Genomic DNA, 57,671 nt, shown 5'->3' with positions numbered 1-57,671 from the left:
TCTGCTAAGCCGTCTGCCAAGGATGCGTAACAAAGCCGTTACAGCTGTAATTACCCGCCTCGCCGAGGCGTAGGATACAAGTCATAACCGTTCCGGGAGAAACATCCCGGGGGAAAGGAACGTATGAATAAGATCTTCGACAACAAGCAGGAGTTTACCGAGCTCTATCGCGATGCCGTCATGAGCATCAGCGGCAAGAGCGTCGAGGCCGCCAGCGACCTGGACCGCTTTAACGCCCTGGCCAAGCTCGTGGCCGAGAAGGCCCGCACCGTTGCCACCAAGAGTGACGCCCGCGCCACCGCCGAGGGCAAGAAGCGCGTGTACTACTTCTCGATCGAGTTTTTGATCGGCCGCCTGCTCGACAACTACCTGCTCAACTTTGGCGTGCGCGACATGGTCGCCGAGGCGCTCGACGACATGGGCTTCGACCTGTCCGTCATCGAGAACCAGGAGCCCGATCCGGCGCTGGGCAACGGTGGCCTGGGCCGTCTTGCCGCATGCTTCCTTGATTCGATGGCAGCCGAGGGCATCGCCGGCTACGGCAACGGTATGCTCTACCGCTACGGCCTGTTTAAGCAGGAAATCGTCAACGGTAGCCAGGTCGAGGCCACCGACGAGTGGCTCACCCACGGCTATCCCTGGGAGGTCCGTCGTCAGGACAAGGCCGTGACCATCAAGTTTGGTGGCCACGTCGAGGGCTTTGAGGAGAACGGCCGCACGTTCTACCGCACGGTGGACACGCAGGACATCCTGGCCGTCCCTTATGACATCCCCGTGGTGGGCTATGCCGGCGAGACCGTCAACAAGCTGCGCGTCTGGGCCGCTGAGCCGGTCGAGGAGCACTTTGACCTGGAGGCCTTCAACCGCGGCGACTACGCCCTGGCCGATGCCGAGCGCGCCGAGGCCGAGGCCATCAGCGCCATCCTCTACCCCAACGACGCCGGCGAGCACGGCCGTCTGCTGCGCCTGAAGCAGGAGTACCTGTTTGTTTCCGCCGGCATCTACAGCCTGCTCGACACCTTTGAGAAGGAGCACGGCGAGAACTGGGAGCTGCTGCCGCAGTTTGTGGCCATCCACACCAACGACACCCATCCCGCCATGTGCGGCCCCGAGCTCATGCGTATCCTCATCGACGAGAAGAAGCTCGAGTGGGACGACGCCTGGAACATCGTGACGCAGGTCGTGAGCTACACCAACCACACCATCCTGCCCGAGGCTTTGGAGAAATGGCCCATCGGCACGTTCTCCAAGCTCCTCCCCCGCGTGTACCAGATCATCGACGAGATTAGCCGTCGTTGGCACGAGTCGTTCGACACCACGCAGGAGGGCTGGCAGGAGCGTCTGCGCCAGACCGCCATCCTGTGGGACGGCGAGATTCGCATGGCCAACCTGTCCGTGATCTGCAGCCACAGCGTCAACGGCGTGGCCAAGATCCACTCCGACATCATCAAGAACATCGTGCTCAAGGACTTCTATGCCCTGACGCCCGAGAAGTTCAACAACAAGACAAACGGCATCTCGCACCGTCGCTTCTTTGCCGAGGCCAACCCCACCTATGCCAAGCTCGTGACCGAGGCCATTGGCGATGGCTGGCTCAAGGACGCCTTTGAGCTGGAGAAGCTCAAGGAGTTTAAGGACGACACCGAGTTCCTGAAGGCCGTGGGTGCCTCCAAGCGCGCCAACAAGGAGCGCCTGGCCGCCTACGTTAAGGCCGAGACTGGTCTGGTCATTGACCCCAACACCGTCTTCGATGTTCAGGTTAAGCGCTTCCACGCCTACAAGCGTCAGCTCATGAACATCATGAAGGTGATGGACATCTACAACCGTCGCATCGCCGATCCCAACTTCCACGTGACGCCGACGACCTTCATCTTTAGCGGCAAGGCTGCCTCGAGCTACACCTTCGCCAAGGAGACCATCCGCCTCATTAACTCCGTGGCCGACGTCATCAACAACGACCCGCGCGTCAACGAGGTCATGAAGGTCTGCTTTATCCCGAACTTCCGCGTGAGCAACGCCCAGCTCATCTACCCCGCCGCCGAGATCTCGGAGCAGATCTCCACGGCCGGCAAGGAGGCCTCGGGTACGTCCAACATGAAGCTCATGATGAACGGCGCCATTACGCTGGGCACCCTCGATGGCGCCAACATCGAGATCGCCGACCTGGCCGGCCGCGAGAACGAGGCCATCTTTGGCCTGACCGCTCCCGAGGTCGAACAGCTCTGGGCATCTAACAGCTACTTTGCGTGGGATACGCTCAACAACGATCGCGAGCGTCTGGGCCGTGTGATGGACGAGCTCAAGGACAACACCTTTGCGGGTCTTTCGGGCAACTTCGAGAGCATCTACAACGAGCTCATGAACAACAACGACCCCGACCTGGTCATGGCAGACTTCCGCAGCTACGTGGATGCGTGGGAGGCGCTCACGAACAGCTACGACGACCAGGAGACTTGGAACCGCAAGGCTCTGCTCAACACCGCCTCCTCCGGCTGGTTCTCGAGCGACCGCACCATTCGCGAGTACCGCGACGAGATCTGGCACGCGTAAAGGCGCGCGAGCTCCCCTTTGCCAGCACGGCATTACTCGACGGGCGCGACCGAGCGCCGCGCCCGTCGCTAATGGGTTTAAGAACATCGATGACAGAAGGAGAAATCGATGAGTAAGAAAGAATGCATCGCGATGCTCCTCGCAGGAGGACAGGGCAGCCGATTGGGGGCACTCACCCAAAAGATCGCCAAGCCGGCGGTTAGCTTTGGTGGCAAGTTCCGCATTATCGACTTTTCGCTGTCCAACTGCTCCAACTCGGGCATCGACACGGTGGGCGTTCTGACGCAGTACCGTCCCTACCTGCTGCATGCCTATGTGGGCTCCGGCGAGGCCTGGGATCTGGACAGCCGTGACGGCGGCGTGTCGATCCTGCCGCCGTACGAGACACAGACCGGTGGCGCCTGGTATGCGGGCACGGCCGACGCCATTACGCAGAACCTCGACTACATCAAGGCCAACGACCCCAAGTACGTCCTGATTCTTTCGGGCGACCATCTGTATCGCATGGACTACCGCAAGATGCTCAAGACGCACATTGAGAACAACGCCGACCTCACGGTGAGCGTTATGCCCGTGCCGTGGGAGGAGGCCAGCCGTTTTGGCATCCTGACCACCGACCCCGAGGACGGCCGCATCACTAAGTTCACCGAGAAGCCCGAGAAGCCCGATTCGAACCTCGCGTCCATGGGCATCTACATCTTCTCGGCTGACGTCCTGATCGAGGCACTCGAGGCGGACGCCCTGGACCAGCGCTCGAGCCACGACTTTGGCAAGGACATCATCCCCAAGCTGCTCGGCGAGGGCAAGCGCCTGTACAGCTACGAGTTCCACGGCTTTTGGAAGGACGTCGGCACCATCGCCAGCTTCCACGAGACCTCGATGGACCTGCTGGGCAACAACCCCGAGTTCGATCTGTTTGACAAGAACTTCCCCATCATGTCCAACATCACCACGCGTCCGCCGCACTACATTGGCCCGGACGGCCGCCTGGACGACTGCCTGGTCTCCAACGGCTGCAAGATCTACGGCACCGCTCGCCACTCGATCCTTTCGACCGATGTCATCATCGAGGAGCGCGCCGTGGTCGAGGACTCCGTGCTGCTGCCGGGTGCGCACGTTAAGAGCGGCGCGCACATCTGCCGCGCTATTTTGGGCGAGAACTCCACGGTCGAAGAGGGCGTGAAGCTCGGCTCTGTCGATACCACCAAGGATACGGCCGTCGTTGGAAATGACGTCGTTATCGGGAAGGGGGAATGATCCGATGATCAATCGCAAGGCCATCGGTTATATCACCGCTAACTACTCTTCGACCTACGGCAGCGTGCTGCTCAAGGACCGCCCCATCGCGTCCGTCCCGTTTTTGGGCCGCTACCGCCTGATCGACTTCCCGCTGTCCAACATGATGAATGCCGGCATTAAGACCGTTGGCGTCGTCATGCCGGGCAACTACCGCTCGCTGATCGACCACGTGGGCTCGGGCAAGGACTGGGGCCTGGACCGCAAGAAGGGCGGCCTGTTCATGGTGCCCGGCAACGCGTATGGCACCACCAAGGGCGGCATGCGTTTCTTGCTGCGCGACATCATCTCCAACAAGACGCTGTTCCAGCGCTCGGACAAGCCCTATGTTGTGATGATGGGCACCAACATCATCTTTAACATGGACCTCAACACCATCATCGACGCGCACGAGAACTCCGGCGCCCAGATGACCGTGGTGTACTGCAAGGCCACGCGCAACGTCGATGACGAGACCAAGCTCGAGATCAACGAGAACGGCCGCCTGACGGGCGTGAGCGCCGGCGTCGTGTACGGCGACAACGCCTCTATGGACTGCTGCATCGTCAACCGCGATACGTTGCTCGAGATCATCGACCACTACCAGGCCGCCGACTATCTGGACCTGCTCGAGGCACTCCAGGGCGACTTTGGCAACATCGACGTGTGCAGCTACGAGTACAAGGGCGAGGTCGTGGGCGTGTTTAGCGAGAAGTCGCTGTATCGCCGCAGCATGGACCTGCTCGACCAGACCGTGGCCGACCAGCTCTTCGATCCCGAGCGCCCGATCCTGACCAAGGCTCACGACGTGCCGCCTTCGCGCTATGCGACCGGCAGCCACGCGTGCAACTCGATCATCTCGGCCGGCTGCATCATCAAGGGCACCGTGCGCAACTCGATCCTGTCGCGCGGCGTTGTGGTTGAGGAAGGCGCTTCGGTGACCAACTCGGTCATCAACCAGAGCTGCATCATCAAGAGCGGCGCCCGCGTTGAGAATGCCATCCTGGACAAGAACAACGTGGTTCCCACCAACACCGAGCTTCGCGGCACGCCCGAGAACATCCTGGTGCTGGGCAAGGCCCCGTTAACTCCCGATACCACCATCGTGCATTAACGTAGGCATCGCAACATCGCTCGTAACATGTAGAATAGCCGCCCGGTTTGTGCCAGGCGGCTATTCTCGAATTGCAACAGGGAGACAATATGGCAGATTCCAGCAAAAAGATGCAGATCGTGTTTGCCTCGGCCGAGTGCGCACCGTTTGTAAAGACCGGTGGCCTGGGCGACGTGGCGGGCTCGCTGCCTGCGGCGCTTGTGCGCGCCGGCGCCGAAGTCATCGTGATGGTGCCCAAGTACGCCACCATCAAGGACGAGTACAAATCCCAGATGGAGCACTTCTCCGACTTTTACGTGAGCCTGGGCTGGCGCAACGAGTACTGCGGGCTCGAGAAGCTCGAGCACGACGGCGTCACGTATATGTTCATCGACAACGAGCGCTACTTTGCGCGCGACTATCCGTACGGCTTCTTTGATGACGGCGAGCGCTTTGCGTTCTTCTCCAAGGCCATCACCGAGAGTCTGCAGCACCTGCCGGCCGGTTTTGAGTGCGACATCCTGCACTGCAACGACTGGCAGACGGCACTGGCGCCCGTGTTCTTGCGCGAGTTCTACCAGGGCCTGCCGCTGTACGACCGCGTCAAGACCGTGTTCTCGATCCACAACGTGGCGTTCCAGGGCCAGTTTAGCGACACCGTGATGGAGGATATCCTGGGTGTGGCGCACATTCCGGCGGCCGCCTCACAGCTGCGTTGCGACGCCTGCAGCATCAACTACATGCTGGGCGCACTGCGCTATGCCGATGCCATCACCACGGTGAGCCCCACCTATGCCAACGAGATCCAGACGCCCGAGTTTGGCGAAGGCTTGGACGGTGTGCTGCGCGAGCGCTCCTATGCGCTGCAGGGCATTTTGAACGGCATTGACGTGGCGGGCTTTGACCCGGCGACCGACAAGCGCATTGCCGCAAACTACACGGTCGAGGACCGTTCCGGCAAGGCCGTGTGCAAGGCCAAGCTGCAGGAAGAGCTGGGGCTCGAGGTTCGCGACGACCGTCCGCTTATGGTGATGGTCACGCGCCTGACGCGCCAGAAGGGCATGGACCTGGTCATGTACGCGCTCGACCGCATCCTGTCCGGCGGCGTGCAGGTGGCGGTGCTGGGCACCGGCGACCGCGACTACGAGGACGGCTTGCGCTACTTCCAGGACAAGTACCCCGGCACCATGGCCGCGCGCATCGAGTTCGATCCGGCGCTGTCGCAGCGTATGTATGCCGCCGCCGATATGTTCCTGATGCCTTCGAAGTTTGAGCCCTGCGGCCTGTCGCAGATCATCGCCATGCGCTACGGCACCCTGCCCATTGTGCGCGAGACCGGTGGTCTGAAGGACACGGTGATCCCGTATAACGAGTTTACCGGCGAGGGCACGGGCTTCTCGTTTAGCAACTTTAACGGTGACGAGATGGGCGACGCGGTGTTCCGCGCGGCGCGTCTTTTCTGGGACAACCGCGATGCCTGGAACCAGCTGGTCACGCAGGCCATGAGCCAGGACTTTAGCTGGACGCGCTCGGCCGACAAGTATCTGGACCTGTACTTCTTTATGCATCCGGAGATTGAGAGGCCGGCGGCGGTTACCGACGAGCCTGTGACTGTGGCTGAGAAGGCTGCGGCCGAGCCCGAGGCTGAGGCTAAGCCGGCTGCAAAGCCTGCCGCCAAGAAGGCCACGACGCGCAAGACAACGACCAAGAAGGCTACGACGACCAAGGCCGCTACCACCAAGACAGCCGCAGCAAAGACGACTGCCGCCAAGGCAACGACCACGCGCAAGCGCACGACCGCCGCTGCAAAGAAGGCAACAGCTGCGAAGAAAACCACGGCAACGAAGTCGACGACAGCGAAGGCTGCCCCCAAGGCGGCCGCAAAGTCGGCCGCCAAGGTCGAGGAGACGCCTGCCGAGTCCAAGGCGGAGGCAACTGTCGAGGCCAAGCCGGCCGCCAAGACCACCACGCGCAAGCACGCCACGACGACGGCCAAGAAGACCACGACCAAGGCTGCTGCTCCCAAGGCGGAGGCTAAGGTCGAGGCCAAGCCCGCTGCCGCCAAAGAGGGGCCCAAGGCCGAGGTAAAGGCCAAGCCCGAACCCGCCAAGGAGACCCCAGTCTCCCCCGCTGCTCCGGCAGCGGAAAAGGCCCCGTCCAAGAAGACGTCCGTCCGCAAGGCAACGGCCACCCGCAAGCGCCGCTAGCCCACAGACGATCTAAAACCTAATCAAAACCCTAAAAAAGGGGCGCTCCAACCGGGCGCCCCTTCTCTGTAGATAGTTGGTAAAACGATTTTCTAGGACAACCGTTCGCCGATAGTGAGCGGCTGTAGTTTATACAACTAAAGCCCAACGATATACTTATATCTTGTGCGTAAAGCCCATGGCCCGCAGGCCGTGATTCTATTGAACTGGACCGTACTATGAGATTGATACACAACAGCCGCCTACCGCAGTTTCGCACTCCGTTTGGCGCTGTGACCACAGGAACTACCGTTGCACTCTCGGTTATTTTGGAGGATGCCGATCCCAACCAGGCAACACTCACCCTACGTACCTGGGTCGATGAAGTCGGCGAGACCCTGATTCCGATGGAGCACGAAGGCGATGGCATTTTTACCGGCGAGCTCAAATGCACTGAACCGTGTCTTGTGTGGTACAGCTTTATATGCAATATCGAGGGCCAGCCCGAGGTTCGCCTGGGCGCGCCCCAGGGCCGCACCGGCGGCGAGGGCGTAACCTACGACTACGCCGAGGTGCCGTCCTTCCAGATTACCGTCTACAAGCACCGCGAGAACCGCCCCACCTGGTACGAGCGTGGCATGGTCTACCAGATCTTCCCCGACCGCTACGCCCGTGACGAGCATTGGCGCGAGCGCACAATGGCCCAACTCGAAAAACCGCGCAAGGGCATTCAGCGCCGGATGGTCGAGGACTGGAACGAGCCGCCCGTGTACGAGCGCGCCGAGGACGGCTCCATCAAGACCTGGGACTTCTACGGCGGCTCGCTCAAGGGCATCCAGGAAGACCTGCCCCGCATCGCCGAGCTGGGCTTTACGGCCATCTACCTCAACCCCATCTTTGAAGCCGCGAGCAACCACCGCTACGACACGGCCGACTACACCAAGATCGACCCGATCCTGGGCACCGAGCAGGACTTTACCGAGCTGTGCGAGGCGGCCGAGAAGCTCGGCATCTCCATCATCCTTGACGGCGTCTTCAACCACACGGGCGACGACTCAATCTATTTCAACCGCTACGGCAACTACCCCGGCGTGGGTGCCTGGCAGAGCGAGGATTCTCCGTGGCGCGATGCGTTTACCTTCCACGAGGACGGCTCGTACGACTGCTGGTGGGGCGTGGGCAACATGCCGGCCATCAACGAGAAGTCCGAGCTGGTGCGCGAGAGGCTCCTGGGCAAGGACGGCGTGATCCGCAAATGGCTGCGCGCCGGAGCCCATGGTTGGCGCCTTGACGTCGCCGACGAGCTTTCCGACGACTTCCTGGCCCAGATCAAGAAGGCCGTACTTGCCGAAAAGCCCGACGCACTGTTGCTCGGCGAAGTCTGGGAAGACGCCTCCAACAAGATTAGCTACGGCCATCTGCGCCGCTACCTACAGGGCTCCGAGCTGGACTCTGCTATGGATTATCCCTTCCGTGACATGGTCATCGGTTTTTTGATGGGCTACAAGAATGCCTACCAGGCAGCCGAGGATATCGAAACCCTGCGCGAGAATTATCCGCGCGAGGCTCTGTCCTGCGCGCTCAACCTGTTGTCGAGCCACGACCGTCCGCGCATCATCTCGGTGCTCGGGGGCGGCCCCGACGAGTCACAGCTGCCCGAGTGCGAGCGCAGCAAGTGGCGCCTGGACGAGAACTCGATGGGCCTGGCCAAGAGCCGCTTTTGGCTCGCCACGCTCATGCAGATGACCTTCCCAGGCGTGCCTTCGATCTACTACGGCGACGAATACGGCCTGGAGGGCCTGACCGATCCGGGCAACCGCCGCACACTGCCGACCAAGGACCAACTGCACGACTTCGACACGCTGGCTATTGTCAAGAACGCCTCCGCCGTACGCCGTGCATTGCCATTTATGATCGACGGCGAGATCAAGGCCTTTGCGCTCAACGACGAGGTGCTGGCCTACAACCGCACGGGCAAGGATGGCGAGTCCGCGACGATTATCATCAACCGCAGCCTGCGCAATTCGCACCGCGTGACGATTCCGGCGCTCGACGAATGTGCGAGTGACGTGATCAGCGGTCACGAGTGCGAGATCCACAACGGTACGGTCACGCTCGATCTGTATCCGCTGGGCTCGTCGATCATCTATCACCATGCCGAGCAGCGCCTGCAGGAGCCGCTCGATCACGGCGCGGGCGTCGTGTGCCATATCACCTCGGTGCCCACTGACGACGGCAAGCCCGGTGCGATTGGCGCGCCAACGCGTCGCTTTATCGACCATCTGGCCGCCATGGGCATGCGCTACTGGCAGGTTCTGCCCGTCAACCCGACGGATTTCTTCCGCTCCCCTTACGCTGGGCCTTCGGCCTTTGCGGGCAATATTGACCTGCTGCCCGAAAGCCAAAAGGAGCTGGCGGCCGACTTTGAGACTTGGAAGGCCCGTGGCGGCGAGGATGCAGACCCGCTGTACACGGCGTTTAAGCATCGCAACGCCGACTGGCTCGAGAAGTACTGCGTCTACATGGCCGTCAAGAAGTACTTTGAAGGCGAATCACGTCACGATTGGCCGGCCGATGTCGCGCGCTACAACGAGCATCTGATTGACGACAAGCGTTTCCACGACGAGGCAGAGCTGCAGGCGTACATGCAGTACCGCTTTGACCTGGCTTGGTGCGAGCTCATGAACTACGCGCACAAGAAAGGCATCGAGGTCATCGGCGATATTCCCATGTACGTTTCGGACGATTCGGCCGATGCGTGGAGCGAGCCCGAGAACTTCTGGCTGTCCGATACCGGCAAAGCGATTGAGATCTCTGGCGCGCCGCCCGACAATTTTGCGCCCGAGGGCCAGGTGTGGGGCAACCCCACCTTCCGTTGGGATCACATGAAGGAGAACGGCTACCGCTGGTGGATGGACCGTCTGCGTCGCGCGTTCTCGCTCTACGACCGCGTGCGCCTGGACCACTTCCTGGGATTCCACAGCTACTTTAGCATTCCCGCAGGTAAGGCCTGCGCCGACGGCCGCTGGCTGGCGGGTCCGGGCAAGGATCTGTTCCAGACTGCCTATGACGAGCTGGGGCCGCTCAACTTTATCGCCGAGGACTTGGGCTACCTGACGCCCGGCGTTCGCGCCATGGCTTCGACCTGCGGCTTCCCCGGCATGGACGTGCTGGAGTTTAGCGACTACGACGTCCGAAACGGCGTGTATCCCACGCCTGGCAAGATTCTGTACACCTCGACGCACGACACGTCGACGCTCGCCGGTTGGTGCACGCGCTCCTTTGCGGGCGGCGACGAGCCGAGCGGTGTTGAGGTGGCGGCCAAGCTGATGGGCGACGCGCTAGCAAGCGACGCTCCCCTGGTGATGATGCCGCTGCAGGATATCCTGGGGCTTGGCGACGACGCGCGCATGAACGTGCCGGGCGTGGCCACGGGCAACTGGACGTGGCAGGCCGATGAGGCCGATATTGAGGCAGCTGAGGATAAAACTGAACAGCTCCTGCGCAACACCCATAGATTCTGGGGCGAAGCGTGATAAAACCCCCGATATAGGGTACAGTTACAGACGTTTGAATTTTTGCGGGCAGAGTAATCTGCCCGCTTTGTGCTGAAAAGGAAGTATTTATGGCGCGCTACGATTACAAGTGCTCGAGCTGCGGCAACGTGTTTGAGGTTGAGCATCCCATGTCCGAGACCCCCGAGGTCGTGTGCCCCAGCTGCGGTGCCCCGGCGGCCAAGACGTTCTCAGCCAGCGGCATAAAATTTGAGGGCAGCGGTTTCTACAACACCGACCAGCGAAGCGGCGGCTCCAGCACCAACGCCACCAGCGGCTGCTGCGCCAATTGCCCGCACAACCACTAGAAACAACGCGGCCCCGCGATCAACGCCGATCGCGGGGCTATTTCTTTGCGCTAAGGGTAGCTAATTTGGGACGGGGCTTTTTTACTACCCGGCCTGCAGGGTAGTTAAAAAAGCCCCGTCCCAAATTAGCTACCCTTGGGCCCGTATTACTTTTGGACCAGTCTGGCACAGAAGTGGCCGTCGTAGGAATCGGCGTTTACCGGCACGCTTTGGAAGAGGCCTCGATCGTTCTGGCGTACGGATACGAGTTTCTTGGCCTGATCGAACTCAGGGAGTTGCAGAATCTGCGCCTCGGAGAGCGGTGCGACGCTAAAGTCGGCGCCCTCGGAAGAGGCCAGGAAGGCATCCACGACCTGCGTGTTCTCTTCATCAAAAACCGAGCAGGTGGCATAGATGAGTTCTCCGCCGGCGGCCACGCGCGCAGAAGCCTCCTTAAGCATCGTCAGCTGAAGCTTGGGTAACTCGGTCGTCACATCATTCTCGGTTAGGCGCCACGGGATCTCAGGATGACGGCGCATGGTGCCGGTGCCCGAGCACGGCGCATCGATAAAGACCGTGTCGAACTTAACCGGCTTGCCAAGCATGGCATCAAACGACGTCAGTACTTCATCAAGCTCGCAGGCATCACCCGAAACCGTACGAACGCCCTGAATACCGGCCTTGTGCAGGCGAGCGAGATTCAGATCACATTTGCGATCATGCAGATCGAGCGCCGTATGCTGACGCTCAAAGCCCGCGCGCTTGGCCTGGCACATCATCACATAGGTCTTGGTACCGCGACCGGCACCAATCTCAAGGCAGCTACCAGAGCGCGTGGCAGCTGTGGCGATAAGCTGCGCGTTAAGGTCCGAGGCCACCGCGGCAGCACGCTCAAACACACCCGAAGCAACCGTAACCTGAGCATCGACAGGCGCATGACAACCCGGGAACACTGGTGCCACAAGCTGGGAGATAAACGGATCGGGCTTGTTCGCAAAGGCGTTCTCATGCAGGGCCAGCGGCGCGGGGGCCAGATTGCCGGCAAAGTTAAGCGCACCCTCAGGCGTGTCGAACGATGCCATAATGCGAGCGCACAGCCAACGCGGTAGACCCATCAGGCGCGACAGACGAACCAAGCGTCGCTCAGACTCATCTACATCGGACGCAGTGGCAAAGTCCTCAACGTTGTCCGCGACCTTATGCAGCACGGCATTGGCCAAACCGGCGGCAGACTTAGCTCCGCTGCGCACCAGCTCAACGCCCTGACTTACGGCAACGCGGCCAGGCGTATGCAGATAGAGCATTTCGAAGGCCGAGATACGAAGCGCCATGCGAACACGCGGCGCAACCTTTTTAGGCTTATCGAGAAACTGATCGAGCAGCTCGTCTAAAATACCCTGCGTGGCGGCGACACCCAGCGCCAAGCGAGCGGCAAAAGCAGAATCGCGCTGGTCAATGGCCTTGGCCGAAGCACGGGACGAGAGCACGTCGCGCGCGTACATGCCGCGGCGATCGGCCTCCATTAGCACATCGAGCGCAAGTTTGCGCGCGGGAGACAGCTTGCTCATGACAAAACACCCCAGATAAGATCGGCACCCTGCAGGCCGGCAGCCCAAGCGGAAGCGGCCATAGCACGTTTGCCATCGGGCTTAACCTCGAGAAACTCAACCGAGCCATCGGAAAGGCCCAGGTAAACACGCTTGGCCTTAACGAGAACCTGACCCTCGCCAAGCGACACATCGGCCGGCGCAACATCGAGCACGCGCACGGTCTTGCCGGCAATCACGCATCGAGCAGGCGCGGTATCGGACGAAGCGAGCACATGCCGCACGCAATCGAGCGCCGTCATCTGCGGATCCAGACGCATCTCCTGCTTGGAAATCTTGGCAGCATGAGTAACGAGCGACTCATCCTGCTCAGTCCAAACAGCCGAGCCATCGGCAAGTGAGGGAAGCGTATCGGCAAGCAACTTGCCACCAAGCTCACCAAGCTCCATCGTGAGCGCCTCAGCATGCTTACCGGCAACCGACGTGGAGGCCTGGGCACAATAAGCACCAGTATCCACGCCATGCCCGATGCGCATAATGGAAACGCCAGCAACCTCATCACCAGCGAGAATCGCACGCTGAATAGGAGCAGCCCCACGCCAACGAGGCAACAAAGACGCATGAACATTCACAATGCCGAGCGGCGCCATATGCAGCACCTCATCAGGCAAAATGCAACCATAGGCAGCCACGCAGAAAATGTCAGCCTGCGCGGCTTTGAGCGCCTCAACAACCTCAGGCGTCATACGATTAGCCTCAACAACCGGCAACCCCAGCTCAAGCGCCTTGGCCTTAACAGGAGAAGGCTCGAGCTTCTTACCGCGCCCACGAACAGCATCAGGACGAGTAACAACAAGCGCAATCTCGTTACCAGCCTCGACAAGCGAAACCAGCGAAGGCACAGCAAAATCAGGCGTACCCATAAACACAATACGCATAAAGATCGTCTCCTCTCAACCAAAGCCGAGACGGCTACAAAGAACAGCGGAAAGCCAAGTACCAAGCCTATCCGCAAGAACAATTCAACAAGAACAAATATACCCAAAGCCAAAGAAAGAGCCGCATAAAAGCAGCCCTCTCTCAACAAAGACTATCAGCGAAGACGCCCCTCCCTGGCCCGACGGCACCCGGGCGAACCGAGCCAGAACAACGCAGTCCCCGGTGCTGAGCGCCCACATATCGTCCCGCGCGCAGTTTCGCAGCAAAGCGAGAATGTTTGAGCACGGGATGATATGTGGGCGCTCAGCACCGGGGACGGTGGGACCTACTCCGTCTCGCCCGGTCGAGCGCCGCGAGCCAGGGCGTCCTGGTACTCCTTGACTGCCTTGATCCTCTGCATGGGCTTCAGTCGCTCGAACATAGTGTTGCCGTGCAGGTGATCGATCTCGTGCTGCAGGCACACGCAGAACAGATCGCCCGTGGCCTCATAGCGAATCAGGTTAGCGTCCAGATCGTACGCCTCGACGACGACATGGTCGGGACGCTCGATTTCGCAGCTAATGCCAGGAATGGAAAGACAGCCCTCGCTAAAGGGCACCAGATGGTCGCTCTGCTCAACAATGACGGGATTGATGAGCACGTACGGGTCGTAGTCGTTTTTGTCGCTGTAGTCGCAGTCGATGGTGACGAGCTGAATGAGCTCGCCGATCTGCGGGGCAGCCAGGCCGCAGCCGCCGTTCTCGAACATCGTCTTCTTCATCTTCTCGGCAAGCGCCTCGATCGCCGGGGTGATCTCCTCGATGACGGCGCACTCCTGGCGCAGACGAGGGTCGGGCGACAGTACGATTCCGTTGGCTTCCATGGCCATCCTTTCGGGTTGTTACATCAAATCATAGGCGTCGACGTCAACGCTCACGCTCACGCCGCGCACGGAGCCCACCTCTTTGAGGCAGGCGTCAATATCATCAGAGACATGGTACCCTACCGGCGACTTAACAAGCAGATGGAAGCGGTAACGGTCCTTGGCTCTCTCGATTACACACGAAGCCGGACCAAGCACCTGGGGCACGGCGCTCCCCGCCCGCAAAAAGTCGGGCGCGGCGGCATGCCAGCGACGCTTGAGGAGCTTCGCGATGCGACCGATGTAGTCCCGCGCGTCATCCGCGTTCGCCGACCATACCAAGATGTTGGCCAGGCGCACGAAAGGCGGATACAGGGCGTCGCGGCGCTGGTCCAGGTCGTAGTCGGTAAAGATCGAACGGTCGTGCTCGGCGACGGCGCGAATGACCGGGTCCTCGGGTAGGTAGGTCTGGATGATGACCTCGCCGGGGCGATTGCCGCGGCCGGCGCGGCCCGCAACCTGCTCCAGCAGATCGTAGGCGCGCTCCCCTGCTCTAAAATCGGGCAGCTTTAACGCAAAGTCGGCATTGACCACACCCACAAGCGTGACCTCGGGAAAGTCGAGGCCCTTGGCAATCATCTGGGTGCCCAGCAACACGGCGCAATCGGCGGCATCGAACTGCTCGAGCAGCTTTTTGTGCGCGTCCTTGCCGCGCGTGGAATCGGCGTCCATGCGAATGATGGCGACGTCGTCGGGCAGCATCTGGTGCAGTGCGTCCTCGATCTGCTGCGTGCCCAGCCCCATTTTTGCGAGGTAGCGGCTGCCGCACTTGGGACAGCAACTCGTAGGTGCCGGATAGGGCTGCACACGCCAGGAAGATCCGCAGGTGTGGCACTGCAGCGTGTGCGTGCGCTCGTGGTACGTGAGCGCGGTGGAGCAGTGGTTACAGGTGGGCACGCAGCCGCACTCGCGGCACATCAAAAACGGCGCAAAGCCGCGGCGGTTGTGCAGCAACACGGCCTTTTCGCGACGCTCGACCACACGCTCCAGGCCTTCCATCAGCGGTTTAGAGAACATGGAGCGGCTGCCGTGTGCGAACTCACGGCGCAGATCGGCAATGCGAACCGCAGGCAACACGGCGTGTCCCGGGCGCTCGGGCATCTCAACGCGCGTCCATGTGGCACCGTTATACGTGCCACGGCGGCAACGATCGAGGGCCTCGGCAGAAGGCGTGGCAGAGCCCAACACGAGCGGGCAGCGGTAGCGGCGCGCCATCTCGGCCGCTACCTCGCGCGCGTGGTAGCGCGGACTGGAGCCCTGCTTGTAGCTGGTCTCGTGCTCCTCGTCGATAATGATGAGACCCAAGTCGCTGAGCGGGCAAAAGAGCGCCGAGCGGGCGCCGACGACCACGCGGGCCGCACCACTGGCGACCATATCCCACTGGTCCAGGCGCTCGCCGGCCGAAAGGCGGGAATGGAACACGGCGACCGTCTCGCCAAAGCGCGAGCGGAAGCGGCCGACGGTCTGGGCCGTCAACGAGATTTCGGGCACAAGCACGCACGCCGAGCGACCGGCCGCGAGCACGCGCTCGATGGCGGAGAGATAAACCTCGGTTTTGCCGGAGCCGGTGACGCCGTCGACCAGCACCACGTCGCCATGAGCGTCCAGACGGGCGCGCTCAATCTGCGCGAGCGCCTGCTGCTGACCGTTGGTGAGTGCGACCGGTGCCTTGCCGCTTGCCGAGGAGAGCGTGGTCTGTTCATTGCAGCCACGCCACGCACGGCGCTCCTCCACCACCACGACGCCGCGTTTTTCGAGCGCCTTGATGGTAGCCGACATGCTGTTATAGAGCAGGTTGAGGTCGCGCGTCGTGACCGGTCCGCACTGCAGTGCCTCGATGAGCTGACGCTGGCGGGCCGCGGTCTTGGGCGGCGTGTAGTCGAAACCCTCGGGTGTGAGCATGACCCAGCGATTTTGGATAGGCTTGACGGCGGGGCGCTCGACAGTCCACACGCCGTCGTCGCCCTTGACCACGCGCGGGCTTCCGCCCGGTGGCAAGAACAGGCGCAGGCACTCGGAAAGCGTCGCGACATACTCGTAGCTCATCCAGCGTGCAATACGGGCGGACTCGGCGCCAAAGAGCGGTTTGCTGAGGATGGTCTCGATGGGCTTGATGCGCGCGGTGTCGAGGGTAATGTTGCCTTGCAAGTCGCCCAGTTCGGGCGCAATATCGACGATATAGCCTGCGGCGGCACGGTTACCAAAGTGGACCAGGACCGTTGATCCGATCTGCGCTTCGCTAGCAAGGGGTTGAGGAATGCCATAGGCAAACGGCTCGGACAGCGCACGCGTCGGGATGTCGAGAACCACGCTCGCATAGGCGACGATGGGCTCAGGTGCGGGCTCGGGCTGCGCCGGGGCGGCGGCAGGAGCCGCGGACTTCGGAGCTTCCTCCGGTTCCGGCGAACCAAACAGCGAAAGTTGCTCGACCATGGCCCCAGCACCTCCTATCCCATACGTCTACAGAAACAAGAGCCCCGCTCGGGTGAACGGGGCTCGGATACATACGTTTGCGCAGCGATTACAGCGCCATCGTGCGGGCGCGGTCGATGCGCGCCAAGCAATCGTCGCGGCCGACGAGTGCCATGGTCTCGCCCAACGGAGGGCTCACCATGTTGCCGCAAACGGCGACGCGCACGGCCTGGAACACCACGCGCTTCTTAAGGTCCATCTGCTCGGGCAACGGCTCAAGCGCAGCGTCGATGTTGGCAGCCGTCCACTCGTCCACGCCCTCGAGCGCGGCCTTGGCGGCATCCAGAATGGCACCCATGCCCTCCTTGGCCAGGCCCTTGTTGACGGACTTCTCGTCATACTCGAGCGTCTCGGCCGTGGCAAAGATGGGGGCGGCGACGGTCACGGCGTCGGCCGGCATCTTAGTGCGCGGCTTGACGATAGAAGCAAGCGCGTCGATCCAGTCCTCGCCGTACTCGACGTTGCCCTCGATGAGGCCCGCCTCGTGCAGCACGGGGACCATAATCTCGTCGGCAAACTGGGCGTCGGACATGCCGTTGATGTACTCGGCATTGACCCAGTCGAGCTTCTTGGGGTCGAAAGTCGCGGGGTTCTTGGAGATGCGATCGAGCGAGAACTTGCTGGCCAGGACGTCGCGCGGGATGATCGTGGTCTCGCCGTCGAGCGACCAGCCGAGCAGCGCCAGGTAGTTGACGAAGGCATCGGACAGGTATCCCGCGTCGCGGTACTCCTCCACCGAGGTGGCGCCGTGGCGCTTGGAGAGTTTTTTGCCGTCGGCACCCAAGATCATGGAGATGTGGGCGAACGTGGGCACGGGAGCGCCGAGGGCCTCGTACACCATGACCTGACGCGGGGTGTTGGACAGATGGTCGTCGCCACGGATGACATGGGTGATCTTCATCATGGCGTCGTCGACGACGGTCGCGAAGTTATACGTGGGCGTGCCATCGGAGCGGAAGATGACAAAGTCGTCGAGCTCCTTGGCGTCGAAGGTCACCTCGCCGTGAACGGCGTCGTGGATGACGACATCGCCGCGGTCCTCGGGCACCTTGATGCGCAGGACGTAGGACTCCCCGGCCTCGATGCGGCGGCGGGCCTCCTCGGGATCAAGATCGCGGCAACGGCGCTGATAGCCCTGGAAGGGGTCCTTGCGCTCCTGCGCGGCCTTGCGGTCGGCATCGAGCTGCTCCTTGGTGCAGAAGCAGGGATAGGCCTTGCCCTCGTCCCAAAGCTTCTGGGCGGCCTGCTTGTACAGGTCCAGGCGCTCGGTCTGGGCGTAGGGGCCAAAGTCGCCGCCCACCTCGGGACCCTCGTCCCAGTCCAGGCCCAGCCAACGCATGGCGCGCAGGATGATCTGCGTGTTCTCGTCGGTGGAGCGGGTGGGATCGGTGTCGTCGATGCGCAGGATGAACGTGCCGCCGTTTGCGCGGGCGAAAGCCCAGTTATAGATAGCGGTGCGGGCGCCGCCGATGTGCAGCTTGCCCGTCGGTGAGGGTGCAAAGCGGACGCGAACGTCTGATGCCATGGAAATCTCCTCGATTGCAGGATGGATGTCTAACCGCATCAGTATAAAGCATCAGAGCAACCTTCGCACAAAGGGCACCGACCTACTCATTGGGGACAGACTTAAATGACCAGTCGTTGGAGACGTTCTTAGTTTAAGGCTGGTCATTTAAGTCTGTCCCCAATGAGTAGGTGCGGAAAGGGTGTGAATGTTTGATTTACGCGCTATGATGTGCCCTTGCATAGAGAGCCCGGCGGAATGGTAACGGTCGCCGGGACACGTTTTTTGAAAGGACAATCATGTCGGAAGAACTTCGTTCCATCCCGCCCCAACACGGGTCCTTTGTCTTTACGTCGGAGTCGGTGACCGAAGGTCATCCCGATAAGATCGCTGACCAGATCAGCGACGCCGTCCTCGACGCAATCCTCGCCAAAGAAATAGAGCTGCAGGAGCAGGGCTACATCGCCCCCAACGGCGTGCCTGCCAACGTGGAGAACGTCCGCTGCGCCTGCGAGACCCTCGTGACCACCGGCACCGTCATCGTCGCCGGCGAGATTCGCACCCAGGCCTACGTCGACGTACAGGAAATCGCCCGTGGCGTTATCCGCCGCATTGGCTACAACCGCGCCAAGTTCGGTTTTGACTGCGACACCTGCGGCGTTATGAGCCTCATCCACGAGCAGTCGCCCGATATCGCCCAGGGCGTCGACGAGTCCTACGAGACCCAGACCGGCGCTACCACCGACCCGATCGACCTGATCGGCGCCGGCGACCAGGGTATGATGTTCGGTTATGCCTCCAACGAGACCAAGACCCTCATGCCTATGCCGCACTACCTGGCAAGCCGCCTGGCCGAGCGCCTGGCCGCCGTGCGTCACGACGGTACCCTCGCCTATCTGCGTCCCGACGGCAAGACCCAGGTCACCGTGCGCTACGAGGAAGGCAGGCCCGTCGAGGTCACGACCATCGTCATCTCCACGCAGCACGCCGCCGAGATCGAGGACATGGGCAAGATCAAGGCCGACCTCATCGAGCACGTCATCACCCCGGTCATGGCCGCCGAAAACATGCCGTGGGACAACGCGGACATCTACGTGAACCCCACCGGTCGCTTTGTCGTGGGCGGCCCCATGGGCGACACGGGCCTCACTGGCCGCAAGATCATCGTCGACACCTACGGCGGCTACGGACGTCACGGCGGCGGTGCCTTTAGCGGTAAGGACTGCACCAAGGTCGACCGCTCCGCCGCGTATGCCGCGCGCTGGGTCGCTAAGAACGTGGTCGCCGCCGGTCTGGCCGACCGCTGCGAAGTCGAGCTTGCCTACGCCATCGGCGTTTCCAAGCCCCTCTCAATCATGGTCGACACCTTCGGTACCGCACATGTTGCCGAGGACAAGATCGTTGAAGCCGTAGAGAAGACCTTCGACCTGCGCCCGGGCGCAATCATCCGCGACCTAGACCTGCGTCGCCCCATCTACGAAAAGACGGCAGCCTACGGTCACTTCGGCCGCGAAGACCCCGACTTCACCTGGGAAAAGACCGACCGAGTCGAAGAACTCAAAGCAGCCTGCGGCCTGTAAGCTCACCCGAAAAGCTGCAGTCAAAAAAACAACGCACCAAAAGAAGTACCGCCCCCAACTGGTACTTCTTTTTTATCTAAAGGTGGTGAAGATGAGCTGACCTGGGACATGGAATAGGTCACAGGCCGATATATTTCGCAGCAGAGCGACTCCAACCATGTATCCTAAGTTCCGAGGGCTTTAGTATTTGGTCGGTCGCGAGTTCCGCACGAGCCGGAGGCCACTTAATGTGGCCTCCGTGCGAGCAGGACTGTCCGAGCAGGCGACCAAATACTAAAGCCCTCGGAACGGCGGGACAGAGTATGCCCCACCCCTCGGGACGACGGGATAGATAAGGAGCACCCATGGCAGGCAAGCCGCAAACACTAGCTACGACCTCGGCATTCGAGATCTTGGGCCCCGTCATGGTCGGCCCCAGCTCATCGCACACCGCCGGCGCCTTGCGGTGCGCCCAAGTTGCCGCCAGCCTGCTGGAAGGCCGCATCACTAAGGTCACCTTTGGCCTGTGGAACTCCTTTGCCCACACCTACCGCGGCCACGGCACCGATCGTGCGCTCGTCGCGGGCATTCTGGGCCTCGACACCGATGACGAGAACATCAAGCAGGCCTTCGACCTCGCGCGCGAGCAGGGCCTCGAATATCACTTTGACATCAAGGGCGACGACGCCTCCATCCACCCCAACACCGTCGACATCGACATGGTCGACGACACGGGCGCCACGGCACAGGTTCGCGGCGAGAGCCTGGGCGGTGGCAAGATGCGCATCAGCCGCATTAACGGCGTCGGCGTCGACATCTCGGGTATGTATTCCACGCTCTTCGTGGCGCACAAGGACGTTCCCGGCGTGCTCGCCGCGCTCACGAACCTGCTCGCCTATGCCCATGTAAACATCGCGTTTTGCCGTACCTACCGCACCGAGGTGGGCGGCCAGGCCTACTCCGTCTTTGAGACCGACGGCGCACCCGACGACACCGTCGTCCCCATGCTGCGCAAACTCGACAATGTCGATTACGCGACCTTTATCGAGCTCCCCGGTTCTGCCTCGTCGCTCTCCCCCGGCGTCTCGGCCAAGGAAATCTTCGACGACGGCGAGCAGCTGCTCGATGCGTGCGAGGAACTGGGGCTCAGCATCGGCGCTGTCATGGCCGTCCGCGAGGCGCGTCTGACCGGCGAGGCCCACGCCGTCGCCGCCATGCGCCGCGTGCTCGACGTCATGCGCGAGGAGACCACGGCCCCTATTGCCAATCCGCAGCGTTCGCTTGGCGGGCTTATCGGCGGCGAGGCCAAGCTTGTCGAAGCCACCGGCCGCAACGATTTGAGTGCAAGCCTGATGGGCGCCGTCCAGACCGACGCCGTTGCCCGCGCCATGGCCGTGCTCGAGCGCTCCGCTACCATGGGCGTGATTGTCGCCGCCCCCACGGCAGGCTCCGCGGGTGTTGTGCCCGGCTGCGTGCTGGCGCTCGCCGATCGCCTGCAGCTCGACGACGAGCAGGTCATGGACGCGCTCTACTGCGCAGCCGCAATCGGCCTCAACCTCACCACAAGCGCCTGTGTTGCCGGCGCCGAGGGCGGCTGCCAAGCCGAGGTGGGAAGCGCCGCTGCCATGGCAGCCGCCGCGTTGGTGCAGATGCTCGGCGGCACGCCCGAGCAGGCGCTCGACGCCAGTTCCATCGCGCTGAGTAACCTGCTGGGCCTCGTTTGTGACCCCGTCGGTGGCCTCGTGGAGGTGCCCTGCCAAAACCGCAACGCCATTGGCGTGGCAGCGGCCTTTAGCTCGGCACAACTCGCCCTCGCAGGCATTAAGAGCTTGGTGCCGTTTGACCAGATGGCACATGTCATACTCTCGGTGGGTCACGCGTTGCCGGCCACGCTGCGCGAGACGGCAAAGGGCGGCATCGCGCAGGCTCCGGCCGCACTTTCGGCCTGTGCAAAATGCGGTGTGTGCGGATAGCGGCAAAGAACGACTCAAAGGTGGGACAAATGTCCCACCTCTTTTGAATGCCACCGTTTCCGTACCACAAACAGCAGGGCAATCGCTATAATGCAAGCCCAGTAAAAACACGATGAACCGCAAGGCGAAAATCGAAGGATATGCATACGATGTCGCAAAACGATCGAACTCAACTGATTCCCGATCCGCAGCAGCCGAGCAGGCACACCGGCGGCGTTCAGTCGCCGCGTCCTATCGCGCCGAGCCACGGTCAGCAGCGTAGTGCAGCAAACGCTTCCCAACGCCCGAACCAACAGCGACAGCAGCGTCAGGCAAACGGCAATGCGCCCAAGCAGCCCCCCACGCACGCTCGAGGCGATCGTGGCCCCGCGCGCAAACCCGCCGAGAACAATAAGCCGGGCAAAAAGACGACGCTCTTTGTCGTCCTGGGTCTAATCGTCATTGTCTATATCGTAGGCGTCGTAGCATTTTCGCAGGTAGCCTACCCCAACACCACCATCGCCGGCGTCGACGTCTCGTTCTCCAACGCTTCGTCTGCCGCCACCAAGGTCAATTCGGCATGGAAGCACTATAAGCTCACCGTGACAGGCGATGACTTTAGCTGGACCTATCAGCCCGAGTCCGATGAGCCCATCGTCGACGGTGAAGCTGCTGCAAAAGAGATCATCAGCCACAACGAGGCCTTTGTATGGCCGGTCCGCCTTGTGGAATCCTTAAGCGGCAAGACCAAAACTACCGCTACCTCTAACGAAGTCGATCTCGATCAAGACGTCGACCTGTCCATGCTCTCCGACACCTTTGACCAAAAGAAGTTTGAGAAGGATCTGGGCGCCGCCATCGACGAGTTTAACGAGGGCCGTTCGGGCACGTTCGAGGCCAATAGCTCCTATGACGAGCAGGCCGGCAAATTTACCGTCGAGAAGGCGCGCTCCAACGAAAAAATCAACCGCGAGCATGTCATTAAGTATGCCGAGCTCGAGCTTGCCTCGCTGGCCGAGACCGTAGATCTTTCCAAGCTCGGCAACGATGCCTATGAACCGCTCAATGAAACGCTGACCGATGATCAGATTCAGGCCGCATGCGATGCCGCCAACAACTTCCTGGGCGTCAACGTGACCCTCAAGCTCAACGGCGAGGATGCCGGCAAAGTTGATGGCAGTTCCGTATTGCAGTGGATCAGCTTTGCCGATCCGGCCAACCCCACACTCGATACGACGCAGATCAGCAGCTGGGCAGCCGAGCTCGCCAACGGCTTTAATACCGTGGGCTCCACTCGCTGGTGGACGCGCGCCGATGGCAAGCAGTGCGCCGTCGAAGGCGGCGACTTTGGTTGGTCCATCGACAGCAGCTCGCTCGCCAAGCAGGTCGAGGACGCCATTAACAACAAGCAGACCGGCGAAATCGAGATCAAGTACTCCCAGAAGGCTGACACCTTTACCGCAAAGGGAGAGCCCGACTGGAAGGCGTATATCGACGTCGACCTGTCCGATCAGCACGCGCGCTACTATGACGAGAACGGCAATATCGTTTGGGAGGCCAACTTTATTTCCGGCAAACCGGGCGAAGACGCCACCCCCGAGGGCGTGTGGCAGATCAACAGCAACGACGGCGGCAGTACCCTGATCGGAGCCAAGGACCCCGAGACCGGTAAGCCCAAATACGAGAGCCCGGTGAGCTACTGGATGCCGTTCGAGGGCAATATGATCGGCTTCCACGATGCCACCTGGCAAAACGACAAGAGCTTTGATAATGCCGAGTCGTACAAGTGGTGCGGCAGCCACGGCTGCATCAACCTGCGCCTGGCCGATGCAAAGGCACTTCACGACTGCATCAAAGTCGGCCTGTGCGTGGTTGTCCACTCGTAGTGCAACGCGCGCATTCCTACAACGTGGAACTGCAGCGACCAATCTAACAGTTCCGAAAGAAACCGTCCTATGCGCCCGCCCCAACCGGTGGGCGCATATAATTATCGAGGTTCTTTCTATAAAGGAGACGCAATGCCGAATGTCCCCACAATCACCCCGGGCCCAGATGATACCGAGCGCACGCCCGAAGGTGCCACCGAAACGATTCCTCTGATTACAAACGTACATGCCGACAAGCAGAGCGAACGCACGAACGATACGGCCGAGATTTCCGATGAAGAGGCGTATGCCAAGCTCAAGGCAAAACGTGCCGAACGTCGACGCAAAAAGCTGATTCGACGCGGTATTGCCGCCGGCGTCATAGGTGCCATCGTGCTCATTTCCATTGTCGCAACCCTGGTTATCAATGCGCAGCCACAGGGCGCTAGCGGGCCTGTGACCGACATGGTGACCGAGGGCACGTTTACCACAACGGTCGAGGCGAAAGGCCAGCTCAAACCCATTTCGTCCTCAGTGGTCTCCCCTTCTGTCGACGGTACGGTCGATTCGATCAACGTGCAGGCAGGCCAATCCGTCAACGAGGGCGACGTGCTTATGACCATTAAAAACGACGAGCTCGATCGCAACGTTGCCGAGGCGCAGCGTGCAGTTGCAGCCGCCCAGGAAGACCTCGCCAACGCGCAGAAAGCCGCAGCTGCCGCGCAGGCCACCCCAACGACGGACGCCGATGGAGCTTCCGCAGCGGCTGGTGTCTCCGCGGCATCAGCGGACACGAACGCCGTATCGGCCGCGCAGCGCAGCCTCGCTTCGGCCCAGGCAAACCTCGAACAGGCGAACGCCAAGGCCGCTAGCCGTACGGTTACGGCTCCGAGCTCGGGCAGCATCGTGGAGCTCAACGCCAAGGTGGGCGCCACGGTAACAGGCGGCATGATCATGGGCGAAAGCGATACGAGCGGCGGCAAGCAGTGCATGCAGATCGCCGACCTATCTAAGATGAAGGTGACCGTGCAGGTGGGCGAAAAGGACATCGCCAAGATCGCCGTTGGGCAGAGCGCCAACGTCACGTATCCCGCGTTTCCCGATATCGTGAGCCAGGGCACCGTCACGGCTATCGCGTCGGTGGCAAACACCGACGCCGCCAACGGTGGCGGCGGCAGCGTAACCTTTAACGTCGACATTCTCATCGAGGCGCCCGAAGCGCGCCTGAAGCCGGGCATGACGGCCGAGGTATCGGTGGTGACCGAGCAGCTCGACGACGTGGTGATGGTGCCGACGATGGCGCTCATGACCGAAGACGGCGAACACTATTACGTCAACGTGGCGACTGATGACGAGGGCAAGCATACCCGTCGCGTGAAGGTGACCGTCGTGACGCAAAACGACAACGAAGCCGTAGTCGGCAAGACACAGGTCAAGCGCGACGACCAGGGCAACGAGATCAACCCCAACGTGCCGGTTACCAAGCTGCGCGATGGCGACACCCTCGTCATGGACACCGGAGCGGACGCAACGGCTGACGGCGGCTACAGCGCGGATTCGGGCAGCATGTCTGCCGACGAGGGCATGTAATGCGTCCCGTTATCGACATCCGCAACGTGCACCGCATCTTTGAGAGCGAGGCGGGGTGCGCCCACATCCTGCACAACGTGAGCCTGGCGGTAAATCCCGGCGAATTCGTCGCTATCACTGGCCCCTCGGGCTCGGGCAAATCAACGCTCATGAACATCCTAGGCTGCCTGGATAAGCCGACGGCAGGCGACTATTACCTGCAAGGGCTCAACGTGGCCGAGCTCGATGATGACGAGCTCACCGAAGTCCGCGCCCTGAGTATTGGCTTTGTCTTTCAGAGCTTCAACCTGCTGCCGCGCCTGTCGGTTATCGAAAACGTGATGCTGCCGCTGGCCTACACCAATGTGCCCCGTAACCAGCGCGAAATGCGCGCCGTTCACGCGCTGCAGGCTGTCACGCTGCCCGTCGACCACTGGGACCACCGCATATCCGAGCTCTCGGGCGGCCAGATGCAGCGCGTCGCAATCGCGCGCGCCCTCGTCAATGACCCGCCCATCATTCTGGCCGACGAGCCGACGGGAAACCTGGACTCCGCTACCGGAGCGCTTGTGATGGAGACCTTCCATAAGCTCCAGAAGCGCGGCAAAACCATCGTGCTTATCACACATGACCCCGGCATCGCCGCCGAGGCCGACCGTGCCGTGACCATCCGCGACGGTCGCATTCACGACGGCGCGTATATTCCACATGCACCGCGGACCCTACGCAGCGCTGTAGATAGCCTGCCCATGATTTCCGTCTCCGCCAACCCGCCGAAAGGAGTGGTGGCATGAGCGCCCGCGATCTCATCCAGGAAGCCCTTCACTCGCTCGAAGCCAACAAGGGGCGCAGCCTGCTCACCATCCTGGGCATTGTCATCGGCATCGCCTCGGTTATCGCCATGACTTCGCTCATCGGCGGTATCCAAAACAGCCTGGTCAACAGTCTGGGCCTCAATGCGGCACGCATGGTGCAAATCTATTCGTCGCAAGAACTCACCGAGTCGGACATCGAGAAGCTTCAAAAACTGGTGCCGCAGATAGAGCAGATCGGCATTGTCGACAGCGCGTATACCGAGTATAAGACCGGCGATAAAAGCTATACCGTCATGGCACAGGGTGTCGATAGCGACATGCTCGACGCCGTGGGGGCCAGCAAGCTCGTTGCGGGGCGCACCTATTCCCAGGCCGAGTCCCAATCAGGATCACGCGTGGCGCTCATCAGCCGCAACGGCGCCGATCAGCTTTACGGCAACGAACAGGATGCGCTGGGGAAAACCATCAAGGTGTCCAACGGCGAGGTGCAGATTGTAGGCGTGATAGATGGTGGCAGCGACTCCATGGGCTCGCTCACGCTGTATATGCCACGCGAAACCATCTCCGGGCTGTTTGGCGACGAGAATCCTTCATTCCCCAGCGTGACGGCACTCGCCGCCGAGGGCACGGACATGGATGAGCTTTGTAAGACCATCGAGTCCAAGGTGCGCGCGATGAAGGGCATCGCGGAGGATGATGAGTACGACAGCGTATCGGCGACCTCCATGAAAAGCGCCATCGATGCGCTCAACTCCTTTATGGGCGCGTTCTCGCTTATCATGGGTGCTGTCGCCAGCATCTCGCTGCTTGTCGGCGGTATCGGCATTATGAATATGATGCTCACCAACGTTACTGAGCGCATTCGCGAGATCGGCATCCGCCGCGCTCTGGGCGCCAGTCGTCGCGATATCACCGCGCAGTTTTTGGCCGAGTCCTCGGCGCTGTGCGTCACCGGCGGACTGTTGGGTGTCCTGATTGGCTATCTGCTGGCATGGGGACTCACGTTCTTTGCCGCAAGCTCGGGCATCATGAGCGAGTTTGGAGCTACCGGGATGATCACGCCAAGCTTCTCCATTACGACAGTGTTGATCGCGTTTGCCGTATCGGTCGGCATCGGCGTAATCTTTGGCTTCTATCCCGCTCGCCGCGCGGCAAAGCTCGACCCGGTGGAGTGCCTACGCTACCAGTAAGCCACCACCAACAAGTTGCGGTGAATTAGGGACTGGATATGCTATCTAGCTTCAAAAACAGACACTATTTCACCGCAACTTATTGAAGGGCTGCTTGCGCCAGTTCCGGGCGTCGTCCTCGAGCTATTGGCGGATGACGGGCTTGTACGGGTCGAGCTTGCTCGGGGCGCTCCTCTTCGCGGGCGGGAGGGCGCGCAGGCGCGGCGAGCGCCTAGCGCGCGAACTCCCGTAAGAGCGCGTCTTCCACTTCCATAAGCGAAAGGGCCCCGCCTCCCTCGGCGGGACGGGCGACCACGATACAGCGCGCTCCCACGTCGCGCGCGGAGGCAATCTTCTCGGCCGTGCCGCCTACGGTTCCCGAGTCCTTGGTCACAAGCCACTGGGCGCCCACCTGCCGAAGCATCGCCTCGTTGAGCTCGCGGGTGAAGGGCCCCTGCATGCCGATGATGTGCGATGGCGAAAACCCCGCGTCGATGCACTTCGTTATAGCACCGGGCAGCGGGAGCACACGCACGAAGAAGCGCTCCGCGTAATCGGCGACGCGCGTGTAGGGAGCAAGCTCCTTGCTCCCCGTCGTGAGAAGCGCGCGACCCGGGTTCTCGGAGAGAAAGCGCGCCGCGCAGGCGATCGACGTGACCGAGACGACGCCTTTGGGCAGCGCCTCGACCGGACGCGCAAGGCGCAGGCATCGTGCACCCACGGCGAGCGAAGCGGCTCGGATGTTGCCGCTTGCGAGCGTAGCGAAGGGGTGCGTGGCGTCGACGACGATGCGCACGCCGGAAAGCTCGCGCTCCATGTCGGCCTCGTCGAGCCTGCCCGCATGTACCTCGATGCCCGGAAGCTCGCCCAAAAGCTCGCCTCCGTACTCGGTTGCCGCGTAAGCACGGGCAGGGATGCCCGCCCCGCTCGCCCATTCGCACAGAAGGCGGCCCTCGGTGGTGCCGGCGAAGATGCGCAGCGCCGGCGCGGATGCGGGCGCCGTCACTTCGGGCCGCCTGGGCGCGTGATCTGGTAGAGCAGCGCGTTCATAATGGCGGCCGCCACGGTCGAGCCGCCCTTGCGACCCCTCGCGACGATGGCCGGCACGCGTCGCACGAGTAGCTCCTCTTTCGCCTCGACCACGTTCACAAACCCGACCGGCACCCCAACGACGAGCGCGGGCGCGATCTTCCCCGCGTCCATGAGCTCGGCGAGGCGCAGAAGTGCTGTGGGAGCGTTACCGACGGCCACGATGAGCGGACCCTCGATGCCGCAAGCTTTGTCCATGCTCGCAACGGCGCGAGTCGTGCCCGCGGCGCGCGCAGCCGCGGCGACATCAGGGTCGGCCATGTAGCACACGGTCTTGCAGCCGAGCTTCGCGAGCGCGGGCTTGCTTATGCCTGCAAGCGCCATGTTCGTGTCAGTGAGCACCGTGGCCCCTGCGCGCAGTGCGTCGAGCGCACAGTGCGCGGCGTCATGGGTGAACACGAGGGAATCGGCGTACGTGAAGTCGGCAGTGGTGTGGATAACGCGCTTCACGACGGGCTCTTCGAGCGGCGGGAACGTGCGGCCGCCGAGCTCTTCGGTGATGATCTCGAAGCTGCGCCGCTCGATGTCGCCGGGCGCCATCTCCTTGGAATCCATCTAGTACTCCACTCCTTCCCTTGCACATATCCCCTGCTCGTAGGGGTGTTTCTCGCACCGCATCTCGGTTATGTAGTCGGCCTTCTCCACGATCTTGCGGGAAGGCGCGCGCCCGGTGAGCGCTACTTCGACGCCGCGCGCGGACATATCGAGCGCGCGGTCCACGAGCGACTCGTCGACAAGCCCCTTCGAAAGCGCGTCGAGCGCCTCGTCGAGAACGAGCAGCCCCTCCTGCGCGCCCTCGAACTCGGCGAGCGCGGAAGCGAGGTTCCCATTGTGCAGCTCGCACGTCGCAGCAAGTTCTTCCGACGTCATCGACCAGGTGAACTTGTCCGACACCTTCCCCGCGAACACGGGCACGCCAAAATGCTCGCCGAGCAGGCGCGCCTCCCCGCTTTCGCCGTCTTTCAGGAACTGCACGACGACGACGCGGCGGCCTGCGGCGAGCATGCGAAGGGCGAGGCCCATCGCCGCCGTGGTCTTGCCTTTGCCGTCGCCATGATACACGTGGATCATACGCCCTCCTCGATAATGCGGTAGACATACTCCATGTCGAGCGCCCCGCGCACGCCGTCGGCCAGGCGGTCGAACTCGCGCGCACGGTGATCGGCCGCGGACGTCGCGCCCGCAGCACCCACGACGCTCTCGGGCAGGCCGCGCATGCGCGCAAGCGAGCGCGCGAGGGCGAGCGCCACCCCCGGTTCGTCGAACAGGCCGTGGAGATAGGTTCCGAACACGTTTCCGCAGGCCGCGCCTTCTGGTTTGCCGCCAATCGCGCCCGCAGGGGCGCAGGAGACGGTCGTTTCGCCGTCGTGAATCTCGTACCCGCGAGCCGTCATGCCGTTCCACACCGAGAACGCGCCTTGGGCGCCCGTGATGCGAAGCTCCGACTGGGCGAGGCGCTTTTCCTCCTTGAACACCGTACTTGCAGGGATGAGCCCGAGCCCGCGCGCGGTGCCAGCGCCTTCCCTGCCGTGCGGGTCGGAAAGCTCGTCTCCCAAAAGCTGGTAGCCTCCACATATGCCGAGCACCGGCGTGCCCGCGCCCGAAAGCGCGCGTACACAGGCTCCGATGCCGCTAGCCGCAAGCCAGCGCGCGTCGTCGAGCGTGGTCTTCGAGCCGGGGAGCACCACCAGGTCGGGCCGGCCCAGATCGGTCGTCGAGGAAACGTAGCGCACGCCCACGCCGGGCACGCGCGAAAGCGGGTCGAAGTCGGTGAAGTTCGACAGATGCGGAAGGCGCACGACGGCGACGTCGATGACGCCGCGCGCCTCGCGGGCAGATAGGCGCGGCGCGAGCGAGTCCTCGTCGTCCAGGTCGAGCGTAAGATACGGCACGACCCCCACGACGGGAACCCCGCACATCTTCTCGAGCGGGGCCAAACCCGGGCGCAGGATTTCCACATCGCCGCGGAACTTGTTCACCACAAGCCCCCGCAAAAGCGTGCGGTCCTCGGGCGCAAGGAGCGCGACCGTGCCGTAGAGCTGGGCAAACACCCCACCTGGGTCGATGTCGCCCGCGAGCAGCACGGGGGAGGACGCGGCGCGCGCGAGCCCCATGTTGACGATGTCGTTTTCGGCAAGGTTGATTTCGACGGGGCTGCCGGCGCCCTCGATGACGATGACGTCGTTTTCCTCCGCGAGCGAATCGAACGCCTCCAAAATCTGCGGCATGAGCGCCTTCTTTCGCGCGAAGTAGTCCCTCGCAGCGAAGGCTCCCTGCGCCTTGCCGGCCACGATGAGCTGGCTTCGCTGGTCGCTTTCGGGCTTGAGCAGGATGGGGTTCATGCGCACGTCGGGCGCGATGCCGCACGCCTCGGCCTGCATGATCTGGGCGCGCCCCATCTCGAGCCCATCGGCCGTGACACCGCTGTTGAGCGCCATGTTCTGGCTCTTGAAGGGAGCCACGCGCAGGCCGTCCTGCGAAAGCACACGGCACAGCCCCGCCGCAAGCAGGCTCTTCCCCGCGTTCGACATGGTGCCCTGGATCATGATGGACTTCGCCCTACCCACGGGTATCGACCTCCTTCGCCGAGCCTCGGCCATCCGCGCCCGCCATAGCGTCGCTGCAAGAAGTGCCGCCCCGTTCGTCGGGTTCGCCTTCGCCCGATGCGCCTTCCGCCCGAAGCGCGCGGCTGAACGCCATCGCAAGCCGGGCGTTCTCCTTGCGCGTGCGCACCGCGACGCGGCACCAGAAACGGGACAGTACCGAAAACGAGTCGCACGTGCGGACCAAAACCCCCTGTTTATACAGGCGCTCGGGGATGTCTTTCGCCGGCGTGCGGACTAAAAGGAAGTTCGCATCCGACGGTACGACGGAAAGCCCGAGCGAGGAGAGCTCGTGGGAAAGCCACGCTCGCTCGCCCGCCAATACATCGCGCGTGCGAGAGACGTATTCGACGTCTTCCAGGGCGGCGATGCCCGCGGCCTCGGCGACCGAGGAGACGGGCCACGCCTGCCCCGCCTGGCGAATCCCCTCGATGAGTTGGGCGTTTCCGCTGATCAGATATCCCAACCGCAACCCCGCCATTCCGTAGAGCTTGGTGAACGCGGAGAGCACGGCCACATGGCGCGAACACGCGGCGCGTGCGGCCACGCTCCTTTCGCGGGCGTCGGGCGCAAATCCGAGGAAGCACTCGTCCACGACGAGCAGCGCGCCCACCTGCTCGCAGCGGCATGCCACGGCATCGATCACGCGGGGGTCGACGAGGCGCCCCGTCGGGTTGTTCGGATTGCAGAGGTACGCCACGTCTCCCGGCCCCTCGATCGCGCGGGCGAAGGAGGCGGGCACGTCGAAGTCATCCGCTTCGGAGAGCGGGAACTCCTGCACGCATGCGCCGTAGTACGATGCCGCCTCCGCATATTCAGAGAACGTCGGCGCGCACACGACGATGCGTTTCGGGTGCACCGCCGCGGCGAACCGCCAGATGATGTCGGACGCGCCCGCGCCGCAAACGATAGTATCTTCGGGAATGCCCTGGGTGCGCGCTAGGGCACGAACGAGGGCGAGGCTTTCCCTATCGGGGTAGGCGTCGATTCGAGAAAGCGCCTTGCAAGCTGCGGCGACGGCGCGCGGTGAGGGGCCTGCCGGATTCACGTTCACCGAGAAGTCAATGAGGTCGGATGCGCCCCCTTCGCAAGCGATGCCGAGCGATTGCGAGCTGCCCCCATGCGTACGGGCGCGCAGGATTCCCCCGGCAGCCCGGGGCGCGGCGTGGTCTTCCCTCATACCATCGCCCCCACGGCGAGCACGACCGCCGCGCGCGCGGCGCCGAAGACGACGAGCGCGCATACGGACGCGGCGAGCATGAGCCTTGTCGCCCGGGCGATGTCGCCCCACTCGATTTCGCGGGACGCGTCGCCTATCGTCGGTTTCTCAACGAGCTTGCCGAAATACACCGCGGGTCCTGCCAGGCGCAGCCCGAGCGCGCCCGCGCACGCTGACTCGGTCTGCGCCGCGTTCGGGCTCGCATGGCGACGCCTGTCGCGGCGCCAGATGCGCGCCGCCCCGCACGCGTCGAGCCCGACGATCGGGCACACGGCGATCATGAACAGGGCCGATAAGCGCGAGGGAATCCAGTTCACCGCATCGTCGAGGCGCGCCGAGGCACAGCCGAAGTCGATGTAGCGCTCGTTTTTGTAGCCCACCATGCTGTCGAGCGTGTTCACCGCCTTGTACGCCATGCCCAAGGGCGCACCCCCGATCATAAGGTAGAACAGCGGCGCGATGACGCCGTCGCTCGCGTTCTCCGCCACCGTTTCCACAGCGGCGCGCGCGACGCCCTGCTCGTCGAGAACAGACGTGTCGCGTCCCACGATGAGCCCGACGGCTTCGCGCGCCGCGACAAGGCCGCCCTTCGAGAACGCGCGGGCCACGGCCAGGCTCTGGCGGCGCAGCTCGCATGCCGCGAGAATCTGATAGCTCGCCCATGCCTCGGCCACGAAGCGCAAGCCGGAGTGAACCATGCCGCAAAGATGCAGGATTCCCCAGGTCAAAAGTCCACACGCAAGCGGAAGCGCCACGGCGAGCACAAGCCCTGCGGCGCGCGTGCCCGCGGGCGTTTGCGGGAATGCGCCCCGCAGGCGGCCTTCGGCCCACGTGATCGCGCGCCCCATGGCGACGACGGGATGGGGAAGCCAGCGCGGGTCGCCGAAGGCAAGGTCGGCCGCGAACCCGGCGGCGACGGCAAGAATCGTCATCACCGGGCATCGCCCCCCGAAGCGGGGCGAACGTCGCGAAGGCAGCGCCCATCCCAGGTGGCGGCCCATGCGCCGCCCGGCTCGGTATGCACGTCGAAGTATTCCATTTTCGGGACAGCAAGCTCGGAAAGCAGCGCTTTCACGGTACCCGCGTGAACGACGAAGACGGCGCGCCCACTCCCCTGGGCGCGCTCCGATTCGCACGCCTCCCGAAACGCCGCGACGACGCGGCGGGTGAAATCGCTCTTGCCCTCGCCATGCGGGCAGCGCGTCTCGCACCAGGAGTCTACCCAGGCGCGGTAGCGCGCATCCTCTTTAAGCTCGGCGGCGCTTCGCCCCTCGAAGTCACCGAAATCCATCTCGCGCAGACCGGGGCATGCCATAAGCTCCGCATTCGGGAAGAGGATGCGTGCCGTCTGGTCGGTGCGGGCCATGCCGCTCGTGATAACACGGAACACGTCACGATCGCACGCGAGCTCGCGCAAAACGCGCTCGCCCGCGCTCGACAGGGGCTCGTCGGTGCCCGCCCCGCTGTAGCGATGGTCTTCCGTGCCCGCCGTGGCACCATGGCGCACGAAGACGACTTCCAAAGGCGCGCCCGCGCCCTGCGTCCCTCGAGGCGCATCGGCAAGGTTTCCTTTGATGACCTGGGGAATCCCGCACGTCATGCACACGACGACGTCGGCGCGCGCAGCAAGCGCGCATCCCAGGCGCCCCGCGCGCTCGCGCCATTGGGCGTCTTCCGCACGCATGGGGACGACCCCCGAGCCGACCAAGGGCAGAATCACTGCGTCGAAGCCAATCAGCCGCTCGAGCGCCCGGTCAGCGTCGAGCGCGCGTACGAGTTCCTCAGCACGGTACGCGACACGGCCGGCAAAAGCCGCGGGCACGCCGCCCTCCGCAAGCTGCGCCGCGTCGACGAAATTGTCCGCCGCGAACCCGAGCTTTTCGCGCACGAAGGTCCTCTTCCCCGAATGCGCGCCACCTACCACGAGAATCATAGGAGCATACCCCCCGCCACCAGCATGGCAAGCATCGCGAGCTCGGCCCATTGCAGAAACCATCCGGCCAAATCCCCCGTCACCCCGCCGAAGCGGGACAGGGCAACATGGCGGTACCACGCGAGCGCCAAAAGCCCCGCCACCGCCATAAGGGCGCCGACGGCCTGAGCGCACGCGACCATCCCTGCAGCCGAAGCCGCAGCGAAAGCGCAAAGCGGCACAACGATCGCCGCGCGCTTCTTCGAAGGCGAGAGCCCCGCGGCCATGCCGTCCGCCCGCGCGGCAGGCCAGCATTCAACGGCAAGCCCCGAAAGCGCGCGGGAGAACACGAGCGAGCACAGAAGCGCGAGGAACGTCCCCGCCGTAAGTGGCAGCGCGGTGAACAGGGAAAACTGCAGAATAAGGTACACGACAACACCGATGACCCCGAAGGCGCCCGCCCGCGGGTCGTGCATGATCTCGAGCTTTCGCTCGCGCGGGGCCCAACTTGCAAGCGCATCGGAGGTGTCGCAGAGCCCGTCTAGGTGGATGCCTCCCGTCACCGCCACAGGCAGCGCCACGAGCACAGCCGCGACGATGGTCGCGGGCACGCCGAGCAGGTTCGCCACGTGCCCCCACGCCGTCATGAGTAAGCCTTCCGCAAGGCCCACCAGGGGAAACGCAGCAAGAGCATGGGTTGACCCGAAATCGGTCCAAGCCGATTTCGGGACGGGGATGCGCGAGAACGTTCCGAACGCCGCGCCGATTGCCTCTGCTATCTTCACCTTGTAGGTCCTTCGCCTTTCATCCACACGGGAATCCCGCATACCACTTCGACTGCGCGGTCGGACAGCGCCGCCACGCCCGCGTTCACGCGCGCGAGCGCGCGCCTCCATGCCTCGGTCCCCTCATCGTAGCGCATCCCATCGGCGAACACGTCGACGGTGACCACCACCGTATACGCAGCGGCCTGAGCGAGCCGTTCGATGCCTCCGAGCACCTCGCGCGCCGCAGCGTCGGGGTCACGTGGGGACAAGCCGCCTTCCGCGAAGAGCTCGTTCGCAACCAGGTTGCCCACGTCCTCCAAAAGAAGCGTGCAGCCGCGCGGAAGCCCGGACGCTGCGGCGCCCACGTCACGCGTGCGCTCGAGGGTGGAAAACCCCTTGCCCTCGCGCAGCGCCCGATGGCGCACGATGCGGCGGGCGCCCTCTTCCCCGAAGGGCTCCATCGTTGCCAGGTACACGCGGGGGCCGTCGTGCCCGAGGCACAGGGACTCGGCATAGGCGCTCTTGCCGCTCGCTGCGGCGCCGATAACGAACGTCACCGTCATTTCCCAGCCTCGAAATGCTCGTAAGCAGCCATGCCAGTCGCCGTGAACGTCTTCCCATCCCGGTACACGCGCAGCGCCGAATCCAGAAGGGGCAGATACGCCATGGCGCCCGCGCCCTCGCCCAAGTGCATGCCTGCGACGAGGGGTGCCTTTATGCCGAGCTCGCGAAGGAGCTCCTGGCTTGCGGGTTCGCTAGATGCGTGGGTGCCCACGAGGTAGCCCAAGGCGTTGGGGCACAGGCGCACCGCGCACAGGGCCGCCGTGCAGGATATGACCCCGTCGAGGAGCGCCGGCGCCTTCGAGGCCGCGGCCCCCAGGTAGAAGCCGCACATCGCCGCGATGTCGAAGCCGCCCACCTTCGAGAGCACGTCGATCGGGTCGGCGGGATCGGGCGAGTTCGCGTCGATAGCGCGCTCGACCACGTCGCGCTTGCGCGCGAGCGAGGCGTCCGAGAGCCCCGCGCCGCGCCCGACGAGGCTCCGCGCGTCCGCCCGGATGAGCACTGCGGCCACCGCCACCGAGGTGGTCGTGTTGCCGATGCCCATCTCGCCCGCAGCGAGAAGGCGCACGCCGGCGCGGGCAAGCCCGCACGCGACGGCGATTCCAACCTCGATCGCGCGCACGGCCCCATCGCGAGACATGGCGGAGCCGTGCGCGATGTTGCCGCTCCCCCGCCGCACGTTCGCGCGCACCATGCGCGCGTCTTCTATGCCCCGGGCCATACCCACGTCGACGGGCACGACCTCGGCACCCGCGAACGCCGCCATGCGGCAGGCGCTCGTGGCCCCCTCGCACATGTTGCGCGCGACGGCTCGCGTCACGTCTTGCCCGCTTTGCGACACGCCTTCGGCAACGACCCCGTTGTCGGAGAAGAATACCGCGAGCGCACGGGGAAACTCGGCCACCTCGGCGCTCCCCTGAGCCGCGGCGATACACGCGACGGCGTCTTCAAAGTCGCCCAATCCCCCCAAGGGGTGCGCGATGGAGTCCCACGCGGCGTACGCGGCGGCGCGGGCACACTCGTCTGCGGGCGCGATCCGGGAGAGCGCGGCTTCGAGAACGGCGCCCGGCGCCGACGAGAACGCGCGCTCGACTTCCTCGCGGATACAGGCAAGCGCGGTTTCGGTTGCTTCAGCCATGCCGTCTCCTCTCTGCGAACGACGCCGCGGCAGACGCGAACGCGCGCACAACGTCGGGGTTCGCAGGATAGTACACATGCGGGAAGCCCGCAACCAGGGACGGGGTGGTCGTCATGCACGGCCAGCCCTTGTCGCGCCGGGGCTTCTGCGCCCAGAAGTCGCCGCCCGGGCAGGTGGACTGCCAGTAGTGGAACTCGTGCGCGCGGATGCGTGTGCCGCGCGGCCCGTAGAGCCCGTCGCGTTGGGAAGTGAGCTCCACGTACCCGAAATGGGAAAGCCTTCCCCCGTTCTCGCTTGCGCCCTCAAGGGCGCCCGCAACAGGCCAGCGCCGCCCCTCGCTATCGGAGATTTCGCGCTGCAGGTACAGAAACCCACCGCATTCGGCGACCGTCGGCATGCCGGATTCCACCGCGCGCCGCACCGCCTCGCGCATCGGCGCGTTCTCGGAGAGCTGCCGCACATGGAGCTCCGGGTAGCCGCCTCCCAGATAGAGGGCGCTTGTCCCCCGGGGCAACTCGCTATCACACAGGGGGCTGAAAAAGGCCAGCTCGCAACCCAGGTCCTCGAGCGCGCGCAGGTTCTCCTCGTAGTAGAACGAGAACGCCTCGTCACGCGCGACGGCAACGATGGGCCGCGCTCCCGCGATCGGCTCCAACCGGTAAGGTTCCTCGCGGATATCGGGTGCCGTCGCCGCTATTCCGAGCAAGCGGTCGACGTCGACGCTCTTTTCCACCAGCTCGGCCATCTTGTCGATGCGCGCGGAGAGCTGCTCGACCTCGTCGGCGGTCACAAGTCCCAGATGACGGCTTTCGAGCGAGAACGCCTCGTCGGCGGGAATATTACCCAAAACCGCGACGCCCGTGTGCTTCTCGATCGCAGGCGCCGCGTAGGCGCAGGCAGCGGTGCTCGTCTTGTTCAGCACGACGCCGCGCACGTTCGCACAAGGCAGGAACTCGGCGATGCCGCGAATTACGGCGGCGAGCGATAAAGACGCCCCGCGCCCGTTCACCACTAAAACGACCGGCGTTTCCGTGTCGCACGCAACCTGGTAGCTGCTCGCGTCGGCCACGCCGGGCGCCATGCCGTCGTAGAAGCCCATGACCCCCTCGAGCACCGCGACATCCGCGCCCGCGGCGCCGCGTGCGAGCAGGGCGCGCAGCGTCGGGGCGTCGGTGAAGAAGCCGTCTAAGTTGCCCGAGCGCGCGCCCACGACGCGACGATGAAAGAGCGGATCAATGTAGTCGGGGCCGCATTTGAAGGCCGCGCATGCAAGGCCGCGGCGCGCGAGCGCGCGCAGGAGCGCGCACGTAACGACCGTCTTGCCGCTCCCGCTCGAGGGCGCAGCGACCATGAAGCGCGGGATGGTCGTGCTCACCGGGCGCCGCCTTCCCCACCTGCACCACGCGCGCTGACGAGGAACACGGGGTTTTGCGCCTTCATGAGATGGTGCGAGCCTACAGCCTCGGCGCGGGCGGCCGACACCTGGCACGCCTCGAACCCCTTAAAGCGCGAACCCGAGAGGAGCGCGCACGCCTCGGTGAGCGTCTCAACGGTGACGCATGGCACGCACAGGCGAACCTGCGAGTTCTTCTCGAGCGCCGCCTCCACGATAGAGGGAAGCTCGCCCGCGCTCCCGCCGACGAACACGGCGTCGGGGACGGGCAGTTTCGCGAGCGCTTCGGGGGCGACACCGGGGACCGCATGCACGTTGCCGCACCCGAATGCATCCGCGTTCTCCCGGATGAGCCGCACGCCGGCCGCGTTGCGCTCAACCGCCCATACCGACCCCGCTCGCGCGACGAGCGCCGCCTCGATCGACACGCTCCCCGTGCCGGCGCCGACGTCCCACACGGTGTCGGTCGCGGTAAGGCGCAGTTTCGCGAGCGCGACGGCGCGCACCTCCTGCTTGGTCATGGGAACGTCGCCGCGGATGAAGAGCTCGTCGGGAATGCCCGAGGAAGCGTACGGCCAGCGGGAGCTCGCGGCACGGGATGCGCTAGAGCCCACAGGCGACCCGGCGCCGCCTGCGAACTCGATAAGCATCACGTTCAAGTCGTCAAACGTCTGACCTGCGATTTCACTTGCGGTCGCGCAGGTGATGCGCTCGTCGGGGTACGACAGGCGCTCGGCCACCGTCACGCGCGCGTCCCCGAAGCCCGCTTGCGCAAGCTCGCACGAAAGCCGCGAGGGGTCTTCCCCGCCCGACGTGGCGAGGAAGAGCTCACCTGCGCGCTCGGCCTCGGCCACGATGTCGCACGCCACGCCGTGAGCGCTCGCGAAGCGCCAATCCTGCCATGGACGCGCAAGGCGCGCGGCGAGATACGACGCTGAGCTTATGCCGGGAACAACGCGCACGTCCACCTGCGCGTCGCCGGAGAGCGCCTCCACCAGGCGGCGCGCGCCGCTGAACAGCCCCACATCGCCCGTCATCACGACCACGGCGCGCCGCCACGACGCCGCATCGGTGAGCGCGGCGACGATGTCCGCCGTCTTCACGAGCTCGCATCTCACCACGTCGGGCGGCACGTCGATGCCGGCAAGCGCGCGATGAGCGCCGATGACCACGTCGGCGATGTCGATCGCGTCGAGCGCCGCGCGCGAGAGCAAGTCGGGGTTTCCGGGCCCCGCCCCGATGATCGTTACCTTTCGCATGGAATCTCCCGATACCCGCGCGGCGTGACCATACGGCCGCCTACGAGCTTCGTGTCCGCGTTGCCGACGAACACGGTGGTGAACATGTCGGCGTCGATCTCCCCCAGCTCGGAGAGCCTGCACATGCCCGACTGCTGCCCCTCGCGCGCGATGTTGCGTACCCAGCCGCAGAGCGTGTCGGGGGCCTTCCATTCAAGCATAATCTTCACCGCGCGCGAGAGCCTGTCGGCGCGCTTTCTGCTGCGCGGGTTGTACAAACAGATGCAGAAGTCGGCGCTCGCGACGGCGGCGAGCCTGCGCTCGATGATCTCCCACGGCGTGAGCAAGTCAGAGAGCGACACGACCGCAAAGTCGTGGGCAAGCGGGGCGCCGAGCACCGCCGACCCGCTCTGAGCCGCGGTGGCCCCGGCGATAACTTCCACGTCTACATCGGGGTAGTCCTCCGCAAGATCCAACACGGGGCTCGCCATGCCGTACACGCCCGCGTCACCGCTGCACACGAGCGCCACGGCTTCTCCGCTCTGCGCGCGCGAAAGCGCCAGGCGGCACCGTTCGACCTCGTGCATCATCGGCGTCGCGAGATGCGCCGCGTCGGGCACGGCGGCGAGCGCGAGCTCCACGTATTTCGTGTACCCAACAACGATGTCGGCCGCCTCGAGCGCGCGCCGAGCCGCAATCGTCATGCCGTCGGGGCCGCCCGGGCCGATCCCCACCACGAAGAGCTTTCCCATCACCGCTCCTTAAACGAAAGTTCGATAGATACTTTGGAAAACGCGACGGTCACGCCGCCGTGAGCGAGCTTCGGGAAGATAAGTTTGCCCCCGCCCGCGAGCGCCGCGCGCTCGCACACATTGTCGACCCCCACCGTCGCGCGCACGAAATCAGATGGCGAAACGCTGCCTTCGACCTGCGACAACTCCTCTGCGGAATACGTCGCAAGCGGGATATTGCGCGCGCGGCAGAAGGCGAGCAGACCCTCCTCGTGCGCCTTCACGTCGATCGTCGCCGCCTCGCGCACGGCCAAAGGCGAGATGCCCGCCTGCCCGCACGCGAGAAGAAACGCCTCCCCGATCGCTTCGGCGCACGCACCGCGACGGCACCCTATGCCTGCAACGATACAGGGCACGACAAGGCGAAGCGGCTCGGGCGCAGGCGCCTGCACCCGCATGCCCGCCGGCATCCCCGTCTCACCGGCGGGCACGACCTCGTCCGTTGTCTCCACCGCGCGAACGAACGCGCCTGCATTCGCGCCAGCGAACGGCGACACGACGATATCGGCCCGAGCGCGGTCGGACGCAATGTCTACCCCCTCAGGCGGCTGTCCCGAAATCGGCATGTCGGAATAGAGTGCCACGCGCCCGCCCGAAAGCAGCCGCGCCGACACTCGCTTGATGGCCTCGGGATTCGAAACGGCGAGCCCCGCACAGCGCGCCCACGTATCCACCGCCCACACGCCGCGGACGTCGGTCGCCGTGGTGATGACGGGGACGGCCCCTGCCGCGCGGGCCACAGTTTGCGCAAGCTCGTTCGCACCGCCCAAATGCCCCGACAAAAGCGGGACGGCAAAGCGCCCCGCCTCGTCAATCACCACAACCGCGGAATCGGTTGCCTTCGAGGCGACATGCGGCGCGATCGCCCGCACGGCGATGCCCGCCGCGCCCACGAACAGAAGCGCGTCCGACGCTTCCCACGCGAGCGCCGTCCATGCGCGCAGGTCGGCCTTCCCCTCGCCGAACCCGCGCGAAACGGAAACGTCCCAGCCAGGGTCGTCTTCACCTGTCCGCGCGCAATCGGAAAGCGCGCGTGCGGTGCGCTCCGCCAACGCATACCCCCTCTCAGTGAACGCTATGCAGGAAATCCTCATCTAGCGCACCACCATCGTCGAGAAGTAGCTGCCCCGATCGGGCACATCGTCAAGCGAGCGGTACACGCGCTCGCCCGGAAGCCCACAGTCCTCTACGAGCTCGGCACCGTCAAAGGCGCCCTCCTCGCGAAGAATGCGCTTCGTGTCCGCAAGCGAGCGGCGCGCCTTCATGACCACCTTCGTCCCCGGCCAGCCGATTGCGCGGCCCACCTCGTACAGCACGCCTTTACTCATACGTCGCCCCCAATACCCCGATAACTGCATCGGCGCCCGACGTGCGGAAAAGCTCGCGGCGCTCGGCGTCGAACACGACCGCGGCGATGTCGCATGCGCCCGCCGCGCGGCGGCGCAACCTGTCCTCGATTGCCGCAGCGAGCGAGGCGCACGCAGCGTCCCCCACGCCGGCGGCCTCGATTACCTCGAGTGCCGCCGTGGTCGTGACGGACGTCATGATCTCGCGCACGGTCTTCGCGCCCGCGCCGGCCATGGCCGCGTGAGCGGCCAGAATCTCCGCGCGGCAGTCGGCGGTACGCGAATGGGTGTCCATGATACCGCCCGCGACCTTCACCAACTTGCCGATGTGTCCCACAAGAAGGACATTGGTAAATCCCTCGCGAATGCAGCAATCAATCGCATCGCCCACGAAGTTGGAGATGAAGACCACCGGCGCACCGTTTAGGTGGAAATGCCCCGAGATGAACTGCCCGCCGTAGTTGCCGGGCGTGAGCACGACTCCGCACCGCCCCATAGCCGCATGCTGCCGGATCTCGAGCTCGATACTGTCGCGCAAGGCAGCGAGGCTGCGCGGCTCGACGATGCCCGTCGTGCCCAGGATGGAGATGCCGTCCTTTATCCCCAGGTGCGGGTTGAAGGTCTTTTCGGCAAGGGCAACACCCTCGGGTACCGAAATTGTCACAGCAATATCTCCAGAAAAGCCGTGCACGGCGCACACCTCGCGCACCGCCGAAGTGATCATCGCGCGCGGCGTCGCGTTGATGGCGGCCGCCCCCACCGGCTGCTCGAGCCCGGGCAACGTCACGCGCCCCACGCCCACGCCGCCGTCGACGGAAACTTCCGATTCGTGCGCGGGTACGTCCTTGCTGCCCGCAGCGCCCGTGCCCGACCCCGCATGTTCCACGCGCGCGTACACGAGCACGCCGTCGGTCACATCGGCATCGTCGCCTGCGTCCTTTCGCACGGCACACTGGGCGCACCCCTCGCCGATGCATGCGTCGACCACGTTCGCCTCGACGGGCAGCCCGCCGGGGGTGACGATCGACACGAGGCCGACGGGCTTTCGTGACAAGAGCATCTCGCAGGCCGCCTTCGCCGCGAGCGCGGCGCAGCTCCCCGTGGTGTAGCCGCAGCGCAGGCGGGTCGTCCCGGTATATATGTAGTGCTCGAAGGCCACGCTAGCTGCTCGCCTTCCGATACCCCGTGGAAAACGAAGGGTCGTAAAGCTTGCTGCGCTCGTACGACTCCGCTTGCGCGCCGTTGTGTGCAAGCCTGCCGCGAGCTCCGAGCACGCGGCCCACCACCACGAGCGCCGTGCGGTCGATGCCCTCTCGCGCGCCCGCATCGGCGAGCGTGCCCACTGTGCATCGCACCACGCGCTCCTCAGGCCAGGTCGCCTTGTACACGAGCGCCGCCGGCTCATCGGAGCTGCGGCCCGCGGCCAAAAGCTCGGCGGAAAGCTCGGCGAGCATACCCGAGCTCAGGAAGATGACCATAGTCGAGCCGCTTTCCGCCATGGTGCGCATGCCCTCGCCCGCGGGCATGGGGGTGCGCCCGGAAAGCCGCGTGATCACGACCGACTGGCTGATTCCCGGCAGCGTATATTCCTGGCGAAGCGCCGCCGCGGCACCGCAAAAGCTCGACACGCCGGGCACCACCTCGTAGTCCACGCCGCGCGCGTCGAGCGCGTCCATCTGCTCCTGGATGGCGCCGTACAGGCACGGGTCGCCCGTGTGCAGGCGCACCACTTCCTCGCCCCGCGCATCTGCCGCGCACATCACGTCGAGCACTTCCTCCAAGGTCATGTGCGCGCTGTCGTAGACGATGCAGGATTCCTTGCACTCGGCGAGCAGCTCGGGGTTCACAAGGCTCCCCGCCCAAACGACCACGTCGGCCGCGCGCAAAAGGCGCGCCCCGCGCAGCGTGATAAGGTCGGCGGCGCCCGAGCCAGCGCCAACGATATGAATCATCCGAGCCTTCCCTTCCCGTTTCTCATCGCAACCGTTTACGCTGCCATTCGCGCAGCGGCCAAAACACGGCGCCCGCAGCGGCAATCGGCGCAAATACGCAGGCAGGAGGCGCAATGCCGCCCGCCCTGGCTTTGACACGTTCAAAAGTGCCCACTATCATAGTAAAAGATTCGGCAACGAGCATATGACAATCGGATAAAAGGAAATGACCGGCGCGGCGCCCGCACAGCCCGCGCTGGCTTGCGGAGGGAACCAGGTGGGAATCCTGGGCAAGGGACATTACTGTATAGGACGCACGGGCGAACCGCCTCGCGCCCCAAGCCAGACTGCTTCGCCTTTTCCTCACGGCATCGCCGTGGCGTTAGCTCCTTGTGAACCCCGAGGGGTGCGCTTTTCTTTCGCTTGTGCCGACAAGCAACTGTCGCCGGGGGACCGGCAAACCGAGGAAAGGAAAAACCATGTCCGACCAGATGTCACGCCGCGGCTTCATGGGCGCCGCAGCAACCGGAGCCTTCGCGCTCGCCGGAGTCGCGCTCGCGGGCTGCTCCAGCACCTCCGCGAGTTCCGAGAAATCGAGCGAAAAGGAGAAGGCCGTGAAGCCGGTCATCCTCGTCACGAGCTTCGGCACGAGCTACAACGACTCGCGCCACATCACCATCGGCGCCATCGAAGACGCTATCCGCGAGAAGTACTGGCAGGACTACGACATCCGCCGCGCCTTCACCGCGCAGATCATCATCGACAAGCTGAAGAAGCGCGACGGCATCACGATCGACAACATGACCGAGGCGCTCGACCGCTGCGTGGAAGACGGCGTGAAGGAAATCGTCGTGCAGCCGACGCATCTCATGGCTGGCCTGGAATACGCCGACGTGAAAGACGAGCTCGACAAGTACGCCGACAAGTTCGACAAGATCTCGCTCGGCGACCCGCTGCTCACCTCCGACGACGACTACAAGAAGGTGGCCGCCGCCATTAAGGAGAACATGGCGTCCTTCGACGACGGCAAGACGGCGCTGTGCCTCATGGGCCACGGCACCGAAGCCGATTCCAACGCCGACTATGCCAAGATGCAGGAAGTGTTTAAGAACGAGGGCTTGACGCAGTTCTTCGTCGGCACCGTCGAGGCTGAACCGACCTGCGAGGATGTTATCGCCGCCGCGAGCGCCGCAGGCTACAAGAAGGCCGTGCTCGCGCCGTTCATGGTGGTCGCGGGCGACCACGCGAACAACGACATGGCAGACGAGACCGACCCCGACAGCTGGGCTGCGAAGTTCGTGGCCGCCGGCTTCGAAGTGACGTGCCTGCTCCAGGGTCTGGGACAGAACGTCGCGGTCGACGACATCTACGTCTCGCACGTGGACGACGCCATCGCCAAGCTGTAAACTCGCCGCGCACGGGGGCGCCGGTCGCGTCCCCGTGCAACGGGCATGCGCCTTCCCCGACTGACGGTGCATGCCCGTTGCATTCGCATCCCGCCCGCCCACCGCACGGCGCGGGCGGTCGAAGCGATTGAAAGGAACCCCTCCATGTTGAAGAAAACCCTCGCCTTCGCCCTGTCGGCGGCGCTTTTCGCGTTCTCGCTCGCCGGCTGCGGCGGAAATTCAATCGACAGCGCAAAGGCAAGCGATGCCGATTCCCAGGAAAAGACCGAACAGGCGGCCGATGCGCCCGAGGGCGCAAGCGCTGCCCCCATCACCGCCGACAAGGTGGCCGACGGCACCTATCCGATCACCGTAGATTCCAGCTCGAACATGTTCAGGATTGTGGACGCCCAGCTCATCGTGGAAAACGGCTCCATGCACTGCGTGATGACGCTTTCCGGCACGGGCTACGGCAAGCTCTTCATGGGCACGGGCGACGAGGCTGCCGCCGCGAGCGAGGCCGACTTCATCCCCTATGTGGAAAACGCGGAAGGCAAGTACACCTACGACGTGCCCGTTGAAGCGCTCGACGAGGACACCGCCTGCGCCGCGTGGAGTATTAGAAAAGAGCAGTGGTACGACCGCACGCTCGTGTTCGAATCCGCCGGCGTCGATCTGCGCGCCGACGCACTGAAGTAACGCCATGCGGTCGATTCTTCCCAAGGGGGAAAGCAGGAAGCGTCGCAGCATCGCGGTGCGCGCGATCGCCTGCGTTCTCGTCGCCCTGTTCGCGCTTCCCTTCGCGGGGTGCAGTGCGAGCCCGAACGCGACCGGTGCCACGACGGGCTCTCAGGAATACACTGTGAGCGTCTCGCTTTCCGGCGGGTCAGGGCGCGCAAGCATCGCCTCACCAACCACAATTGTGAAGGATGGCGACACCTACACCGCGACCATCACCTGGTCGAGTTCGAACTACGACAAGATGACCGTCGACGGCGTGGACTACGCGCCCATAAACGACGGCGGCAACTCCACGTTCGAGATACCCGTCACGCTCGACGAGGACATCGCCGTGTCGGCCGAGACCGTCGCCATGTCGACGCCGCACACCATCGACTACACGCTCCGCTTCGACTCATCCACCATGAAGGAGAAATCGGGCGACGATGCAAGCGGCGACTCCCCCGCGGGAACGGCTTCAAGCGCCGCGGCCGACTTCCACAACCCAGATTTGGGCTGCGGCTGGGAGCCGACGGGGACGCTTCAGCTTGAATACGCCAAGCACTTCACTGTCGACGAGTTCGAAGGCGGCCTGCGGCTTATCTGCGTTTCGAACGGGGAGCGCTTCCTCGTGGTACCGCAGGATGAGAAGGTACCTGATGGGTTGAGCTCTGACATCGCGGTCATAAGGCGCCCCGCCAACAAGGTGTACCTCGTGTCGTCGGCGACGATGTGCCTGGTAGACGCGCTCGATGCGAACGACAATATCATCATGTCGGGCACGAAGGCCGACGATTGCTCGGTCGCGGGCTTCAAAAGCGCACTCGAAAGTGGGGCGATCGCCTACGGCGGCAAGTACAGCGCGCCCGACTACGAGCGAATATCGGCCTCGGGCTGCACGCTCGCCATCGAGAACACCATGATCAACCACACACCCGATGTGAAGGAAAAGCTGCAGAAACTCGGACTCGTCGTGCTCACCGAACAGTCGTCGAGCGAGCCTGAAGCACTCGGGCGCGTCGAGTGGATTAAGCTTTTCGGCGTCCTGCTCGACAAGGAAGACGAGGCCGCGCACCTGTTCAACGAGCAGAAGGCCCGCGTCGAGCAAACGTCGGGGCTCGCGTCGTCAGGTAAAACCGTGGCGCATTTCTACATTAACTCAAACGGGGCCGCCGTCACGCGGCGGGCGGGCGACTACGTGGCGCAGATGATCGAGCTTGCAGGCGGCAACTACGCGCTCGATGACGCGCAGACGGCGTCGACGTCAGGTTCGTCAGTAACGCTCGAAATGGAGCGCTTCTACGCGACGGCGAAGGATGCCGACATCATCGTCTACAACGGCACCATCGACGAATCGGTTGCCACCTTAAACGACTTCGTAAGCAAAAACGCGCTATTGTCGCAGTTCAAAGCCGTGAAGAACGGCAACGTCTGGGTCACAAGCGCCGACATGTACCAGCAGATGACTTCTACCGCCGACATTATCGACGAGCTGCACGGGGCGTTCACCGGCGATGACGCGAGCGACTTCCATTATCTGAGGAAGCTCGGCTAGCACCATGAGAAGCCGACTTTCCATGGCATACGACGAATCGGGGCGCGTCGCACGGTGTCGCGTCGTGACGGCGCTGCTCGCTGTTGTCCTCATCGTGCTCGTCGGGGCCAACCTGTGCATCGGGAGCGTGCTCGTGCCCGCAGACCACATCCCCGGCATCCTTTCGGGCGGCGCGGCCAATTCCATGGAAAGCCAAGTCATCTGGGAGATTCGCCTGCCGCGCGTGCTTTCAGCCGTGCTTCTCGGCGGGGCACTTTCGCTCTCCGGGTTCCTGCTGCAGACGTTTTTCAACAACCCCATCGCCGACCCGTTCATCTTGGGCGTCTCCTCGGGCGCAAAGTTCGTCGTCGCGCTTACGATGATCGTGCTTCTGGGCGCGAACCAGGCCATGTCCTCGCCGGCCATGGTGGCCGCAGCGTTTCTGGGATCGCTTATCACCATCGGCTTCGTGCTCCTCATCGCACGGCGCATAAGTTCCATGGCCATACTCATCGTGGCGGGCGTCATGGTGGGATACATCTGCTCGGCGGCGACGAACTTCCTCATCGCCTTCGCCGACGACCAGTCCATCGTGAACCTGCACAACTGGTCTTCGGGTAGCTTCTCGGGTTCGAGCTGGGACGACATCGCGGTCATCGCGGTCGTGGTGATCACCGTGAGCGCATGCGTATTCGCGATATCGAAGCCCCTTTCCGCCTTCCAGCTGGGAGAAGCCTACGCGAAAAGCGTCGGCGTGAACGTCGCACGCTTCCGCGTGGTGCTCGTCCTTCTAGCGAGCATGCTCTCCGCCTGCGTGACCGCGTTCGCTGGTCCGGTGTCGTTCGTAGGCATCGCGGTTCCGCATCTCGTTAAGTCGGCGCTGAAGTCGTCGAAGCCTATCCGCGTGATTCCTGCGTGCTTCTTGGGAGGCGCCATCTTCTGCGCGGGCTGCGATTTGATCGCGCGCACGCTGTTCTCCCCCGTCGAGCTTTCCATCAGCGCCGTCACCGCCATCTTCGGCGCGCCGGTGGTTATCGCACTCATGTTGAAGAAACGTGTGAGGTAGATGGGGGAATTCATGCCGCGGCCCAAAACGCTCAGAGGGGAGTCGAACCTCGAAACCCCGGTCGCAACGAAGGCTGACGGAGCGCCGCTTTTCCGCATAAGCGACCTGTCGGCGGGCTACGACAAGAAGGTCGTAGTCGAAGGCGTCGAGCTGGAGGTTCGCGCGGGCGACGTCGTGGCGCTCATCGGGCCGAACGGCTCGGGCAAGTCGACCATCTTGAAAACCATCACACGCCATCTGGCACCGCTTGCCGGCGCGGTCGAGCTCGACGGGCGGGAGATTTCCCGATGGAAGACGGCGGAGTTCGCAAGGAACCTTGCCGTTATGCTGACAGATCGACCCCGGACCGAGCTCCTCACCTGCCGCGATATCATAGAGGCGGGAAGGCATCCCTACACCGGGCGAATGGGCACACTCTCGCCCGACGACCATAGTCGGGTCGACGAGGCCATGAAAACCGCACATGTGGAAGAGTTCGCCGAGCGCGACTTCATGCAGATAAGCGATGGGCAACGCCAGCGCGTCATGCTCGCACGCGCCATCGCGCAGGATCCGCGTGTGCTCGTGCTCGACGAGCCCACGTCGTATCTCGATATCCGCTACCAGATCGACCTGCTGCGAATACTTCGCCACCTTGCGAAATCGCGGAATGTTGCTGTCATCATGTCCATCCACGAACTCGAGCTCGCGCAGAAAAGCGCCGACAAGGTGATTTGCGTGAAGGACGGCCGGGTCTTCCGCGCCGGCGCACCCGAGGACATATTCACGCGCGAGACAATTGGCGAGCTCTACGGCCTTCAACATGGCACCTTCAACGAGCGCTTCGGCAGCGTGGAAATTGGGCGCCCACACGGCGATGCGCACACGTTCGTCATCGCCGGCGCAGGTACGGGGTCGGCTGTGTTTCGCCAGCTCATTCGGCAGGGCAAGGCGTTCTACGCGGGCGTTCTGCACGAAGGGGACATCGACTGCGAGCTCGCGCGCGACCTGGCGACGGAATGCGTGGCCGAGCGCGCCTTCGAGCCGATCGGGGATAAAACCATAGCCCGCGCCAAAGAGCTCCTCGTCCACTGCGTGCTCCTTATCGTGTGCCCCGCCGCCTTCGGCACTATAAACGCACGCAACGCAGAGCTCGTCGAGTTCGCACGCTCGCATGGTATCGAGGTCGTGCGAGCGTGCGAAGGCGCATCGGAGGATTCCCAATTAGAGTGGGAAGGATAAACTGGACTTTATTTTAAGGATCCTCAGGCTACAGCTCCTACGCCGGCGAGGTCTACAAGGCGCCGGAGAACCTCGTGAACAAGAATTTCCACGCCGACGAGCCCAACTAGGCCTAGTCCAAGCGAGATTCCAGACTCGACAGGCCGTTGAGAGTCAGGTCGTTGGCGACCTCAGAGACGCGCTCAATAGGAACCGAGCCGTCAGACAGCGCCCACGTGCGATAGATACCGATAATACCCGACAGCAAAAACGCCAGATAGTAGTCGAACATCTCGTCCTTGAGACCTTGGGGCAGCAGATCGCGCTCGGCAATCTCGTGCTCGAGCGGTGCACGAAGACGAGCCATAAAATCATCGAGCGGAATGTTCTCGATCAGCTGACGATTGAGCACGAGGTTGTTGCACAGCGCCTCGTTAACGGTTTTAAAGAAGGTCGCCGCCGCGCCAAGGGCGCGCTCGTTGGTGTCGCCGTCCATGGAAGCAAGCGTTTTCTCGACCGAGTCGACAATCATCTCCACAACATCGACGGCAATGGCATCGAGCAGGCCGTCAACCGTACCAAAGTGAACGTAGAAGGTTTTGCGGTCGACATTGGCCTCGCGTGCGATGGCACTCACCGTAATGTCTGCCAGCGGCTTTTCCATGAGCAGGCGCTCGAAAGCCGAAAGGATGGCATTACGGCTGCGAACGATGCGGCGATCAAGACGCGGTTTGCTGGTTGCCATGGGCGTGTCCCTTCGATATGCAAGCATTCATCAACAGATGAGAGATAATCTACGTAAGAGGATTATCCCCCATACAGCACAAATATGCCCCGCATCATGAAGAACGCACGACTGCCCTACTGCGACTTGGGATGCTTCTTCTTATTGAGTGCCGACGGAGATACGCGAATACCATCGCCTGTCTGGCGCACATAGGCTTTATGAGCCGGCTTAGCGGTCCCAGAAGCCTTCTGAGCGCGCTTCTTGGGATCAACGGTAACAGCATTCGTGGGGTGCGGCATAGTGGGCGCAGAGGGCGTCTGAGGTGTGCGGCCGAGCTTGCGCATCACACGATCCCAGCGCGCATGGATGCTCTCGTTGTGGGCGCTCTTAAGTCCCAGCAGGGGCGCAGCCAAAATGGTCGGCGCAATAAACGTAATGAGGCGCCACAGCAGATAGCCGGCGGTCGAAGCCGACCCAAAGAAATGACCCAAGAACAATGCAAAGCCGCCCTCAGCGCCACCAGTTCCACCGGGCAAGGGAACCGCAGAGCTCAGCAGCTGGACAAAGGCGCTCGCGGCCATGACCGAGAAAAAGTCGACCTCGTGGTGGCCAAAGGCAAGCATCAGGAAATACGGCACCAGATAGAAAAACGCGAGCTGCAGCATGGTGATGACCACCGTGAGCAGCATGGAAGAAAAATGTCCGGCCGAAAGCTTGAACTTCTCGGAGAAGGAGTAGATCTCGCCATCGACAAACGTGCGCCATCCCTCGATCTTAGTGGCCGAGACACCAATGCGCTCAAGCCAATTGATGATGCAATGGGCGACGCGCGTGACGGTCTTAGGCATGAGCGCGACGGCGAAGATGCCCAGCAAGATGCAGCAGTGCCCACCAAAGCTAAAGACGCACAGCAACGTCATGTCGCCATAGCGCTCGGCAAAAAACGGCATGCGAGCAAGCAGTAGGATAGCGCCCCAGGCAACGAGGCCAAACTGGTACACGATAAAACGCGTGAATTGCGTGGCGCCGGCCTCGCCCACGTTTTGGCCGGCCTTGGTCAGGCGATAGATTTGAGCCGGGGTGGAGCCCATCATCATGGGCGTCAGGTTACCAAAGAAGATGCCACTCGCCTCGACCGAGATCAGGTCGCGGATGCCGACGGGCGAATTGGGATCGAGCCAGACGGCGATCGCATAGGCCACAATGCCAAAGAACAGGTACATGAACATGCAAAGACACGCGACAACGAGCCATGACGCCTGGACGCTCGACATAGCGGCCCAGAACTGCCCCATCTGCCCGGTTACCACCAGATAGACGATATAACCTACCAGCACGACGCCGATAAAGATGGCGCCGCGGCGTGCGCTCTTATTGTCATCTCCGCCCGAGGCCTCAACCTCGACCTGGGGCTTAGACGTATGCTGAGAGGACTCCGTCATGAGACTCCTTCTAACAGTCAAAATATCTTGGATATTGTACCCGTAAGGGCCATAGGCAGAACGCAAAGCTCTGGTTCAAACGGGAATTGCAGACGGTTGTTTGAAAATAAAAAACCCGACCTTCCATGGGAAGGCCGGGTATCAGATGTATGGTAGCCCGTACCAGATTCGAACTGGTGATCTCCGCCTTGAGAGGGCGGCGTCCTAAACCGCTAGACGAACGGGCCACATGACATCTGCACTGCCGTGCTGCGAGGAAATATATTACGGGACAAAAAACGTCAGCGCAAGAAGAAATTCCAAATTGCCGAAAAATTGTCGGCAGGTTATGGAACACGCAGGTAAATTAGCTACCCCAGGTGCAAGTGAGCCAGGAGTGCTTCGCGCTCGTTGGTGATGTTATCTTCGATCACGGCGTCGAGGGCGGAGTTGAGAAGCTGACCCAGTTCCGGCCCGGGCTTGACTCCGGCACGGATCAGGTCGCCGCCGTTGATGGCGAGCATCTTGAGCGTATGGGGCTCCCCTGCCTTCAGCAGCTCGTGCGCCAGCGCGCGCATCTCCTCAATCGTCTCAACGTAATAGAAGCACGATGGGGCCTTGCCAAGCGTGTCAGCACGCTTGAGGTCCATGAGCTCGTCAATCAGGCGGGCCGTGTCGACGCCCTCACCCGAAAGTGCGCGCATCATATTGAGCAGGCAGGAGCGCTCGGGGCGCAGCGCCTTATCGTGATATTTGATGAGCAGGCAAACGTCGCGCACCAGGTCGTGCGAGAGTGCCAGGCGATCCATAATGACGCGCGCTTTCTTGGCGCCGAGCTCGGGATGACCGTAGAAGTGTCCGCTGCCGGCGTGATCGACCGTAAAGCACTCGGGCTTGGAGACATCGTGCAAAAACGCCGCCCACATAAGGCTCGACGATGGCGCGACGCCGTCGCACAGCGCCAGCTCCCCTGCCACCGTCAGCACACGGGCGATATGCTCGTAGACGTTAAACGCATGATAGACACTTCGCTGATCAAACCCGCGACCCGCTGCCAACTCGGGCACAGCGGCGCAGATGAGCTCAGGGTAGCGCAACATGGCGTCTCCCCCGTGACCGGTCGAAAGAATGCCCTCGAGCTCAATACCCACACGCTCGCGCGCTACGGCATCGAGCAGCGGCGCGCACTCGGCAAGCGCACGCTTGGTCTCGGGCTCAATCATAAAGTCCAGGCGGCAGGCAAAGCGCACCGCGCGCAGCATGCGCAGGGCATCCTCGTTAAAGCGACGCTTGGGATCGCCGACAGCGCGAATCAGCTTGCGCTCCAAGTCACCCTGGCCGTCGTAGCGGTCGACAAGCCCGCGCTCGGGATGCCAGGCCATGGCGTTGACGGTAAAGTCGCGGCGCGCCAGATCGTCCTCGAGCGAGGCGGCGCGCTCGACGCTCTGAGGATGGCGCCCATCGGTATAGAAGCCATCCAGACGGTACGTGGTGACCTCGATACGCTCGCCATCGGAAATAGCCGTGATTCCGCCAAATTTAATGCCCGACTCCACAACCACGATGCCGGCGGCCTCGAGCGCCGCCTTGGACTCCTGCCACAGGCCGTTACAGCACATATCAACATCGTGGCTGGGGCACCCCATCAGGGCGTCGCGCACCCAACCGCCCACGTACCAAGCCTCAAGACCAGCCGCCTCAAGCGCGCGCAGGACGCGTAGGGACGCATCGGACGGTTGCATACCGTTGAGCGAAACATTGCACATGCCTATGGCCTCCTGCACTTGTGAGCGTTAATCGATGGTTCTCAAGAAGTCTAACAAGAAACGAGAAAGCGCGCACACGCAATCGCGTCGTCGATTCGATAAAACGAGACAGCAGACACCACATATGTTCAGCGCGCAAAAAACACCCGCCTTGGTAATCCAAAGCGGGTGTTCGGCAACGATGTATCGATGCGGCTAGCAGACCTGGCGAACCTCGATGTGCTTCTTATATTCGTCCACCTTGGCAAAATCGCCCAAACCGGGGCACTCGACCACGTTGGCGCCGGTGGCCATCGACAGGCGCAGGGCGTCCTCGACGCGCTCGGGGGCGTCATGCCACACGGACAGGAAGGCAGCGAGCGAGGAATCGCCAGCACACACCGTCGACAGCAGCTTGACGTCGAAGGTGCGGTTGGCAAACCAGATGTGCTTGCCGTTGGAGAAGTACGCACCGGCGCCACCGAGGGTCAGCAGCACGTTCTTGGCGCCCTTGGCATGAAGCTCAGCCATTGCGCCCTTAACAGACTCATCGTCGCCACCGCTCACCTTAATGCCAAAGATATCGAGCAACTCGTCGTCATTGGGCTTGATCAGCAGCGGCTCCATGGCAATGAGATCTGCCAGCTGATGGCTCGAAATGTCGAGAACGAACTCGGCACCCTTGGCCTTGACGCGGCGCAGAACCTCGGCCAGGAAGCCCTCGGAAGTGTTGGGAGGCAGCGAGCCGCTGATGACCAGGCAGGTCATGTCATCGAGCGAATCGATGAGCTCAAACATCTCCTGCTCATTGGCCTCGTTGATGGCGGCACCGGCGTTGACCATGTTGTACTCGGTGTCGGGGCCGGCATTGAGGAACACGTTGACGCGCGTGATGCCGTCGGTCCACACGGGCTTGACGGGCACGCCCAGGGCCTCGGCGCCCTTGACGATGAACTCGCCCGAGAAGCCAGCGAAGAAGCCCAGGATCGTGGTGTCGACACCGTAGTGGTCAAGCGTAAACGAGACGTTGAGGCCCTTGCCGTTGGGCGTATAGACGGCGTTGCGAGTACGCGTGACGGTGTTGGCAGCAAGGCCGTCGCAGGCGATGTTGTAGTCAATGGCGGGATTTGCAGTGAGCGTGTAAATCATGAATGTTCCTTTCACGAAGCAACGTGTTAATGAAAGTATATTCCACGCATCGGTAAAAGGCTAGGACAACTCGGTGAACGGTGTGGAAGCGATGAAGTACGGCGGGACACCTCTCCCCCGTGGCGGAACAAAAAGGCGCCCCAGCCGAAACCGGGGCGCCGCATGCGCACGAATATGTCGCGTTTCGATTACTGACGATCGAGCTTGCGGACAGCAACGCGCTTGCTGTACTCGTCGACGTGACCGAAGTCGCCGATGCCGACGGACTCGGCAACGTTGGCGCCGGTGGCCATAGCGAGCTTCATGGCCTCCTCGACGTTGTCGCGATCCCTGTACCACTTGTGCAGGAACGCAGCGAGGGTGCAGTCGCCGGCGCAGACGGAAGAGACCAGCTTGATGTTGAACTCACGCTTGGCGTACCAGATGTCCTCGCCGTTGGAGAAGTAAGCGTCGCCGCGGCTACCACGGGTGAGCAGCACGTTCTGAACGCCAGCGTCGTGAGCCATCTTCATGGCAACGCGAACCTCGTCGTCGGTGTCGACCGGCACGCCGAAGATGGCCTTCATCTCGTGATGGTTCGGCTTGATGAGCAGAGGCTTCTTGTGAGCGAGCTCCTTGAGCTTGTCGGAGGACAGGTCCAGGACGACGTCGGCGCCACGAGCCTGAGCGTGCTCCATGACCTGAGCCAGGAAGTCAGGCGTAGCTTTGGGAGGCACGGAGCCGGAGACGATCAGGCACTCGAGATCGCCCGCGGTGTCCAGGATGTTGTAGAGCTCCTCCTGGTGCTGCGGCGTGATCGGAGCACCCGGGTTCAGGATGCCGTACTCGTGCTGGCCATCGTTGACGTAGGTGTTAATGCGCGTGATACCGTCGGTCCAGACCGGGCGGCAGAGGCAACCCAGGTTCATGACCTCCTCGACGATGAACTTGCCTGTGAAGCCGGCGAAGAAGCCGAGCGCGACGGTGTCGACGCCCATCTTCTTAAAGGCGAAGGACACGTCGAGGCCCTTGCCGTTAGCCGTGTAGCTGGCCGAGCCGGTGCGGACGTTCTCGTCGGGCTCGAGCGGAGAGCTCGAAACCGTCATGTCGACAGCCGGGTTAGCGGTTAGCGTGTAGAACATTTACAGTACCCCCTGTATATGTGAGGGCCGCGTGGCCGGCCCATTCCAACCACGCGGTTACCTCTGATACCAAATTAGCGAGCTGCGGACTCGAGCAGTGCCTTGACCTCGGCGGCGGTGTTGCAGGCGAGTGCCTTCTCGGCGAGCTCGTCGCACTCGGCCTTGGTCCACTGGCTGATGGTCTTGCGGGCGCGCAGGATCGACGGAGCGCTCATCGAGAACTCCTCCAAGCCCCAGCTGATCAGCAGCGGCTCGAGCAGCGGATCAGCAGCGGCCTCGCCGCACATACCGACCATGATGCCGGCCTTCACGCCGCTCTCGATGATGTTCTTAAGCGAGCGGAGCACGGCGGGATAGTACACCTGGTACAGGTTGGAGATGGTGTCGTTGCCTCGGTCGGCGCACATGGTGTAACCGATCAGGTCGTTGGTGCCGATGGAGAAGAAGTCGGCGACCTCGGCCAAACGGTCAGCGAGCAGCGAAGCAGCAGGCGTCTCAACCATGATGCCGACCTCGATGTTCTCGTTGAACTTGCGACCCTCTTCGGTCAGCTCGGCCTTGCACTGCTCGACGAGCTCCTTGACAGCCAAGACCTCCTCGACGCAGGTGACGAGCGGGATCATGATCTTGACGTCACCGAAGGCGCTAGCGCGCAGCAGAGCGCGGAGCTGGACCTTGTACTGGTCGGGATTGGCCAGGCAGTAACGCACGGCGCGGAAGCCCATGAAGGGGTTATCTTCCTTGACCATGTGCAGATACGGAATCTCCTTGTCGCCGCCCACATCGAGCGTGCGGATGATGACCGGAGCACCCTTGAGCGCGCTGGCGACCTTACGGTAGGCGTTGAACTGCTCCTCCTCGGAAGGAAGCTCAGCAGAGTCCATGAACAGGAACTCGGAGCGGAACAGACCGATGGCCTCGGCGTCGTGATCGAGCGCGTTGGGCACGTCATCGGGGTTACCGATGTTGCAGGCGATGATCTTCTTGATGCCATCGGCAGTCACGGACGGCTTGCCACGGAAGGCCTCGAGGGCTGCCTTCTCGGCAGCGAAGGCCTCGGCCTTGGCGGTGTAGGCAGCGAGCGTCTCCTCGTCGGGATCGGCCTCGACGATACCCTTGCCACCGTCGACGACAACGGTCATACCGTTGCGCAGCGCGGTGCAGCTGTTGGAAACCGAAAGGACAGCCGGGATCTCGAGGGCGCGCGCAATGATCGCGGAGTGCGACGTGCGGCCACCGGTCTCGGTGACGATACCGGCAACGTGGGCCTTATCGATCGTGGCGGTCATGGACGGCGTGAGGTCGTGCACGACAACAACGGTGTTCTCAGGCAGGACGGAGAGGTCGACGACCTCCTTGCCCAGCAGCTCGGCCAGAATACCGGTGCGGATGTCGGCGATGTCGGCCGCGCGCAGACGGAACATCTCGTCGTCCATGGACAGGAACATGTTCTCGAACATGGTCGAGGTGTCCATGAGCGCCTGCTCGGCGCAGGTGCCGCCGTCAATGGCGGCGTTGATGGCGTCAGTCATGCCCGGATCCTGAGCCAGGACAATGTGTCCGCTCATGATCTCGGCCTCGGCCTCGCCCACCGTCTCCTTCATGTGGTCGGCCTGAGCCTGGGTCTTCTCGCAGAAGACCGAAAGAGCGGACTGATAGCGCTCCTTCTCCGCTGCCGAATCAGCAACCTCGTGCGGCTCAAACGTCAAGTCGGGATCGACGGCGACCATGACGGTGCCGATACCGATGCCCTCGGAAGCGTTGACTCCCTGATACATTCCCATTCCTCTCTCCGTGTCATGTGATAAAGCGTTTTGCCATATCCATGACAAAAGAGCGCAGCTACCTTACAACAGGTCACTGCGCCCCCAAATATGAACTTAGTTGTTCAACATGCGACCCGTTTGAGTTCTACTCGCCAAGACCGCTCTTGATGAGCTCGATGGCAGCAGCCAGAGCCTCGGCCTCGTCGGCGCCGTCGCACTTGACCTCGACCTCGGTACCGCAGGGGATACCAGCAGCCATGAGGGCCATCGGGGACTTGCCGTTGACCTCCTTCTCGGGGGTGACGACCGTCACGTCACAGGCGTACTTGCCCATGGTGGAGGCGAACAGACCAGCCGGACGCATGTGCAGACCCTGAGGATTAACGAGGGTAGCCTTCTCAGAAACCATAGTTGACTCCTTTTTTGTGTTTAACCCCTGTCATGTATGTGGCAGGAGTCAGATTCACGACGTTGTTTATATTAACTCACATCAAACGGTTTTTCATTGTGTTTCGCACGAATTGTTGGACAGCCTTGATTATCGACTTCATCCGAACACCTCCCACATTCATCCGTACATGTACGGATGAATGTGGGAACCCGATACCC

Annotated in this window: 47 protein-coding genes and 1 tRNA gene (1 of these 48 running past the window's edge); 18 read left to right on the top strand and 30 right to left on the bottom strand. The window is 63.0% G+C overall.

Going from position 1 to position 57,671, the window contains the following annotated elements; all coding sequences use genetic code 11:
- From glgB to I2D57_RS03615, 7 genes are all read left to right on the top strand, one after another.
- Positions 1–30, top strand: partial view of a 1,4-alpha-glucan branching protein GlgB gene (gene glgB / locus I2D57_RS03645; RefSeq protein ID WP_195361522.1) — the final stretch only. It extends 2,247 nt beyond the left edge of the window; only the last 30 of its 2,277 coding nucleotides appear in the window; its start codon lies beyond the left edge, outside the window; the stop codon is at positions 28–30.
- A 93-nt stretch (positions 31–123) separates the two neighbouring features.
- Positions 124–2,550, top strand: coding sequence for a glycogen/starch/alpha-glucan phosphorylase (locus I2D57_RS03640; RefSeq protein ID WP_195361511.1), 2,427 nt, complete (start codon positions 124–126; stop codon positions 2,548–2,550).
- A 108-nt stretch (positions 2,551–2,658) separates the two neighbouring features.
- Complete coding sequence (locus I2D57_RS03635; protein WP_195361510.1) at positions 2,659–3,807, top strand: glucose-1-phosphate adenylyltransferase; 1,149 nt, start codon at positions 2,659–2,661, stop codon at positions 3,805–3,807.
- Positions 3,808–3,811: 4 nt separating this feature from the next.
- Positions 3,812–4,939 (top strand): glucose-1-phosphate adenylyltransferase subunit GlgD, encoded by a 1,128-nt coding sequence (gene glgD, locus I2D57_RS03630; protein WP_195361509.1) that lies wholly within the window; start codon positions 3,812–3,814, stop codon positions 4,937–4,939.
- Between the two features lie 89 nt (positions 4,940–5,028).
- Positions 5,029–7,125, top strand: a complete 2,097-nt coding sequence (glgA, locus tag I2D57_RS03625; protein ID WP_195361508.1) for a glycogen synthase GlgA — start codon at positions 5,029–5,031, stop codon at positions 7,123–7,125.
- A 218-nt stretch (positions 7,126–7,343) separates the two neighbouring features.
- On the top strand, positions 7,344–10,640 hold the full coding sequence (locus I2D57_RS03620; RefSeq protein WP_195361507.1) for a 4-alpha-glucanotransferase: 3,297 nt from the start codon (positions 7,344–7,346) through the stop codon (positions 10,638–10,640).
- A gap of 89 nt (positions 10,641–10,729) precedes the next feature.
- Positions 10,730–10,966 carry an FmdB family zinc ribbon protein gene (locus I2D57_RS03615; RefSeq protein WP_195192825.1) on the top strand — a complete coding sequence of 79 codons (237 nt, stop codon included), beginning with the start codon at positions 10,730–10,732 and terminating at the stop codon, positions 10,964–10,966.
- Positions 10,967–11,112: 146 nt separating this feature from the next.
- Here the strand turns inward: I2D57_RS03615 and I2D57_RS03610 are convergent, their stop codons facing one another.
- The 5 genes from I2D57_RS03610 to gltX form a co-directional block, all read right to left on the bottom strand.
- Positions 11,113–12,513 carry an RsmB/NOP family class I SAM-dependent RNA methyltransferase gene (locus I2D57_RS03610; protein WP_195361506.1) on the bottom strand — a complete coding sequence of 467 codons (1,401 nt, stop codon included), beginning with the start codon at positions 12,511–12,513 and terminating at the stop codon, positions 11,113–11,115.
- Positions 12,510–13,430: a methionyl-tRNA formyltransferase gene (gene fmt / locus I2D57_RS03605; RefSeq protein WP_195361505.1), complete on the bottom strand. Its 921-nt coding sequence runs from the start codon at positions 13,428–13,430 to the stop codon at positions 12,510–12,512. The genes I2D57_RS03610 and fmt overlap by 4 nt, the downstream gene beginning before the upstream one ends.
- Positions 13,431–13,756: 326 nt before the next feature.
- The gene (def, locus tag I2D57_RS03600; protein ID WP_195361504.1) at positions 13,757–14,293 is read right to left on the bottom strand and encodes a peptide deformylase; all 537 of its coding nucleotides are present in this window, start codon (positions 14,291–14,293) and stop codon (positions 13,757–13,759) included.
- Between the two features lie 18 nt (positions 14,294–14,311).
- Complete coding sequence (priA, locus tag I2D57_RS03595) at positions 14,312–16,765, bottom strand: replication restart helicase PriA (RefSeq protein WP_229055607.1); 2,454 nt, start codon at positions 16,763–16,765, stop codon at positions 14,312–14,314.
- An 88-nt stretch (positions 16,766–16,853) separates the two neighbouring features.
- Complete coding sequence (gene gltX / locus I2D57_RS03590; RefSeq protein ID WP_195361503.1) at positions 16,854–18,329, bottom strand: glutamate--tRNA ligase; 1,476 nt, start codon at positions 18,327–18,329, stop codon at positions 16,854–16,856.
- 278 nt (positions 18,330–18,607) lie between these two features.
- Here gltX and metK point away from each other — a divergent pair, with 278 nt between their 5' ends.
- The 6 genes from metK to I2D57_RS03560 all read left to right on the top strand — a co-directional run bounded on the left by metK (position 18,608) and on the right by I2D57_RS03560 (position 27,258).
- Positions 18,608–19,888 carry a methionine adenosyltransferase gene (gene metK / locus I2D57_RS03585; protein ID WP_195361502.1) on the top strand — a complete coding sequence of 427 codons (1,281 nt, stop codon included), beginning with the start codon at positions 18,608–18,610 and terminating at the stop codon, positions 19,886–19,888.
- A 344-nt stretch (positions 19,889–20,232) separates the two neighbouring features.
- Positions 20,233–21,840: an L-serine ammonia-lyase, iron-sulfur-dependent, subunit alpha gene (gene sdaAA / locus I2D57_RS03580; protein ID WP_195361501.1), complete on the top strand. Its 1,608-nt coding sequence runs from the start codon at positions 20,233–20,235 to the stop codon at positions 21,838–21,840.
- A gap of 149 nt (positions 21,841–21,989) precedes the next feature.
- Positions 21,990–23,705, top strand: coding sequence for a L,D-transpeptidase (locus I2D57_RS03575; RefSeq protein ID WP_195361500.1), 1,716 nt, complete (start codon positions 21,990–21,992; stop codon positions 23,703–23,705).
- Positions 23,706–23,837: 132 nt separating this feature from the next.
- Positions 23,838–25,274 carry an efflux RND transporter periplasmic adaptor subunit gene (locus I2D57_RS03570; protein ID WP_195361499.1) on the top strand — a complete coding sequence of 479 codons (1,437 nt, stop codon included), beginning with the start codon at positions 23,838–23,840 and terminating at the stop codon, positions 25,272–25,274.
- Positions 25,274–26,047, top strand: coding sequence for an ABC transporter ATP-binding protein (locus I2D57_RS03565; RefSeq protein ID WP_195361498.1), 774 nt, complete (start codon positions 25,274–25,276; stop codon positions 26,045–26,047). Before I2D57_RS03570 ends, I2D57_RS03565 begins: the two co-directional genes overlap by 1 nt.
- The gene (locus I2D57_RS03560) at positions 26,044–27,258 is read left to right on the top strand and encodes an ABC transporter permease (RefSeq protein ID WP_195361497.1); all 1,215 of its coding nucleotides are present in this window, start codon (positions 26,044–26,046) and stop codon (positions 27,256–27,258) included. Before I2D57_RS03565 ends, I2D57_RS03560 begins: the two co-directional genes overlap by 4 nt.
- A 211-nt stretch (positions 27,259–27,469) precedes the next feature.
- Here I2D57_RS03560 and cobK read toward each other — a convergent pair whose 3' ends face one another.
- The 17 genes from cobK to cobM are packed head-to-tail and all read right to left on the bottom strand — an operon-like array spanning position 27,470 to position 43,249.
- Positions 27,470–28,243, bottom strand: coding sequence for a precorrin-6A reductase (gene cobK / locus I2D57_RS03555; RefSeq protein ID WP_195361496.1), 774 nt, complete (start codon positions 28,241–28,243; stop codon positions 27,470–27,472).
- The gene (locus tag I2D57_RS03550; protein WP_195361495.1) at positions 28,240–28,881 is read right to left on the bottom strand and encodes a precorrin-8X methylmutase; all 642 of its coding nucleotides are present in this window, start codon (positions 28,879–28,881) and stop codon (positions 28,240–28,242) included. Before I2D57_RS03550 ends, cobK begins: the two co-directional genes overlap by 4 nt.
- The gene (locus tag I2D57_RS03545) at positions 28,882–29,397 is read right to left on the bottom strand and encodes a cob(I)yrinic acid a,c-diamide adenosyltransferase (RefSeq protein ID WP_195361494.1); all 516 of its coding nucleotides are present in this window, start codon (positions 29,395–29,397) and stop codon (positions 28,882–28,884) included.
- On the bottom strand, positions 29,394–30,893 hold the full coding sequence (locus I2D57_RS03540; RefSeq protein WP_324249193.1) for a cobyric acid synthase: 1,500 nt from the start codon (positions 30,891–30,893) through the stop codon (positions 29,394–29,396). Before I2D57_RS03540 ends, I2D57_RS03545 begins: the two co-directional genes overlap by 4 nt.
- A complete protein-coding gene (locus tag I2D57_RS03535) occupies positions 30,886–32,109 on the bottom strand; it encodes a pyridoxal phosphate-dependent aminotransferase (RefSeq protein WP_195361492.1) in 1,224 nt (407 codons plus the stop codon). The genes I2D57_RS03540 and I2D57_RS03535 overlap by 8 nt, the downstream gene beginning before the upstream one ends.
- Entirely contained in the window at positions 32,106–33,080 is a 975-nt protein-coding gene (gene cbiB, locus I2D57_RS03530; RefSeq protein ID WP_195361491.1) for an adenosylcobinamide-phosphate synthase CbiB, read from the bottom strand. Before cbiB ends, I2D57_RS03535 begins: the two co-directional genes overlap by 4 nt.
- Complete coding sequence (locus I2D57_RS03525; RefSeq protein WP_229055606.1) at positions 33,080–34,144, bottom strand: histidine phosphatase family protein; 1,065 nt, start codon at positions 34,142–34,144, stop codon at positions 33,080–33,082. Before I2D57_RS03525 ends, cbiB begins: the two co-directional genes overlap by 1 nt.
- Entirely contained in the window at positions 34,078–34,845 is a 768-nt protein-coding gene (gene cobS / locus I2D57_RS03520) for an adenosylcobinamide-GDP ribazoletransferase (RefSeq protein ID WP_195361490.1), read from the bottom strand. Before cobS ends, I2D57_RS03525 begins: the two co-directional genes overlap by 67 nt.
- Positions 34,842–35,384: a bifunctional adenosylcobinamide kinase/adenosylcobinamide-phosphate guanylyltransferase gene (locus I2D57_RS03515; protein ID WP_271748447.1), complete on the bottom strand. Its 543-nt coding sequence runs from the start codon at positions 35,382–35,384 to the stop codon at positions 34,842–34,844. Before I2D57_RS03515 ends, cobS begins: the two co-directional genes overlap by 4 nt.
- Before the next feature lie 2 nt (positions 35,385–35,386).
- Positions 35,387–36,529: a nicotinate-nucleotide--dimethylbenzimidazole phosphoribosyltransferase gene (locus I2D57_RS03510; protein WP_195361488.1), complete on the bottom strand. Its 1,143-nt coding sequence runs from the start codon at positions 36,527–36,529 to the stop codon at positions 35,387–35,389.
- Positions 36,522–37,904, bottom strand: a complete 1,383-nt coding sequence (locus tag I2D57_RS03505) for a cobyrinate a,c-diamide synthase (RefSeq protein ID WP_324249192.1) — start codon at positions 37,902–37,904, stop codon at positions 36,522–36,524. Before I2D57_RS03505 ends, I2D57_RS03510 begins: the two co-directional genes overlap by 8 nt.
- Positions 37,901–39,181 (bottom strand): precorrin-6y C5,15-methyltransferase (decarboxylating) subunit CbiE, encoded by a 1,281-nt coding sequence (cbiE, locus tag I2D57_RS03500; protein WP_195361487.1) that lies wholly within the window; start codon positions 39,179–39,181, stop codon positions 37,901–37,903. The genes I2D57_RS03505 and cbiE overlap by 4 nt, the downstream gene beginning before the upstream one ends.
- A complete protein-coding gene (gene cobJ / locus I2D57_RS03495) occupies positions 39,169–39,912 on the bottom strand; it encodes a precorrin-3B C(17)-methyltransferase (protein ID WP_195361486.1) in 744 nt (247 codons plus the stop codon). Before cobJ ends, cbiE begins: the two co-directional genes overlap by 13 nt.
- Positions 39,912–41,003 carry a cobalt-precorrin 5A hydrolase gene (locus tag I2D57_RS03490; RefSeq protein WP_229055604.1) on the bottom strand — a complete coding sequence of 364 codons (1,092 nt, stop codon included), beginning with the start codon at positions 41,001–41,003 and terminating at the stop codon, positions 39,912–39,914. Before I2D57_RS03490 ends, cobJ begins: the two co-directional genes overlap by 1 nt.
- A gap of 42 nt (positions 41,004–41,045) precedes the next feature.
- On the bottom strand, positions 41,046–41,279 hold the full coding sequence (locus tag I2D57_RS03485; protein ID WP_195361484.1) for an SAM-dependent methyltransferase: 234 nt from the start codon (positions 41,277–41,279) through the stop codon (positions 41,046–41,048).
- Entirely contained in the window at positions 41,272–42,456 is a 1,185-nt protein-coding gene (cbiD, locus tag I2D57_RS03480) for a cobalt-precorrin-5B (C(1))-methyltransferase CbiD (RefSeq protein WP_324249191.1), read from the bottom strand. Before cbiD ends, I2D57_RS03485 begins: the two co-directional genes overlap by 8 nt.
- 1 nt (position 42,457) lies before the next feature.
- On the bottom strand, positions 42,458–43,249 hold the full coding sequence (gene cobM / locus I2D57_RS03475) for a precorrin-4 C(11)-methyltransferase (RefSeq protein WP_195361483.1): 792 nt from the start codon (positions 43,247–43,249) through the stop codon (positions 42,458–42,460).
- 458 nt (positions 43,250–43,707) lie between these two features.
- Here cobM and I2D57_RS03470 point away from each other — a divergent pair, with 458 nt between their 5' ends.
- The 5 genes from I2D57_RS03470 to I2D57_RS03450 all read left to right on the top strand — a co-directional run bounded on the left by I2D57_RS03470 (position 43,708) and on the right by I2D57_RS03450 (position 49,154).
- Positions 43,708–44,634, top strand: a complete 927-nt coding sequence (locus tag I2D57_RS03470; protein WP_161144935.1) for a sirohydrochlorin cobaltochelatase — start codon at positions 43,708–43,710, stop codon at positions 44,632–44,634.
- Positions 44,635–44,778: 144 nt separating this feature from the next.
- On the top strand, positions 44,779–45,312 hold the full coding sequence (locus I2D57_RS03465; RefSeq protein ID WP_035138217.1) for a hypothetical protein: 534 nt from the start codon (positions 44,779–44,781) through the stop codon (positions 45,310–45,312).
- Positions 45,313–45,316: 4 nt separating this feature from the next.
- Positions 45,317–46,888 carry an ABC transporter substrate-binding protein gene (locus I2D57_RS03460; protein ID WP_195361482.1) on the top strand — a complete coding sequence of 524 codons (1,572 nt, stop codon included), beginning with the start codon at positions 45,317–45,319 and terminating at the stop codon, positions 46,886–46,888.
- Between the two features lie 22 nt (positions 46,889–46,910).
- On the top strand, positions 46,911–47,933 hold the full coding sequence (locus I2D57_RS03455) for a FecCD family ABC transporter permease (protein WP_195361481.1): 1,023 nt from the start codon (positions 46,911–46,913) through the stop codon (positions 47,931–47,933).
- A 12-nt stretch (positions 47,934–47,945) separates the two neighbouring features.
- Positions 47,946–49,154, top strand: a complete 1,209-nt coding sequence (locus I2D57_RS03450) for an ABC transporter ATP-binding protein (protein WP_229055603.1) — start codon at positions 47,946–47,948, stop codon at positions 49,152–49,154.
- 112 nt (positions 49,155–49,266) lie between these two features.
- Here I2D57_RS03450 and I2D57_RS03445 read toward each other — a convergent pair whose 3' ends face one another.
- The 8 genes from I2D57_RS03445 to I2D57_RS03410 all read right to left on the bottom strand — a co-directional run bounded on the left by I2D57_RS03445 (position 49,267) and on the right by I2D57_RS03410 (position 57,471).
- Positions 49,267–49,878 (bottom strand): TetR/AcrR family transcriptional regulator, encoded by a 612-nt coding sequence (locus tag I2D57_RS03445; RefSeq protein WP_157757975.1) that lies wholly within the window; start codon positions 49,876–49,878, stop codon positions 49,267–49,269.
- A gap of 116 nt (positions 49,879–49,994) precedes the next feature.
- Positions 49,995–51,302, bottom strand: a complete 1,308-nt coding sequence (locus I2D57_RS03440) for a lysylphosphatidylglycerol synthase transmembrane domain-containing protein (RefSeq protein ID WP_055309486.1) — start codon at positions 51,300–51,302, stop codon at positions 49,995–49,997.
- Positions 51,303–51,452: 150 nt separating this feature from the next.
- Positions 51,453–51,529, bottom strand: a tRNA-Glu gene (locus tag I2D57_RS03435).
- A gap of 123 nt (positions 51,530–51,652) precedes the next feature.
- Positions 51,653–53,047, bottom strand: a complete 1,395-nt coding sequence (locus I2D57_RS03430; protein ID WP_195361480.1) for a CCA tRNA nucleotidyltransferase — start codon at positions 53,045–53,047, stop codon at positions 51,653–51,655.
- A gap of 195 nt (positions 53,048–53,242) precedes the next feature.
- Positions 53,243–54,175 carry a 1-phosphofructokinase family hexose kinase gene (locus I2D57_RS03425; RefSeq protein ID WP_195361479.1) on the bottom strand — a complete coding sequence of 311 codons (933 nt, stop codon included), beginning with the start codon at positions 54,173–54,175 and terminating at the stop codon, positions 53,243–53,245.
- A gap of 188 nt (positions 54,176–54,363) precedes the next feature.
- A complete protein-coding gene (locus tag I2D57_RS03420; protein ID WP_006233969.1) occupies positions 54,364–55,296 on the bottom strand; it encodes a 1-phosphofructokinase family hexose kinase in 933 nt (310 codons plus the stop codon).
- A gap of 74 nt (positions 55,297–55,370) precedes the next feature.
- Positions 55,371–57,074 (bottom strand): phosphoenolpyruvate--protein phosphotransferase, encoded by a 1,704-nt coding sequence (gene ptsP, locus I2D57_RS03415; RefSeq protein WP_035138206.1) that lies wholly within the window; start codon positions 57,072–57,074, stop codon positions 55,371–55,373.
- 133 nt (positions 57,075–57,207) lie between these two features.
- Entirely contained in the window at positions 57,208–57,471 is a 264-nt protein-coding gene (locus tag I2D57_RS03410; protein ID WP_022094575.1) for an HPr family phosphocarrier protein, read from the bottom strand.
- Positions 57,472–57,671 lie beyond the last annotated feature (200 nt).

The sequence above is a fragment of the Collinsella aerofaciens genome, assembly GCF_015553355.1.
GTDB classification, from domain to species: Bacteria; Actinomycetota; Coriobacteriia; order Coriobacteriales; family Coriobacteriaceae; genus Collinsella; species Collinsella aerofaciens_V.
Note: the sequence above shows the minus strand (reverse complement) of the source record. Positions and strands in the feature narration are given on the sequence as shown.

Excerpts from the sequence above, each read along its gene's own strand:
- cobJ (WP_195361486.1), bottom strand. The coding sequence starts at position 39,912 with ATGGGAAAGCTCTTCGTGGTGGGGATCGGCCCGGGCGGCCCCGACGGC.
- I2D57_RS03545 (WP_195361494.1), bottom strand. The coding sequence starts at position 29,397 with ATGATCCACGTGTATCATGGCGACGGCAAAGGCAAGACCACGGCGGCG.
- I2D57_RS03455 (WP_195361481.1), top strand. The coding sequence starts at position 46,911 with ATGGCATACGACGAATCGGGGCGCGTCGCACGGTGTCGCGTCGTGACG.
- I2D57_RS03570 (WP_195361499.1), top strand. The coding sequence starts at position 23,838 with ATGCCGAATGTCCCCACAATCACCCCGGGCCCAGATGATACCGAGCGC.
- I2D57_RS03420 (WP_006233969.1), bottom strand. The coding sequence starts at position 55,296 with ATGTTCTACACGCTAACCGCTAACCCGGCTGTCGACATGACGGTTTCG.
- I2D57_RS03410 (WP_022094575.1), bottom strand. The coding sequence starts at position 57,471 with ATGGTTTCTGAGAAGGCTACCCTCGTTAATCCTCAGGGTCTGCACATG.
- I2D57_RS03465 (WP_035138217.1), top strand. The coding sequence starts at position 44,779 with ATGTTGAAGAAAACCCTCGCCTTCGCCCTGTCGGCGGCGCTTTTCGCG.
- I2D57_RS03575 (WP_195361500.1), top strand. The coding sequence starts at position 21,990 with ATGTCGCAAAACGATCGAACTCAACTGATTCCCGATCCGCAGCAGCCG.
- cbiE (WP_195361487.1), bottom strand. The coding sequence starts at position 39,181 with ATGCGAAAGGTAACGATCATCGGGGCGGGGCCCGGAAACCCCGACTTG.
- priA (WP_229055607.1), bottom strand. The coding sequence starts at position 16,765 with ATGGTCGAGCAACTTTCGCTGTTTGGTTCGCCGGAACCGGAGGAAGCT.
- cobM (WP_195361483.1), bottom strand. The coding sequence starts at position 43,249 with ATGATTCATATCGTTGGCGCTGGCTCGGGCGCCGCCGACCTTATCACG.
- I2D57_RS03615 (WP_195192825.1), top strand. The coding sequence starts at position 10,730 with ATGGCGCGCTACGATTACAAGTGCTCGAGCTGCGGCAACGTGTTTGAG.
- cbiB (WP_195361491.1), bottom strand. The coding sequence starts at position 33,080 with ATGACGATTCTTGCCGTCGCCGCCGGGTTCGCGGCCGACCTTGCCTTC.
- I2D57_RS03485 (WP_195361484.1), bottom strand. The coding sequence starts at position 41,279 with ATGAGTAAAGGCGTGCTGTACGAGGTGGGCCGCGCAATCGGCTGGCCG.
- I2D57_RS03610 (WP_195361506.1), bottom strand. The coding sequence starts at position 12,513 with ATGAGCAAGCTGTCTCCCGCGCGCAAACTTGCGCTCGATGTGCTAATG.
- I2D57_RS03635 (WP_195361510.1), top strand. The coding sequence starts at position 2,659 with ATGAGTAAGAAAGAATGCATCGCGATGCTCCTCGCAGGAGGACAGGGC.
- I2D57_RS03565 (WP_195361498.1), top strand. The coding sequence starts at position 25,274 with ATGCGTCCCGTTATCGACATCCGCAACGTGCACCGCATCTTTGAGAGC.
- I2D57_RS03560 (WP_195361497.1), top strand. The coding sequence starts at position 26,044 with ATGAGCGCCCGCGATCTCATCCAGGAAGCCCTTCACTCGCTCGAAGCC.
- I2D57_RS03640 (WP_195361511.1), top strand. The coding sequence starts at position 124 with ATGAATAAGATCTTCGACAACAAGCAGGAGTTTACCGAGCTCTATCGC.
- ptsP (WP_035138206.1), bottom strand. The coding sequence starts at position 57,074 with ATGTATCAGGGAGTCAACGCTTCCGAGGGCATCGGTATCGGCACCGTC.
- I2D57_RS03620 (WP_195361507.1), top strand. The coding sequence starts at position 7,344 with ATGAGATTGATACACAACAGCCGCCTACCGCAGTTTCGCACTCCGTTT.
- glgD (WP_195361509.1), top strand. The coding sequence starts at position 3,812 with ATGATCAATCGCAAGGCCATCGGTTATATCACCGCTAACTACTCTTCG.
- fmt (WP_195361505.1), bottom strand. The coding sequence starts at position 13,430 with ATGCGTATTGTGTTTATGGGTACGCCTGATTTTGCTGTGCCTTCGCTG.
- I2D57_RS03510 (WP_195361488.1), bottom strand. The coding sequence starts at position 36,529 with ATGGCTGAAGCAACCGAAACCGCGCTTGCCTGTATCCGCGAGGAAGTC.
- gltX (WP_195361503.1), bottom strand. The coding sequence starts at position 18,329 with ATGGCATCAGACGTTCGCGTCCGCTTTGCACCCTCACCGACGGGCAAG.
- I2D57_RS03445 (WP_157757975.1), bottom strand. The coding sequence starts at position 49,878 with ATGGCAACCAGCAAACCGCGTCTTGATCGCCGCATCGTTCGCAGCCGT.
- sdaAA (WP_195361501.1), top strand. The coding sequence starts at position 20,233 with ATGGCAGGCAAGCCGCAAACACTAGCTACGACCTCGGCATTCGAGATC.
- I2D57_RS03450 (WP_229055603.1), top strand. The coding sequence starts at position 47,946 with ATGCCGCGGCCCAAAACGCTCAGAGGGGAGTCGAACCTCGAAACCCCG.
- I2D57_RS03425 (WP_195361479.1), bottom strand. The coding sequence starts at position 54,175 with ATGATTTACACGCTCACTGCAAATCCCGCCATTGACTACAACATCGCC.
- I2D57_RS03430 (WP_195361480.1), bottom strand. The coding sequence starts at position 53,047 with ATGTGCAATGTTTCGCTCAACGGTATGCAACCGTCCGATGCGTCCCTA.
- I2D57_RS03525 (WP_229055606.1), bottom strand. The coding sequence starts at position 34,144 with ATGGTTTCTGCAATGGGCCGAGCTCGCGATGCTTGCCATGCTGGTGGC.
- metK (WP_195361502.1), top strand. The coding sequence starts at position 18,608 with ATGTCGGAAGAACTTCGTTCCATCCCGCCCCAACACGGGTCCTTTGTC.
- def (WP_195361504.1), bottom strand. The coding sequence starts at position 14,293 with ATGGAAGCCAACGGAATCGTACTGTCGCCCGACCCTCGTCTGCGCCAG.
- I2D57_RS03550 (WP_195361495.1), bottom strand. The coding sequence starts at position 28,881 with ATGGATTCCAAGGAGATGGCGCCCGGCGACATCGAGCGGCGCAGCTTC.
- I2D57_RS03440 (WP_055309486.1), bottom strand. The coding sequence starts at position 51,302 with ATGACGGAGTCCTCTCAGCATACGTCTAAGCCCCAGGTCGAGGTTGAG.
- glgA (WP_195361508.1), top strand. The coding sequence starts at position 5,029 with ATGGCAGATTCCAGCAAAAAGATGCAGATCGTGTTTGCCTCGGCCGAG.
- I2D57_RS03460 (WP_195361482.1), top strand. The coding sequence starts at position 45,317 with ATGCGGTCGATTCTTCCCAAGGGGGAAAGCAGGAAGCGTCGCAGCATC.
- I2D57_RS03470 (WP_161144935.1), top strand. The coding sequence starts at position 43,708 with ATGTCCGACCAGATGTCACGCCGCGGCTTCATGGGCGCCGCAGCAACC.
- I2D57_RS03535 (WP_195361492.1), bottom strand. The coding sequence starts at position 32,109 with ATGAGGGAAGACCACGCCGCGCCCCGGGCTGCCGGGGGAATCCTGCGC.